Source organism: Microbacterium sp. BWT-B31 (assembly GCF_041379855.1).
Taxonomy (GTDB): domain Bacteria; phylum Actinomycetota; class Actinomycetes; order Actinomycetales; family Microbacteriaceae; genus Microbacterium.
Genome location: NZ_JBFECU010000010.1, coordinates 1 through 55652, shown reverse-complemented (window position 1 = coordinate 55652; position 55652 = coordinate 1). Strand labels below are relative to the sequence as shown.

The following is a 55652-nucleotide window of genomic DNA, read 5'->3' as shown; positions in this document are numbered from 1 at the left end:
GTCGAGCACGCTCGCCAGCTGATTGACGACGGCGTCCTGGGCACGATCACGAACGTCCGCGGCCGCTTCTTCGGGGGCTTCTCCTCCAACCCCGATGATCCGTTCACGTGGCGCTTCGAGCGTGAGCAGAGCGGCAGCGGAGTCCTCAATGACCTGATGGGCCACCTGGTCGACCTGATCCACTATCTCCTCGGGCCCATCGCGTCGGTGACCGCGGTCACCGGAACGTACATCACGGAGCGCCCCGGCCTGAAGGGCACCGCGCAGGAGGGGGCGCGCATCCCTGTCGAGAACGAGGACTACTCGACCATGCTGATCCAGTTCGACGACTCCGCCGTCGCCGCCGGCGCGCTGGGCAGCCTGGAAGCGTCCCGCATCGCCGTGGGGCCCAAGTCCGAGTACGGCTTCGAGATCTTCGGAACCGAGGGATCACTGCGCTGGGAGTTCGAACGCCTCAACGAGCTCGAGGTCGCAATCGGCCGCTCTGGCTCGCACGTCGGCTACACGCGCGTGTTCGCCGACGCCAGCTTCCCCGAGTACGGGCGCTTCCAACCGAGCTCCGGCACTGGAATGGGGTACGACGACCTGAAGGTCATCGAGGCCAAGAAGTTCCTGGCCTCCGCGACGGGCGACGCAGAGGGGTCCAACATCGCCGACGCGCTGGCATCCGCTCAGGTTCTGGCCGCCGCCGAAGAGTCCGCCAGCACCGGTCAGTGGGTGCCGACTCCGGTCGTTCCGGGCAACACCAGCAACACCAAGGAGAAGGTCGCGTGAGCACGTCTGCCAAGATCGCCGGGGCCCCGATCAGCTGGGGTATCAGCGAGGTCCCCGACTGGGGCGTTCAACTCTCCCCGGAGCGCGTCCTCTCCGAGATGCGCGAGCTCGGCCTCGCCGCCACCGAGATCGGCCCCGATGGCTTCCTGCCGCCGGCGCCCGCCGACAAGGCGCGCACACTGGCTGACTACGACCTCACGGCCGTCGGCAGCTTCGTTCCGGTCGTGATGCACCGGGACGACGTCGACCCGCTCCCGCGCATCCTCCGGGAGCTCGACGACTACGAGGCCGCGGGGGCAGACATCCTCATCGTGTGCGCCGTGACCGGCGAAGACGGCTATGACACGACCCGCGAGCCGATGTCTGACGCGCAGTGGTCGACTCTCCTGTCCAACCTCGACAGGATCGCGGAGGCAGCGCGGGCGCGCGGAGTGACCGCCGCTCTGCACCCGCACGTGGGGTCGATGGTCGAGACGGCCGAGGACGTAGACCGGGTGCTGGCCGACTCGTCGGTCCCGTTCTGCTTCGACACGGGACATCTCATGATCGGAGGCACCGATCCGGTCGCCTTCGCGCGTGACAACGCCGCGCGAATCGCGCACACGCATTTGAAGGACGTCGCCATCGCCGGGATGCAGCAGGTGAAGGACGGCGAGATCACATACTTCGACGCGATTGTCGCCGACAGCCTCTACCGTCCCCTCGGGCAGGGCGACGTGGATGTTCGCGCCATCGTGAAGAGCCTGATCGACAGCGGCTACACCGGCTGGTTCGTGCTGGAGCAGGACAAGGTCGTCACCGAGGCACCGGCAGAGGGAGAGGGCCCTGTCGCCGACGCGCGGCAGAGCGTGACCTTCCTGCGTGGCGTGCTCGACGAACTGGAGACGGTTCCCTCATGAGCGGATTGAGAATCGGCGTCGTGGGACTGGGTCGCGTTGGGGTCATGCACGCCCGCAACGTCGCCCAGGCTGAGGGCGTGTCCGAGGTCGTGCTGATCGGCAGGGACGCGGCGAAGACCGAGCGCGCGGCGGGGCTGGTGCGAGCGTCCATCTCCCCGGGCGCCCCGGCCGAGCTGGCAGGCGAGTTCGCGCCGGTCGGCGCGACGCCGGCCGCGGTGCGCGCCACCACGAGCGGCTTCGAAGAGGCGCTCGGCAGTCTCGACGGCATCGTCGTGGCCACCTCGACCGAGACTCACCCCGAGTTCGCGGTGTCGGCCGCGCGGGCCGGAGTCCCCGCGCTCGTCGAGAAGCCCCTCGCGCTGGACCTGCCCACGCTCGAGGACACGTGCCGACGGCTGGAAGAGACCGGTTCGCCGGTCATGATCGCCTTCCATCGCCGGTACGACCCGGCCCATCGTGCGCTTCGGCACCACATCGAGCGCGGCGACGCCGGAACGGTGCGCATCGTCTCGGGCACAGATCACGACCGGCTGCCCCTCGACGTCGACTACATCCCCCGGTCGGGCGGCATCTGGCGGGACCTGCTCATCCACGACTTCGACATCATCCCGTGGGTCACCGGTCAGCGCATCGTCGCCGTCACCGCGCAGGGCTCCGTACTGGATGCCGCCGCTCACGCGGAGCACGGCGACGTCGACACGGCCGCCGCCATCCTCCACCTGGAATCGGGCGCGATCGCGACCGTGACGGGCACGCGCCGGAACGACGCCGGTCAGGACGTCCGTCTCGAGGTGTTCGGCAGCCGCGGCACGTTCGGCGCCGGCCTCAGCGAACGCACCCCGGTGACCTCGACCGAGCCAGGCGCCAGCGCACCCCCATCTCCCTACCAGCAGTTCATCGACCGGTTCGAGCCGGCCTTCCGCCGGGAGATCGAAGCGTTCGTGGCGCTTGCCGTGGGCACCGGCGGCAATGACAGCCCGCCTCGCGCGGGCGTGGACGCGTTGCGGATCGCCCTCGCCGCCGCCCGCTCGGTCGATGAGGGGACGACGATCGCCATCACCGAAGAAGCCCTGGAGACCGCGCCATGAGCACCCCCATCCGCATCGGCCTGATCGGCACCGGCCGCGTCGGCCAGGTGCACGCCCGCAGCGTCGCCGCCATCGACGACGCCGAGCTGACGTGGGTGTGCGACCCCTTCGTGGAAGGCGCGAGAGCGCTCGCGGCGCGCCACGGCGGCCGGGTCACCGCCGACGCCGGCGACGTGTTCGCGGCGGACGACGTCGACGCCGTCATCATCGCGTCGCCGACGCCGACGCACGTCGCGCTCATCGCCGCAGCTTTGGATGCCGGCGTCCCGGCGCTGTGCGAGAAGCCGATCGACCTCGACATCGACAAGGTCGACACGCTCCGCGCGCGGGCCGCGGCATCCACCGTGCCCTTCGCGCTCGGCTTCAACCGGCGCTTCGACCCGCACTTCGCCGCCCTGCACCGTCGCGTCGTGGAGGGCGACATCGGCCGGCTCGAGCAGCTCGCCATCACAAGCCGCGACCCCGCCCCGCAGGCGAAGGAGTATGTCGAGTCGTCCGGCGGGATCTTCCGCGACATGACGATCCACGACCTCGACATGGCGCGCTTCTTCGTTCCCGACATCGTCGAGGTGACCGCCCGCGGGGCCAACCAGTTCGACGCCGCGGCCCGCGAGCTCCGCGACTACGACGCCGTGCAGCTCATCCTGCGCGGCGCCGGAGACGAGCTGATCACGATCACGAACTCGCGCCACAGCGCGTACGGGTACGACCAGCGCCTCGAGGCGTTCGGCGATCGCGGGCTGCTGCAGGTCGGCAACGTGGGGCCCGACGTCGTGCGCGGCTACTTCGAGCGCTCCGTCGAGGCGGCCGGGCCGTACCACTCGTTCTTCGTCGAGCGGTACGTCGACGCCTACCGTCTGGAACTGGTCGAGTTCCTCAAGGCCGTGCGCGGCGAGACATCGACGAGCCCCGGGTTCGAGGACGGGCGGGCTGCGCTCGTGCTCGCGAACGCGGGGCAGGAGGCGGCGCGCACCGGCGCCAGCGTGCGAGTGGACCTGAGCGCATGAGCGCCCCATCTCTGATCGCCACCTGCTGGACGAGCGCGGGCGCCGTCAAGCCCCTCGATCAGCCCGAACGCAGCCCGCACGACCCACTCGACCGGGTCGCGGCCATCGCCGATACCGGCTGGAACGGGTTCGGCTTCAGCCAAGACGACCTGCGCGTGGTCGACGAGACGATCGGGTTCGGCGCCCTGCGCGCGGCCGCCGAGGCGCGCGGGCTCACCCACATAGAGGTCGAGCTCGCCAGCGGTTGGTGGACCTCGGACGAGGGCGCCTGGCGCCCGACCTGGGAGCTGCTGCTGCGCGCCGCCGACGAACTGGACGCCGAGTTCATCAAGGTCGGAACCTCCTTCGGAGACCCGGTCGACGACCTGACGCCGTTCGTCGAGCCGATGCGACGCATCGCCGAGGAGGCGGATGCCGTCGGAACGAGGATCGCCCTCGAGCCGTTGCCCTTCGCGATGATCGCGTCGATGCCGCAGGGGGCCGACCTGATCCGCGCCGTCGACCATCCTGCCGCCGGCCTCGTCGTCGACTACTGGCACGTGTTCCGCGCGGGCACGTCGCTGCAGGAGCTCGCCGAGCGCGTGCCGGTCGACATCGTGTTCGGCGTCGAGCTGAGCGACGCGCGCAACGAGCAGGTCGGAACGCTGTTCGAAGACACGCGTGACCGGCGCACCCTTCTGACCGAGGGCGACCAGGACGTCGCGGGCTTCATCCGGACGCTGCGCGAGATGGGGTACACGGGCGCCTGGGGCGTGGAGATCCTGTCCGCCGAGCACCGCGCCCGGCCGTTGCGCGAGGGACTCGCCCTGTCCCGAGACTCCGCGCTGCGAGCGTTCGAGCTGGCCGAGCGATGACCCATTCAGACAATCACGGAAGGAACGCTATGACGCAGCCCTGCATCCACAAGGCAGGCCAGTGGGACACGATCACCCCCGAGATCGCGGGATGGAGGTATGTCAGCTTCTCGGTCAAGACGCTCGCGCCCGGCGAGACCTTCACGCTGCCCGCCGACGAAGAAGAGCACGCGTTCGTGCCGCTCAGCGGCGCCGTGACGGCGTCGGTGGAGGGCGACGAGATCGTCTTCGGCGGCCGCGCGAGCGTTTTCGACGGACTCGGCCACACCCTCTATGTCGGCCGGGACACCGAGATCACGGTCACGGCGGCGGATGCCGTCGAACTGGCGATCGCATCGGCGCCGGCCACCACGAAGCATCCGGTCCGTCTCGTCACGCCGGACGACCTCCCCGTCGAGGCGCGCGGAGGCGGGAACGCCACCCGCCAGGTCGCCACCCCGATCCCTCCCGGGTTCCCCGCCGACCGGCTGCTCGTCGTCGAAGTGTGGACGCCCGGCGGCAACTGGTCGAGCTTCCCGCCGCACAAGCATGAACACGATCACGACGGCGAAGCCGAGCTCGAGGAGACCTACTACTACCGTCTCCGCGACCCGGAGAGAGGGTGGGCCATCCAGCGCGCGTACTCGCCGGAACGCGACTTCGAGCTCTCAGAGGTCGTTCGAGACGGCGACATCTGTACCTTGCCGTGGGCGTACCACACGACCGTCGCCGCGCACGGACACGACCTCTACTACCTGAACGTGCTCGCCGGCCCCGCACCGGAGCGCACGCTGCAGGCCTTCCAAGACCCGACCCTGGCACCCCTGCAGGACGGCTGGCCGGCCCTCGGCGTCGACGCCCGCGTCCCCTTCATCCCCCGCTATCCGGAGGGCGCACCCTCCCCTGAAAAGGACTGATCGCAATGTCGCAGAACACGTCGCACCCCACGATCCGACTCACCGTCGGCCAGGCCGTCATCCGCTTCCTCCAGGCTCAGTACGTCGAACGCGACGGCACGACCGAGAAGTTCTTCGGCGGCGGCTTCGGCATTTTCGGTCACGGCAACGTGGCCGGTCTCGGGCAGGCCATGCTGGAGTACCAAGACACCTTCCCGTACTACCAGGGCCGCAATGAGCAGGGCATGGTGCACATCGGCATCGGCTACGCGAAGATGCGCAACCGGCTCGGCGCCCTCGTGGTGTCGACCTCGATCGGCCCCGGCGCGACAAACATGGTCACCGGTGCCGCCACGGCCACCGTCAACCACCTCCCCGTGCTGCTGTTCCCCGCCGATGTGTTCGCGACACGCTCGACGGGCGCCGTCCTGCAGCAGCAGGAGCCGCCCTACGCGGGGGACGTCACCGCCAACGACTCGTTCCGAGCCGTGTCGCGCTACTTCGACCGCATCAACCGGCCCGAGCAGCTGGCCCCGGCGCTGCTGGAGGCGATGCGGGTGCTGACGAGCCCCGCCGACACCGGCGCCGTCACGATCGCGCTTCCGCAGGACACCCAGGCGGAGGCGTTCGACTTCCCGGAGGGGCTCTTCGAGGATCGCGTGTGGCACATCGCCCGGGCCCGCGCCGACCGGGCGGCGATCGCCCGCGCCGCAGAGATCATCAAGGCAGCGACCAGGCCCGTCATCATCTCGGGCGGCGGCGTCATCTACTCCGACGCCGTCGATCAGCTCGTCGCCTTCGCCGAGGGCACCGGGATCGGCGTGGGCGTCACGCAGGCTGGAAAGGCCTCGATGCCGCACGAGCACCCCCTGGCCCTCGGGGCCGTCGGCGCGAGCGGCTCTCGCTTCGCCAACGACATCGCCCGCGACGCTGACGTCGTCATCGGCATCGGCACGCGCTACACCGATTTCACGACGGCGTCGAACACGCTGTTCGGCAACCCCGATGTGCGGTTCGTCAACATCAACGTCGCCGAGATCGACGCGCTCAAAGAGTCCGCCACACCCCTGGTCGGCGACGCCCGTGAAACGCTCATCGAACTGCTCGAGGCGCTCGACGGCTGGAGCGTGTCGGCTGATGCGCGTGCCACGAACGAGTCTCACGCGTCCGAGTGGCGCGCCGAGATCGATCGCATCATCGAGGTCGACGACAGTCCGACTCTGTCGCAGGCGCAGATGCTCGGCATCCTCAACGCCGCCGTCGGTGAGCGCGACGTGATCGTCAACGCGGCCGGGTCGATGCCCGGCGACCTGCACCGGCTGTGGCGCCCCGGCTCAACCAAGGGCTACGACATCGAGTACGGCAATTCGTGCATGGGCTATGAGATCCCCGGCGCCATCGGCAACGGCCTCGCCGATCGCTCACGGCACGTCTTCGGGCTCATCGGCGACGGCACCTACCTCATGCTGTCGCAGGAGATCCTCACCGCCGTGCAGGAGCACCTGAAGATCACGTTCATCATCGTTGACAACTTCGGCTATGGCTCCATCGCCGCGCTGTCGGAGACCCTCGGCTCGCAGACTTTCGGCACGCGCTTCCACGAGCGAGGGTCCGGTACTCGGCACGACGGGAGTCGGCTGGAGGTCGACTTCGCCGCGAACGCCGCCAGCTACGGTGCGAAGGTGTGGTCGGCCGACAACGCGACCGACTTCGCCGCCGCCCTACAAGAGGCCAAGGACTACGACGGCACGAGCATCGTGTACGTGCGCGTGGACGCGCAGGCCCGCTTCGGCGGCTCCGGCGCGTGGTGGGACGTCCCCGTCGCGGAGGTGTCGGCCCTCGAGTCGACGCAGCACGCGCGTGTCGTCTACGAGGAGAACCGTGCGAAGCAGCACCTCTACCTGTGACGCCTCTATGACGCCCCGACTCGCCCCGCGCGAGGAACCCTGGTGACCAGCCCCGCTGACGCGCTCGCCCGCATTCTCGCCGACGTCCCCATCGGGCTCATCATCGGTGGTCAGGCGCGTGCGGCATCTTGACGGCTCGACCTTCCCGGTCATCGACCCGTCGACGCTGCACACGCTGGCGGGTGTCGCGAGCGCGGGCGTCGACGACGCGATCGCCGCCGTTGATGCGGCCGACGCGGCGGCCGCCGGGTAGGCGGCCACGCCGCCACGGCAGCGTTCGATCAACCTCTCCCGCGCCTTCGACCTCATGATCGGGGCCGCGGGCGATCTCGCCACGCTGATCACGGCAGAGAACGGCAGAGTGCTCTCGGACGCACGCGGCGGGATGCGCCGTGATCCTCAAGCCTAGGCCTGCACCGCCTCCAACCGCTTCTACGTCCAGGAGGGCGTCGCCGAGCGCTTCAGCGAGGCGCTCGCCGCGAGAAGGGGGAGTCTGAAGACGGGCAACGGGCTGGCGCCCGGCGTGCAACTCGGTCCGTTCATCAACGAGCGCGCACGTGACGACATTCACGAGCTGGTGTCCACCGCCGTGGCGCCGGGCGCCGCGGCAGGCATCGGCGGCCTCAGGCTCGCGTCGCCGCGGGCGCGAGCCTCGCCGCGGCGGCGAGCAGGTCGCGGGACAGCTCCTGGCGCTGATTCGTGAGTTCGTCTGCGAGACCGGCGATCGAGACGACTCCGAGCACAGCGCCCGTCGCTGACCGCACAGGCGCGCCGAGGGCGCCGATCCCTTCGGTGACGTCGCCGTCCGAGATCGCATAGCCGCGCGCGCGTGTGGCCTCGGCGTCGTCGCGGATCGTCTGGTCGTCGACGAGGGTGCGCGCCGTGTAGCGATGTCTGACCGAGGTCGCGAGATAGCTGTCCACGTCGGCCGCGAACGCGAGCAGCGCGCGGCCCGCGGCCCCGGCGTGCAACGGCAGGCTGCGGCCGGGCTTGAGGAGCAGCACGCCGATGGCGCGGCCCTGCGCCCACTCCACGCACACGGCCTCGTTGTTGCGGAGCACCGACAGGTACGTCGTTTGCCCGGTGCGGTCGACCAGATCGGCGAGCACCTCGCCCGCATCCGCCCACTCGCTCATCGCCTCGCGCGCCGTGTCGGCCAGATGCAGCCACCGCAGGCTCAGCCCCGCGGTGGAGTCCGGCAGCGGCTCGGTGAGTCCGATGGCGTGCAATCCGTCGAGCAGCCGATAGACGCTCGGCCGCGGCACGCCGATGCGCTCGGCGATGTCGGCCGGGGTGAGCGGGCCCTCTTTGCTCAGCACGTCGATGACCTCCGACGCCTTCTCGAGAACCTTCATGAGCGGGCCTGGGTGAGCGACTCGCAGCCGAGCGCCCGGCTCGCGTCCTGCGCCGCCCCCAGCACGAGCGCGGGCACGTCGAGTTCGGAAGACAGGATCTGTCCACGCAGCCCGCTGACCGAGATGGCGCCCTCCAGTTCCCCGCGGTGATTGAACACGGGGGCACCGACGGCGGCGATGCCCGGGGTCACGTCCTCGTCCGACACCGAGTAGCCAGCCTTCCTGATCGCGGTGAGGCGCCGGCGCAGCGCCGCTTCGCTCGGAATGTCCTCGCCTGACTCTCGACGTTGCGCGAACCGCTCGAGCACAGCATCCCGCTCACTTTCGGGGAGGTGCGAGAAGATCGCCAGCGGAGCGGCGCCTCGGTACAGGGGGAGGGAGTCGCCCAATCGCATCGCGAGAGAGTGCACGTCGCGCCCGTCGAGCCGCTCCACGCACACCGCCGCGTCCCCGCGCGCAAAGCAGAGGAAGGCCGTCGCGCCAGTCGCGCTGCGCAGTCGGCGCAGCCCTGGCTTGCTCGCGTCGCGCACGCTCAGCTGGTCTTCGAGCAGGCTGCCGACGCGGACGAGCTTCACCCCGAGCCGAAACGTGCCGCGGCGCGTCCCACGATCCACCCAGCCGATGTCGGTGAGGGCTCCGAGCAGCCGGTAGGTGGAGCTGACGGGTTCGTCGACGTCACCTGCGAGCTCCACGACCGATGCCTCGCCGAGGCGCTCGAGCGCGGCGATCACCGATCCGCTCTTCTCGAGGATCGCCATCCCGGCGCTGTCGCGGTCCGCGCTCATCCCCGAATTCTCACTTGTCGGACACCCCTACGTCAAGTAAAACATTACTACCATATGGACGAACTGTCTACTGTGTAGTAGATTGACGCTCACGCCGAGCAAGGGAATGTGCAATGTCGACTGTCGGAGGCCTCGTTGTCGAGGACACCACGCTGCAGAAGCTGGCGCGCCGGGCGCGCTGGCACATCATCAACACCGTCGCCTCGAGCAAGGCCGGTCACATCGGCGGCCCACTGTCGGCGACCGACCTTCTCGTCGGCCTGTACTTCCGCCAGCTGCGCATCGACCCCGCCACTCCGGACGACCCCGATCGCGACCGGTTCATCCTCTCCAAGGGGCACTCGGCCATCGGGCTGTACTCCGTACTCGCGCTGCGCGGCTTCTTTCCGGAAGAGGAGCTGCTCACCTTTGACCACGGCGACTCGCGTCTTCAAGGGCACCCCGACATGCTGCTCACGCCGGGGGTGGACTCGTCCACCGGGTCGCTGGGGCAAGGGCTGGCCTCGGGCGCGGGAATGGCTCTGGCCGCCAAGCGCCTCGGCAAGGACTTTCACACGTGGGTCATGGTCGGCGACGGCGAGATCGAGGAGGGGATGATCTGGGAGACGGTGATCTCGGCCCCCCGCTTCGGCCTCGACAACCTCACGCTCATCGTCGACCTCAACGGTCTGCAGCAGTACGGCTGGCCCGCTGCGGAGACCGATCGGTTCGACCGGAGCGAGCCCATGGGGCACGTCGACCTGCTCGCCGTGTTCCGCGGGTTCGGTTGGGATGCGGCCGAGATCGACGGACACGACTTCGACGCGATCCTCCACGCGTACGCAGCGGCGGACGCTCAGCGCGGGGTCAGCGGAAAGCCCTCGGTGATCGTCGCGCGCACGACCAAGGGGAACGGCATCTCGTTCACCCGCGGCGTCTACAAGTGGCACAACGGGGTCGCCACACCCGAACAGCTTGAGATCGCCCGCGGCGAGCTCTCCGACAAGGAGGCGAACCGATGAAGACTCAGCGCGTCGTATGGGGCGAGACGCTCGCCCGGCTCTCGGAGACAGACAAGCGAGTCGTGGTCCTCGACGGCGATCTCGCCACCTCCACCCGCGCCGACATCGTCGCGGAGCGCAATCCCGACGCGTTCATCCAGGTGGGCATCGCCGAGCAGAACCTCGTCGGCATGGCCTTCGGGATGTCCACGCTCGGCTACCGCCCGTGGCTGTCGACCTTCGGGGTCTTCCTGACCAATCGTGCCCTCGACCAGATTCGCATGCTGGTCTCGCAGACGAAGGCGCCGGTGCGCATCGCCGCCGCCTACAGCGGCCTGCTGAACGGCTCGAGCGGAAAGACCCACCAGGACATCGAGGATCTCGCCATCATGCGCGCGATGCCGAACATAACCGTCATCGCGCCGGCCGACGAGTATGAAGCCGAAGCTGTCATCCGGTGGGCGGCCGAACACGACGGGCCTGTCTACGTGCGCATCGCCCGCGACGCCGTCGCACCCGTGTTCGGCGACGGATACGAGTTCGAGCTCGGACGACCGGCGCTCGTGCGCGACATCGACAGCGTCGGCGCGATCTCGACCACTCTCATCTCGACCGGTGTGCAGACGTCGCGGGTGCTGGAGGCGGCCGCGTTGCTGGCCGCGGACGGCATCCAGGCGCGAGTCATCCACCTCGCGACGCTCAAGCCCCTCGACGCTGACGCCCTGGCCGGGTTGATCGGCGACGAGACGCACGTGATCACGGTCGAGGAGCACAGCCGCATCGGCGGACTGGGCGGCCTCGTCGCCGAGGTCCTCGGTGAACGCGGCGGCGCCCGACTCACCCGCATCGGACTCACCGACCGCTGGTCGGAGTCGGCGCCCAACGACTTCCTGCTGGACAAGTACGGGCTGTCGCCGGTGAGGGTCGCCGAGCAGGTCAAGGCCAGCCTGCCCACACTCGTGACGTGATCATCAGAGACGTCGAGTGCACGCCCCGACGCCTCCAGCCGAACAACCGAGAGAAGCACCACATGCACCATGCCCGCCCCACGTCATCCGACGTCGCCGAGCTGCTCGCCGATCGGGCGGAGTTCATCCGCACCGAGACCGTCCGGCTGATCGAGATCGCGAAGGTCGGCCACTACAGCTCGGTGTTCTCGGCCGCCGAGATCTTCGCGGCCCTGTACTACGACGTCATGGCACTCGACCCTACGCAGCCCGACTGGGCCGACCGAGACCGCTTCCTCATGGGCAAAGGACATGCCGCCGTGGGCCTGTACCCCGTGCTCGCCGACCTCGGCTACTACCCGCCGAGCGCGCTCGACGACTACGCGCACCTCGGCAGCGCGTTCGGCGATCATCCTGACATGACGAAGATCCCGGGGATCGACTTCAGCTCAGGATCGATCGGGCACGCCCTCTCGAACGGGGCGGGAATGGCGCTTGCTGGCCGGATGGCCGGCAGGGACTTCTCCGTCTTCGTCATGGTCGGCGACGGCGAGATGCAGGAGGGCCAGGTGTGGGAGGCTGCGCTCTCCGCCGCGCACCATCGACTCGACCGCCTCGTGGCGATCGTCGACCGCAACGGCTTCCAGCTCGACGGCGGTGTTGACGAGGTCATCGGCATCGAGCCGCTCGCTGACAAATGGCGTGCCTTCGGCTGGCGCGTCGAAGGGATCGACGGGCATGACGTCATCGCCGTGCGTGACGTCCTGACGGCGGCGAAGCGGCGCGAGCCGGACGGCATCCCGACCTGTGTCATCGCCCACACGAGCAAGGGAAAGGGAGTGTCGTACATGGAACGCGAACCCGGATGGCACCTGGGGTATCTCGAACCGAACGACGCGAAGCGGGCAATCGACGAGATCCGGGGGCGCCGCGCATGAGCACCATGACGCTCGAGCCCGGATCGTGGCAGTATCGGGCACTCAACGCCCTCAACCCGGGCCTGGACTACCTGTCGATGGGCCTGGACGATCTCGTCAAGGCGGGCGTGCCCGTCGTCGCTGGCACCGCCGACGTCAAGTATTCGAACGGACTCGTGACGTTCCAGGAACGGCATCCGGACCGATTCGTGCAGTTCGGCATCTCGGAGCAGCACATGGTGTCCGCCGCGGCGGGCATGGCGACGACGGGCGTCATGCCGTTCGTCGCGACCTTCGCCTCGTTCCTGGGGCTTCTGTGTTGCGAGCAGATTCGGATGGATGTCGCGTACACGAAGCTTCCGGTGCGGCTCATCGGCCATCACACGGGGATCTCGCTCGGCTTCTACGGAACGAGCCATCACGCGACGGAGGACATCTCGACGATGCGGGCGATCGCAGGGCTGACCGTCGTGTCGCCCGCCGACGGGCCGCAGCTGCGCGCCGCGATCCGCGCGTCGGCTGACTGGCCGGAGCCGATCTACTTCCGCATCAGCCGAGGTCGCGATCAGCAGGTGTACCCCGACGACCTCGAGTTCGAGTTCGGCCGCGCCATCGAGCACTCCCGCGGCGCCGACCTGACGTTCGTTGCCTGCGGCACGCTTGTGCAGCCTGCCCTCGAGGCGGCCGCACAGCTGAATGCCGAGGGCCTCTCGGTCGGCGTGGTGGACATGCCCACGATCAAGCCGCTCGACGACGCGTTCGTCCAAGATCTCGCCGGGCGCACGTCGGTGATCGTGACGGCCGAGGAGCACAACATTCTGGGCGGCCTCGGGTCGGCAGTCGCGGAGGTCCTCGCCGAGCACCCGGGAGGCGCCCGATTGGCACGCCACGGCATCCGCGACGAGTTCAGCCTCATCGCACCACCGACGCACCTCTACGCCCACTACCGACTCGACGCGGAGGGTCTCGTAAGTGTCGCGCGGGAGGTGCTTCGATGAGCGGCACTGGGTGAGTGGTGAGTGCCAACTGGTGCGTCGCCTCATGACGAGGGCTCATGCAGCGAACTCGACACTGTTTGATCTCGACGGTGTTCTGGCCGATGCCGCGCATCGCCAGTGGCGCTCGCTCGAGCTCGGCCGTGCGATGGTGGCGTCCCGCCGAACTGCAGAAGCGCCGTCAAAGCTGAGGCGCGGGTGCTTTCGTCGTCTCGTTTTCGACAACGCACAACGCGGATGGTTCCGACCACAGATCGGTCGACGAAAACTGCAGATGTGTTGTCATCGGACAGTTCCTGCCTCGACGAGAGGGCTCACGCCGTGCGCTCGGTGCGCGGCGTGTTCGATGACGGGGTGCCCCATTCCTCGGCGTGGGCGATCGCGTTGTCGGCGAACCGTCGGGCGATGAGGTCGAGGCCCTCCTGGTCGGGGTGCAGGCGGTCGTAGAGAAGAGTGGTGTCGTCCTCGCCAAAAAGGTCGAGCCCGTCGAGGAGGTGAAGGTGCTCGTCTGCGCGCGCGCCGACGATCTCCGCCAGGATCTCGCGCGTGCGGATGAGAGTCAGCGCTCCAGTGTCGCGCTCGACGGCTCTGGACGCCGCGCGCGCCATGCCTTCCGTGTCTCTGGTCACGGGGCCAGGGGAGTTCTCGTGGATCGGGCACGCGACTGCGGAGATGATGACGATCGGCGTGCTCGGCTGCCCTTCACGGATGGTGTCGAGGAACGCGTGTACGGCTGGTCGGAAGGTGCGTTCACGCATGCTGTCCGCGTTGATCAGGTTGATTCCCACCTTGAGTGTGATCACGTCTGCAGGGATGTCCCTGATCATCCGCGCGACGAAGCCGTCGAGCTGTGCGTTTCCTCCGAAGGACAGGTTTCGCAGCTCCCACCCCAGGTGGTCCGCGGCGGTCATCGGCCAGGTGCGCGTCGGGGCGACGGCGTTCATGCCGTGACTGATCGAGCTGCCGTAGTGCGTCCAGCGGATTCCCTCGTTGCGAACGGGAGAGATGCTCTCTTGCGCTTGCATCGAGATGAGCCGGACCTGGGCGTTGTGGGGAAGGAAGACCTCCACGGGTCCGGTGCCGGGCGACGGGATCGCAACTGTCTCCGGTCCGCGGAGCCGAGTGTCGACGATGCTGTAGTCCGTGCCGAAGAAGATCATGCTCGGGGAGGTGAGCGTGACGATGCTCTCGGCGCCGTCCTGACGGACCACGAGCGACACGGGCGCGGGGTCCGTGCCGACGAGGGCGGTGGTCGTCGCCCCCATCGTGAGGTTCAGGGAGGGCGCGTCGGTGCGAAGCCGGATGATCACGCCTGTCGGGCATGCCTCGACGAGGGTGAAGAGCGGGTCCTGGAACTGAGCGCGGGCCCACGTCGGCAGGCGATGTACCTCGAAGCCGCCGTCCGGATGCGGTTCGAGGCTGGCTGCACCGTTGATGAACTTGTCCCAGTCGGTTCCCGATACGATCACGCGCTCAGTCCGTTCTTCGTCCGCGGCCTCTTGACCGCGATGTCGAGTGTCGATGCCGCGTCGTCGTGACGGCCGCGCACAGAGGCCCGCTCTCGGTGCCCATCCGGGAGCTTAGCGTCAAGATTGGCAAAAGTGGCACTAGTGTCACTAATGTTCAGATTGCGTTCAACGCCGCGGATGCGCATTGGCGACATGTCGATCGACCGCCAGGAGGCGCAGTGCCAGCGGGGTGGCCGGCACATTGGGAATCTCACGTGCTTCGGGGCGTCTGCAGGTCGGGGGCTCCTGCCAGCGCTCCAGAAAGGACTGGGCAATGCAGTGGTACTCATCCACGCTCTTGACGCAGTTGGCTACGCTCGCGCTCGCCTTCGTGCTGTGCACGATCATCGGTTACGAGCGGCAGCGACGCCAGAAGAGCGCAGGCTTGCGCACTCATGCCTTGGTCGGGATGGGGTCAGCGCTGTTCACGGTCGTGTCGGCCTACGGGTTTGATCCGGCGCTGAACGCAGACGGCCGGCTGGACCCTTCTCGCATCGCCGCGCAGATCGTCTCCGGGATCGGTTTCTTGGGCGGGGGTGTGATCTTCGTCAAGCGCGGCTCGGTCAGCGGCCTGACCACGGCGGCTTCGATCTGGATCAGCGCCGCCGTAGGGATGGCGTGCGGGGCGGGGATGCCGATGGTCGCGGTCTTCGCGACCCTGCTCGACCTGCTGGCGATGAGCGTCCTCACCATATGGGGTCGCCGGGTCTCGCTCGCCCATGACGATGAGGGGATCGTCGCCGTGGTGTATCGAGACGGCAGGGGCGTCCTTCGGGTCCTGCTGGAGCAGGCCGCGGCCTCTGGCTACGACGTGAGGCTGGAAGGCTCCCGTGACGTGTCGAAGTCGGACGCGAAGCCGAGAGTAGAGGTGCGCATCCGCATCGCGGGTCGGGGCAAGCCCATCGAACCTCTGCTCGAGCGCGTCATGGGCATGCCCGGCGTGACCTCGGTGCGCACCGTCTCCGAAGAGAGCTAGGACTGCTTGTCGTCGAAGCTGCGCTCCAGCGCGCGCACCGCGTCGCGCCAAGGGCCGGCGTCCAGGGAGAGGTGCAGAGTCTCCCCGCTTTCGAGGTGCTCGATCGTCATGATCTGCACGAGGCCGCCCACGAGCTCCGGCAGATAAGGGACTGCGGCATGCGCGGGATGCCGGCGAACGGTCTCGGTAACCACCTGGGCCACGAGCGCGACCTGCTGGCGGTAGAACTCCGCGATCGAGGGCTCGTGCAGCAACTGTGCCCTCAGCTTGCGTCTTCGGAGCGTGGCTGCATCAGGCGTGCGCGATGTCCGCGTGCTGCGGTTCTCGAGCACCAGGAAAAGCGCCCGGACCGGGGGAGTGCCGGACGCCAGCAGAGGCTCCATGTCGGCTCCCAGATACGGCAGCACCTCGCCATCGAACAGCACCGCCTCCTTGCAGGGGAAGTACCGGAAGAAGGTGCGCCTGCCCACGGAGGCGAGGGCCGCGATGTCATCGATCGTCGTCCCGTCGAACCCACGGGTCTCATAAAGATCCAGGGCGGCGCGACGAATCTCCTCACGCGTGCGGTCCTTCTGCTCGGCGCGCGTGGGGCGGCTCTTCGTCTTGGCGTTCGTCTTCATGGGCTCGTCCCGTTCGCAAGTGTATCGACATGGATGCGCCGAGTAGCGAAAGTGGCACTAGTGCCACTATTGTGCAGATTGCGTTCGCCGAATGGAAAGTGGCACTGGTGCCGTCATTCACCCTACGCCGACAATGTCGTTGATGTGGCCGCCCGGCCACCAGATCAGAAGGACACCCATGCCCCGCAGAGTGACCCGTGCTCTCCTCGCAGCCACCCTCATGGGAGCGCTGACGCTCACGGCGTGCAGCGCACCGGCTGCGCACGACTCGGCCGACAACGCCGCCAAGCCCGCCGCGGGAGGTGAACTCGTCGTGGGACTGGACCGAGAACTGCCTTCACTCGACCCCGCCGCCGGCCTGATCGCCTCCGCGCCCAACCTGATGCTCGCAGAGGCGCTGTACCCGCCGCTGATGCTCCCCGCGCCCGGCGGCACCTTCGCGCCGGGAGTGGCCAAGTCGCTGACCTCGGATGGCACCGCGAAGAAGTGGACACTGGTCATTCCCAATGATCTGACGTTCTCCGACGGGTCGCCGCTGACCGCTGAAGACATCCAGGCACACATCAAACGACTCTCCGACCCGGCATCGGGCTCCGCCGTGGCGGGCTCCGCTCGTCAGATCGCCGGCATGGAGCAGGTCAACGACACCACTCTGGTGTTCGACCTGGCTATCCCCAACGCGGACTTCGGATCGCTCCTGGTGCGCTCGCTCGGCATGATCACCTCGACCGAGAAGGACCCGTTCGGGTTCCCACTCGGCGCGGGCCCGTACGTCGTGAAGGACTTCGTCGCCGGCGATTCGGTGACGGTCGTCCGCAACGAGAACTACTGGGGGGAGCCGGCGAAGCTGGACAGCATCACATTCAAGATGATGCCCGACGCCGATTCACGATTCCAGAGCCTGCAGTCCGGTGACGTCGACATCATGGTGAGCGAGACTGCCAACCAGTTCAAGCAGGCCCGCGAGGACGACTCGCTCGCCGTGCACGCCGGATCGATCTCTGTAGCCTCGCTGCTCCTGAACCTGACTTCGCCGAAGTTCCAGGATCCGAAGATCCGCCTCGCCCTCGCGCAGGCGATCGACCGGGACGCCATCAATGCCGTCGTCAACCTCGGCGAAGGCAAGCCCATCGACGGCCCGTACAGCCTGCTGGGCGAGAACACGCCGAAGGTCGACTACCCGAAGTACGACCCGAAGGCCGCCGAGAAGATTCTGAAGGGCGCTGATCTCAGCTTCACCCTCACCGTGTCGAGCCTCCCCAGCGCTCTGCAGCGCGCGACCGCACTGAAGGACATGTTCGGCAAGGTCGGCGTCGACGTGACGATCGCTCCTGTCGATGCTGCGTCCTTCACCGGCGTGCTGGCCTCCAAGCAGTTCGAGGCGGCGGACTCCGTCACGTCGATTTTCAGCGACGCGACCGGCGCGGCGCTGGCCTTCGGGACTGGCGCTCCATACAACCTGATCGGCTTCAGCGACAAGTCGGTGGATGCCGCTCTCGCGGCCATCGCCTCAGAGACCGACCCCGCCGAGCGCGCGAAGGGCTTCGAGGACGTCTCCGGAATTCTGGCCGAGGACCTCCCGGCGCTGTGGATCACGGCCAGCAACTTCGGGTACATCGCGTCGTCCGATCTGGTCGGGGTCCGCGACCTGAACGGCCTCACGCTGATCTCCATCGACCCGGCTGAGATCGGCTGGGCCGGGAAGTGAGCCTCGCCTGGTTGTCGCGTGCGGGACGTTCGCTCCTGGTTCTGATCGTCATCGCCGCTCTCACCTGCCAGCTCGCGTTCCTTCTGCCCGGCGACCCGGCGCTCATCCTCCTCGGTCAGGAGTCCACTGCGGCCCAGCGTGCTGCCCTGCGCAGCGCGCTGGGCCTCGACCAGGACTTCTTCACCAGATTCGTGGGCTGGGCGGGCGGCGTCATCACCGGAGACTGGGGCACCTCGTTCACCTCTGATCGGCCGGTGCTGACAGAGATCCTCGGGCGTGTCCCCGCCACAGCCGAGCTCGTCATCCTCAGCCAGGTCATCGCCCTCGCGGTGACGATCCCCCTCGCCCTGCACAGCGCCCGCAACCCGGGAAGGGCCCTGGACCGCATCGTGTCGGGTGGGACGTTCCTCGTCGTCGCGATTCCGTCGTTCGTGGTCGGCGTGCTGCTCATCTACGTCTTCGCCGTCCAGCTCGGGTGGTTCCCCGCGTCGGGATACGTCCCCTTCGTCAAGGACCCGTTGGACAACCTGTACCGGATGGTGCTGCCTGTGCTCACGCTCGCGATCGCGGAATCGGCGGTGTATCTGCGAACGTTGCGAGGGTCCGCGATGGAGGCGCTGCGGTCTCCGTTCGCGTACGCCTCCCTGGTCAGAGGGGCGACAGATGCGCAGCTGCTGTGGCGGCGCATTCTTCGCCCTGCCGCGCCGACCCTGACCGCTCTCGTCGGCATCAACGTCGCCGTCGCCCTCGGCGGAACACTGCTCGTGGAAAGCCTGTTCGCCATTCCCGGGCTCGGGAGGTTGACCATCGCCGCGCTCGGCGGTCGCGACCTTCCGCTGATCCAGGGGCTCGTACTGTTCGCGGCAATCGTCATCGTCGTCTTCGGCATCCTCGCGGATATCGCCGTGAACCGCATCGACCCGAGGAGCTCTCGTGGTAACGCCTGACCTCGCCGCACCCGCCGCCGCGATCGGCTCGCCCCGGGCCGCGCTGCGGGTTCCCCGACTCGGATTCGTGCTCTCGGCCGGGTGGCTCATCCTGCTGTTCGTCGCGGCCGTGGCTTTCGTGCTCGGGGTCGGGGCAGATCCGCTCGCCAACAACTACGCTGCCCTGAGCCGGCCGCCCAGCGCGGCGCACCCCTTCGGCACGGACAACCTCGGGAGAGACGTACTGGCACGATCGCTCCACGGCGCAGGAGCCAGCGCGACCGTTGCGCTCGCAACTGTCGTCGTCGGTGGTGGGATCGGCATCCTTCTCGGCGTCTGGGCCGGTCTCATGCGGGGGGTCGTGGAGGGGGTCATCGGCTTCCTCACCGACGTCGCCATCGCCCTCCCGGGACTGATCGTCATCTCGACCATCGTCACCCTCACCGGGCCCAGCCTTCCTACGATCGCCCTCACGATCGCCGGGTTCTCCATCCCGGTCTTCGCGCGTCTGAGCCGCGCATCGACGCTGTCGGTCGCGACGGAGAACCACGTCGTCGTCGCACGCACCCTCGGCGCGAGCCGGTGGCGCATCGTCACTCGAGAGGTGCTGCCGAGCGTGCTGCCGCGTATGACGCCGCTCCTGATGATCTCCGTCGCAGCATCGATCGTGGCCGAGGGAGCCCTCAGTTTCCTCGGGTTCGGGCTCCGCCCTCCGCAGCCGTCATGGGGAAGCCTGATCGCGGACGGACGTGCGCAGCTCGCGGATGCTCCGTGGGTCGCGCTGTTTCCCGCACTGCTGCTGTGCCTGACCATCCTTTCCATCAACGTCCTCGGCGAGCACTTCCGGGAGGCCAAGCGATGAACCCCGTGCTTAAGGTGGAGAACCTCATCACCACCGCGACCCGTCGCGGCCTCGAGAACACCGTGGTCGACGGTGTGAGCTTTGCGATTCCCGCCGGCGGGTCGCTCGCCATCGTCGGCGAATCGGGTGCCGGCAAGTCGATGCTCATCCGTTCCATACTCGGCATCCGTCCCCCGGGGGTATCGATGCGCGTGAGCGGGCGAGTCCTGCTCGACGGGCACGACATACTCTCACTTCGAGGGCGGGACCATCGTCAAGCCCTCGCCCGCAGCGTCGGCATGGTCCACCAGGACCCGCTGCGTTCGCTCAACCCCACCTTCCGGGTCGGAACGCAGCTCACCGAGTCGCTGTCCTTCGCCGGTGTGGGGGGAGGACGGCGAGGTCGGGCTTCGCGGGCGGTCGATGCGATGCGCAAAGTCGGATTCCGCAATCCTGACGCTGAGTCTCGCCGGTATCCCCACGAGCTCTCCGGCGGGCAGCGGCAGCGCATCGGCATCTCGGCGGCGACGCTGGCTGAGCCTGCGCTGCTCATCGGCGACGAGCCAACCACCGCGCTGGACGTGACGGTTCAGAAGCGGGTGCTCGACCTCATGGACGAGATGCGCGAGCGCACCGGCGCCAGTCTCCTGCTGGTGACCCACGATCTGGGGGTGGCTGCCGAGCGATGCGAGGAGATCATCGTGATGCGCGCGGGCAAGATCGTCGAGGCGGGACCGACCTCCACGATGCTCTCGGCGCCGTCCCACCCGTATACGAGGGGCCTTCTCGAAAGCATCCCTCGCCTCGACGGCCCTCGGCCGCACCGCCTGCTCACCTCCGCGGAAGGAGCACTGTCATGAGCGCCGACGTTCTCAGCCTCCGAGACCTCGTCGTCGGATACGGCGACAGGATCGTCCTGGACGGAGTGACCTTGACCGTCCCCGCACGTGGCTGCGTCGGGCTCGTCGGCGAGTCCGGCTCAGGAAAATCCACGCTCGCCAGAACCATCCTCGGGCTGCAGAGCCCGCGTTCGGGTTCCGTTGACATCATCGATGTCGGCGGCGACGCGAAGCACCCGGTGCAGATGGTCTTCCAGGACCCGATCTCCTCCCTCGCCCCGCACCGCGCGACGATCGATATCGTCGCCGAGCCGCTGACTATTCGCGGCATCGGCACGAAACGACAGCGTCGTGAGCGGGCGCGTGAGCTCCTCGATCGCGTGGGCCTGAACCCCACGCGGTTCGCCGATGCGCGACCGACGACGCTCTCCGGCGGACAGGCGCAGCGCGTCGCGATCGCGCGGGCGCTGGTCGCCGAGCCTGCACTTCTGCTGTGCGACGAGCCGGTGTCCTCCCTCGATGTCTCCGTGCAGGCGCGTGTGCTGAACCTTCTCGCCGACCTGCGAGAGGAGGCGGGGCTGAGCATGCTGTTCATCTCGCACGACCTCGCCGTTGTGCGGATGATCGCGGACTCGGTGTCCGTGCTGAGCGAGGGGCGCATCGTCGAGAGCGGTGAGACCGAGCAGGTCATCGCCGACCCCCAGCATGAATACACACGGCAGCTGCTCGACGCCGCACCCCGCCTGCCGAGGATGGCAGCCCCAGCTGCTTCTGTGTCGGACAACCCCTTGCAGGCATCCCCGCCGGCCGCATGAAAGAAGATCGATGACACATACATTCCCCGAGGGATTCGTCTGGGGCACTGCGACTGCCGCCTACCAGGTGGAAGGCGGGTGGGACGCTGACGGCAAGGCGCCGTCGGTGTGGGACACCGCCATGCACACCTGGCTGAAGACCCCGGACGGCACATCCGGTGACATCGCGATCGATCAGTACCATCGCCTCGATGACGACCTCGATCTGCTTCAGCGACTCGGCGCCGGAGCGCACCGGTTCTCCGTGTCGTGGTCGAGGATCATCACCGATTCCAAGGGCACGGTCAATCAGGCAGGACTCGACTACTACGAGCGGATGGTCGATGGGCTCCTCGCACGCGGCATCGCGCCGGCTCTGAACCTCTACCACTGGGATACCCCGCAGTGGCTCGAGGATCGCGGCGGGATGATGGAGCGCGACTTCGCCGAGTGGCTCGCCGAGCTCGCCGCCGTCGTGGGCGCGTGTTTCGGAGACAGGGTCAGCCAGTGGTTCACGATGAACGAGCCCAGCCACCCGTCGCTCGGCGGCTACGTCGCCGGGTTCCTCCCTCCCGCGCGCGAGGAAGGCTCGGCCGGGCTGGTCACCGTGCACAACCTGCTGCTCGGGCACGGCCGATCGATTCAGGCGCTGCGCGCGGCGGGCGTCACCGGCCAGATCGGCACGATCCTGAGCCAGAGCGGCGTGGCCCCCGCGACGACGCACCTCGACGACGTACGCGCCGCAGAACGCGCCGAGCACTTCGAAGGCGGGCTCTTTCTCAACCCGATGCTCGGCCGCGGCCACCTGCCGGAGATGGCCGCGGCCCTTGGCGACCTCATCCGCGACGGTGACGAACAGACCATCGCTCAGCCCATGGACGTCCTCGGACTGAACTGGTACTCGCTGTACAGCGCGGCCTCGGTTGAGCGCGCGGCCGCGCACCTCGAAGATCTTCCTCCGCGCGGGGCGATGTTCGCCAGCCTCGCCCCGGCGACCGCCGGTCTGGGATTCGCGATCGTGCCCGCCCCCGGCCTGCCCTGGGGAGGGGCCCACCGGCAGCTCACCCCAGGCGGCCTCCGTCGCGCGCTCGACTGGATCGCGCAGACGTACCCCGACCACCCTGACATCTACATCACCGAGAACGGGGTCGGGTATCCCGAGACCGCGGATCTCGCGGGATTCGTGCAGGACGACGGCCGGATCAGGTACATGGGCTGGGCCCTCGCGGAGCTGAGCGAAGCCATCGCCGATGGCGCTCGCGTTCGCGGGTACCACGTTTGGACGAGCTTCGACAACTTCCAGTGGATGGCAGGCTTCGCTCAACGGTTCGGGCTGATCCACGTCGATCCGAAAACCCAGGTGCGCACACCTAAGGCATCCTTCGGCTGGCTGGCCGAAGCCGTGAGGACCGGGACCGTACCGCCTGTTCCCTCCGAGGAGTTGGACGGCGACCATACCGAGATCGACCTGCCCGGCGTGCGCAACGCACGGGGCCTGGGCGGTCTGCGCACGGTCGACGGGCGCTCGGTGAAAGATGGCGTGGTGTACCGCAGTGCCGGGCTCCACAAGCTCGACGACGCAGGTCGCGAGTCGCTCGAGGCCCTGGGAGTCACCACGGTCCTCGACCTGCGAGGAGAGGACGAGGTGCGCCGTGCGCCTGATCAGATCGGCGCTGTGCGCCTGGTCCACGTTCCGCTGCACACGCCCCGCCGCACGGGCGCAGGAGCTGCCGTAGGCGCGGCGGCCGACGCCGGTGCCGCGTACACGCTGCGCGACGTCTATCAGGAGATCGTGAACGAGAGAGGCCCTGCGCTCGTGACAGGAATAAGAGAGGTCGCGGCCGCAGAAGGAGCGCTGCTCGCGCACTGCACGGCAGGCAAGGACCGCACAGGTGTCTTCATCGCGGTCCTGCTCGCGGCCCTCGGGGTGCGTGACGACGATATCGTGCGGACCTACGCGGAGTCCGCCGACCGGCTCGGGGACGGATTCCTCGCCGAGGTCGTCGGCGATCTCCGCGGGAAGTCCCCGGCCGGTGCTCCCATCCCTGACAGCGTCATCAACGAGATGCTGTCATCACCCGCCGCCTACATCGAAGAGGTGCTCGCGAGCATCCGGCACGACCATTGCACCGTCGCCGCGTACCTCCTGGCCAATGGCCTCGCCGGCGAGGAACTCCGGCAGCTCAGGGACAAGCTCCTCGTCTGAGAGCTATTGGCGACGCGCCGGTCATCTACCCCAGCTGCAACAGCCGGCTCGGCCAGCGCGAGACGGACCACGAGGACCAAACGAGGTCCCGGTGTCGGCGCTGGTGTGCCTGACGCGCGGGCTTCGCCGTCGCGTCCTCGACGTGAAATCTGGCACTGGTGCCATAAGGTTGAGACAGTCACGTGCGGCTCGAGCCGCACCAAACCCATGCGGGCAAAATGGAGAGAAATGGGCGATCGATCATCGAGAGGCGCGACCCGCGCGGGCGTGAGACGACGGTTCCTGGCGGCCGGCGTGCTGCTGCTCGCGTCATTGCAGTACTTCGTCTGCACCTTCGTCGTCGCCGCCGCGTGGGCTGACCCGGCCTACGACTTGTTCGACAACTACATCAGCGACCTCGGAATCCGCACCTGCGGCCCGTACGCCGTGCGCTACGTGTGCTCGCCCCTGCACGAGGTCATGAACACCTCTCTCATCATCCAAGGCGCGCTCACGATCCTCGCCGCCGTCATCGGCTACCGGCTCATCCCTCGGTTCCGAGGCGCGATCCTCACCCTGGCCTTCGTCACGGGTGCCGGCATCGCGCTGGTCGGGCTCGTCCCCGGTTCAATCGAAGGCGGGGTGCGGGCGATTCCCGTGCACGGACTGGCCGCTTTCGTCGCCGTGACCGCCGGGGACGTCATGATCGTGCTGCTCGGCCTGGCGTTGTGGAGGGTCTCGAAGCCCGGAAGCCTCGCTCTCATCGCAGCGGCGCTGGTCTCCGCGGCATCGATGTATTGGGTCACCGTCGCCCCGCACGCGATCCTCGGCCCGGGCCTGCCGGAGCGGTTGGCGATCGACTCGTTCTTCGTCGTCTGTGCGGTCCTCGGGGTGCGCCTACTCGTCGCCGGGCGGCGGAAGCCAGAATCTGCTGCCGCCGCGGACGCTCGTCGCGACGAAGCTGTTCTCGCCTTGGAGGCCTGACTCGCACTGAAACCGGCCGCCTCACGGCCGGATCGCCTTCGCAACTGCGGTCCAGGGAACCCGTTGGTAGCGGAACGCCGATCACAGGGGATCGAAGATGGTCAGGGCGGGTCAGCCGTCCCGCCTGCCATGGATGTGCGCGGCGAAAGCGTCGATCGTGGGGGCGGCCGCGGAATCTTCGGGAACGTTGAGATACCCGTGCTGCGCGCCAACAGCCGTACGGAGATCGACCGCTACGCCCGCCTCGTGAAGAGTCTCCGCGAAGGCCTCCCCGGAAACGCGCAGCTCGTCGACATCCGCAGTGACCATGATCACCGGCGGAAAGCCCTTCAGATCGTGAGCCGCAGCCAATCCCGGCACGGCGAACACGTCCGCCGTTGCGATCGACGCTCCGAGGTAGTTCTCGTACATCGCGCGAACCGACTCCGGGCCAAACCGATCGGCGCTAGGGTTCAGGTCCAGCTTCGCCCGAAGCGCAGCGCCGGGAACCGACTGCACGGCATGCAACGTCGGATAGGCGAGCACGACCGAAGCAGGAGAAACACCATCGCCGCGGACGAGTCGCAGGCAGGCCCCTGTCGCGAGGTTGCCGCCAGCGCTCGCGCCCCCTAGGGCCCACTCTCCGGCAGTGAGTCCCGATGCCGCCGCCCAGCGGAACGCATGCTCGACCTCTTCGGATGCCACTGGGTAGTGGACACCGTCCCGGGCCGGAACGCTCGACCGTGCTGCCCACTCCGCGGGGATCGGTGCGAGTCGATAGTCGACGGAGACGACGGCGATGCCGCGTGCGGCGAACTGCCGAGCCACCCAATCGGACTCAGGCATGTTGAGGTCCCCATTGGCGAAGCCTCCACCATGGACCCATACGATCCCCGGCCCTGCGGCAGCCGATGGCAGGTAGGCGCGAACCCCAAGAACGCCATGAGGGCCTTCGAGCTTCTCCTCGCTGATCACGTAGGGGGCCTTCGGGGCGCTACCGCTCGCCGCCCCCAACGCCGCCGGAACAACAGTCATCCAGACATCATCTCAGCGACTCGCTCCGTGAGCCCGGTCCGTGCGGGTATCGCTACGAATCGGGCGAGTCCGCTCCTTCTGATACGTAGGTCTTCTGATAGGTGAGCGCGACCTCGTCGACGGACGATGACAGTTCTCGTACGACACCTTGGCCGCTTGACTCGACAACCAGCGCGAGAACACCCCGGATCAGCTGCCTCGTGTTGCGACAACTCTTGTGAGATCCGATAACAGTCGATCGTCGTGTCTGACCGTCGTGGTTGCACGCGGCGTCAGCAACTCGATCGGGTTGTGGTCCGGAGGGGTTGGAGGCGGCTTGCCATCCGGAAGGCGTCGGGCCGTTCGGATGCGTCCGCGAGGAAACCGGACAGGTCGACTCTCGACGAGAACCGTACGGCGATTTCGGCGTCGGCCAGCACGTCGACGAGGTTGATGAACCGCTGCTGAGCCTCGGCGTCGACAGCGCTGAATGAAGGTATGTCGGTGATGACCCACCGGGAGAAGGATCGCGCCCAGTCCAGGTACTCGACGGTCGAGGTCGCTGCCGAGCACAGTTGCTCGAACGTGGCGACCAACTCTCCGTCGGCGACCGACGTCACCGCGAATGATCGTCCATTGACGACAGTGCGGGTCTGCTGTTCCGGTGCGCCGGAACGGGCGGGCGTCGTCGTCCAGGTGCCGGCGGCGAAGCCGTGGTCGTGCTCTTCATTGACGGTGCGGTAGTCGACGGGACCGGCGAGGTTCCACACGTCCATGTGCTTCTTGATGAGCGCGATGCCGGGCTCGAAGATGTGGTGCCAGATCGGATTCGGGAGCAGATCGTCCGGGGCGTAGTTCGAGGTCGCGAGAACGATCAGGCCCCGCTGGAAGACATGATCGAGCAGGCGGGTGAGGAGTCGGGCGTCGCCGGAGTCGTGCACGTGGAGTTCGTCGAAGAAGAGCAGGCGGGTGTTCTGGGTGATGTCGTCGATCGCGCGTTCGACGGCGTCTCGCTCGCTTCGGCGATCGTGGATGCTGCGGTGCAGATCGTCGAAGAAGCCATGGAAGTGCACGCGGGTCTTCTTGGCCAGTGGCAGCTCCGCATAGAAGGCGTCAGCCAGCCATGACTTGCCTCGCCCGGCGTCCCCATGAATGTAGAGACTGCGCGGCGGCGACCGCCGCAAGGAGCTGCGATCGAGATCTGCGCCCAGGACTGCCAGCCGCTCGAGCAGCGCTCGCTGAGCGGTATCGAGTGCGAAGCCATTGCGCGCGGCGGCGTTCTCGACGCCGACAACAAGCCTGTTGTTGGAACGCACCCTCTGAGCGTGCCACACCGTAGCGCCGCGGCGTACGGATCGCGGCTCTCAGCCGCGCGTGGTCAGCCACTCGGCGAGAATCCGCCGGAAGGCCGCGGGCTGCTCGATCCACGGGTAGTGGCCGCAGTCGTCGATGAACCGCACATCGGCGCCGAGCACCGCCGCGTAGTCCCGCACGGGCTGGAGGCCCGTCAGCAGGTCGCGGTCCCCGCCGACGACGAGGGTCGGGGGCAGCGGTGTCGAACGGATGCGGTCGGCCGCGGCATCCGGAATGTCTGTGAACCACGCCAGGGCGGCCGCGAGGCTCATCGTGCCGACCTCGGCGTGCGAGCGTTCGACCTCGGTCCAGTGGGCGTAGGTGGCGGGCGCCTCCCGTAGGAAGGCTTCGGTGAACTCGGACTCGGTCTGCGGATCGTCGGTCTGCAGCGCGGCGAAGGCTTCGCGCGCCGCCGGGTCGGCGAATGTCGCCGCGAGCGCCTCGGCGTCCGAGACGGTGCCGGTGAGCCACGATGCGGGCGGGGTGAGCAGCGCCAGCGAGCGCACGCGATCCGGGTGCTGAGCTGCCGTGGCGAGCGCGAGTCGCGTGCCTGCGGAGTGGCCGACGATGTCCACCGTGTCGAGATCGAGCGCATCGGCCAGCGCCACCACATCCGACGCGTCGGTCCACCAGCCGCGCGAGAGGCCGCCGCTTCTCGGGGTTCCCCGCGGGTGGAGCACCACCAGGGCGCGGTCCTCACCGAGACCCGCGAGGCCGGCGAGGTACTCGGGACCGCGACAGGGACCGCCGGGAAGCACGATCGCCGGCTGCGTCGGGGCATCTCCCATGGTCGAGACGGCGAAGGGGAGGATCAGATCGTCGACGCGCACACCACAAGGGTATGCGTCGGCCGAACGGGCTTCCGACCTGCGCTCGCCCGCCTTCCGGGCCTCACCCGAGCAGGGCGTTCCACCGCAGGCGGGCAGGCTCGGCGTCGATGCGCGCGAGGGCCTGGGCGGTGTCGGCGACGGGGAATATCGTCACGAGCCTCGGCGCGGCGGTGGCGGAAGACGCGATGGCGTACGCGACGGCGCCGGGGCCGGCATCCGGATGCACCGCCACGATCGCCCGGGCTCCGTCGAGGTGCTGTGTGCGCACGGCGCAACGCTCGATCATGTGCGCCGCCGCCTCGGTCACGCGGTCCAGGAGCGTGCGCTCGCCCGCCCAGGGCGCGAACGCCTCGGACGGCAGGCCGCACGCGCGTGCGAGCTGCCCGTCCAGCCAGCGATCGCGCTTGAGGCCGTAGGGGGTCATGACCGTGGAGAGGAGGTAGCCGTACACGTGAAGCAGTCCGGCGTTGCCCTCGGGCCACGTCGCCGTCAGGCCCGCACGGGCGTGCAGGGCATCGAAGAGCGGCTCTTCGATCACGGCGGCGCCGAGGTTCTCGTCGACGACGGTCGAGCGGCCCCAGGCGTCGAAGATCCCGGCTGCGGCGTCGGCGCGGATCGCCTCGCCGAGCCACGCGTGCGCGTCGAGCGCGGCGTGCGGGTGGTGCCGGGCGAGCGCGCCGAGGGCTTCGATGGTCTGCAGCATCCGCTCAGGCTAGACGGTCGGCCGAGTGGTCGTGCGCGCGATTTCACACACTGTTAACCGCGCGCTGGCCATTTCGTCCACAATCAAGTGCAACCATGGACGCAACGTCCGCACCCGATCGGACGGAAAGCAGACCCGATGACACACACCATCGTCTTCGATTTCGACGGCACCCTCGCCCTGGGCGCCGGACCCATCGTCGCCTTCGCACACGCGGTGGCCGAGCGCGCGGGCGACGACGGGTTCGTCGCACGCGCGCTCACCGCGCTCGCCGAGTTCGAGGCGGGAGAAACCGACCACCGCGACGGCTATGACGTGGTCGGCTCGCTCGCATCCGCGCAAGGCGTCCCCGAGGCCGAACTGAGCGCCGCCTACGACGCGTCCCGCGCGCTGCTCGGCACGGCGGCCGCCGAGGTGCACGCGCCCGCCGGGCTCGCGCCGTTCCTGGCCCGTGTCGGCGCCCGGGCGCGGCTTCTGCTCGCGACCAACGCCCCCGGCGAGAGCATCGTGCCCATCCTCACCCGCTGGGGCGTCGTCGAGGCCTTCGACGCCCTCCACTTCACCGTGGGAAAGCCCGCCGGACTCGTGCCCATCCTCGAGGACGCGCTCGCATCAGGCCCCGTGCTGTCGGTGGGCGACATCGTCGAGTTCGACCTCGCGCCCGCGATGAGCCTCGGCGCCGCGACCGCGCTCGTCGGAGTCACCGCCGAGCGCGCCGCAGCGCCGGTCACGCTGCGCGGGCGCACACTCGCAGACCTCTACACCGACATCGAAGCCTGGGCCGCAGCCGCGGCATCCAGTCCGTCCGACACACACCCCCTCGAAAGGCATATCTGACATGCGTAAGTCCCTGATGTTCACAGGCATCGCGGCCGTGGCCGCCCTCGCCCTCGCCGGCTGCTCGAGCAGCGCCGAGTCGCCCGCAGCCGCCGGGACCGACACCGAATGGCCCGAGTCGATCACGATCTCGCTCGTCCCGTCGGTCGAGGGGGAGGACCTCGCCGAAGCTCTCGACCCGCTCACCGCCTACCTCTCCGAGAACCTCGGCATCGAGGTCAAGGGCGTCGTCGCGTCGGACTACGCGGCGACGGTCGAGGCGCTCGGCACCGACCAGGCCCAGGTCATCATCACCGACGCCGGGTCGCTCTACAACGCCATGGACCGCTACGACGCCCAGCTCATCCTGCGCGACGTGCGCTTCGGCGCGACCTCGTACGCCTCGGTCGCGTACACGAACAACCCCGACAAGTACTGCGACGACGCCCCGGCGATGTCGACCTACGCCGCGAGCGGGATCGAGTTGTCGTACTGCAACGGCATCGAGGAGGAGGGCGCCGAGGCCACCGGTCAGGGACCGGCCGCGCTCGACGCGCTGGAGAAGATCAGCAAGGGCACGAAGGTGGCGCTGCAGGCGGCGACCTCGCCCGCCGGCTACCAGTACCCGGTCGTGGCGATGCGCGAGGCCGGGATCGACACCGACGGCGACATCACCCAGATCCCCGTCGAGGGCAACAACAACGCCGTGCTCGCCGTGTACAACGGCGACGCCGAGGTGAGCTTCGGCTACTGGGACGCGCGCACGAGCGTCACGACGGAGGCCCCCGACGTCGCGCAGAAGGTCGTCGCCTTCGCCTACACCGACATGATCCCCAACGGCGGAGTCGCGGTCTCGAACACGCTGCCCGCCGACCTGGTGGCCAAGCTCACGACGCTGATGGACGGCTATGCGGATTCGTCGGAGGAGGCCAAGACCGTGATGTTCGACCTGGTCGGGCTGTCGGACTGGACCGACCAGACGGCGCCCGAGGAGATCACCCGCTACGGCGACATCCTCGCCCAGTTCGCCAACTGAGCGATCGGCGGACGTGGTTTGAGAGAGTCAGTGCATGCACACTGATCCGCAGCGCGCGGAGGCCGGGGCATCCCCCTCGGCCTCCGCGCCCGCATCGGCCTCGTGGTCGATCAGCCTCGACGACGTGTCGGTCACCTACCGCAACGGCACCCAAGCGCTGCGGGGCGTGAGCCTCGACATCGCGGCGGGCGAGATGGTGTCGATCGTCGGCCTGTCGGGATCGGGCAAGTCCACCCTCATCCGCACGATCAACGGGCTCGTGCCCGCGACGAGCGGCACCGTCACCGTCGGCCCGCATTCCGTGACCGGCATGCGCGGTCGGGCGCTGCGCCGCCTGCGCGGCCACATCGGCATGATCTTCCAGGGCTTCAACCTCGCCGACCGGACCAACGTGTACCGCAACGTGCTCGTCGGGCGCTTCGCCCACACCCCGACCTATCGGACTCTGCTCGGCATCACGAATGCGACCGACCGCGATCTCGCGCTGCACTCGCTCGCCTCGGTCGGCATGCTCGACAAGGTCTGGATCCGCGCGGGGCAGCTGTCGGGCGGCCAGAAGCAGCGCGTCGCCATCGCGCGTGCGCTCACGCAGCAGCCGAGCGTCATGCTCGCCGACGAGCCGGTCGCGAGCCTCGACCCGCCCACCGCGCACGCCGTCATGGACGACCTGCGGCGCGTCAACGCCGAGGAGGGGCTCACGGTGCTGGTGAACATCCACCTCATGGACCTCGCGCGGCAGTACACGACCCGCATGATCGGACTGCGCGCGGGCGAGCTCGTCTACGACGGACCCGCCGCGGCGGCGACGGACGCCGACTTCGAAGAGATCTACGGCCGGCCGATCCAGCCCAACGACAGGCTCGGATGAGCACGCCGACGAACACGGCAGAGTACGCCCTGCCGCACAAACCCCGCACGCGTGTGCGTACGGCGCTGATCGTACTGGCCTTCGCGGCATTCACCGCGGCGACGTGCCTCCCGGCGATCGGCGGCATCGAGCTGGACTTCGGCGCGCTCATCCGCAACTGGGACAACGGCTCCGATCTTCTCGTCCAGTTCCTCCACCCCGACTTCTCGTTCCTGCCGCGCACCCTGCAGCCGATGCTCGAGACCCTCCAGATGGCGCTCGTCGGAGCGTTCTTCGCCGCCCTCGTGTCGGTGCCGCTGACTCTCTGGGCGGCCGCGCCGACGAATCCGAACGGCGCCACCCGCGGCATCCTGCGCGCCGGAATCAACATCATCCGGTCGGTGCCCGACCTCGTCTACGCGACGATCCTCGTCGCAATGGTCGGGGTCGGCGCCCTCCCGGGTGTGCTCACGCTGTTCCTCTTCGACATCGGCATCGTCGTCAAGCTCGTGTCGGAGGCCATCGACTCCGCCGACCACGGGTATATGGAGGCCGGGCACGCGGCGGGCGGCACGCAGACCCAGATCAACCGGGTCACCGCACTGCCGCAGTCGTGGCCGCTGTTCGCCAACCAGTGGCTGTACGCCCTCGAGCTCAATGTGCGCATCTCGGCGATCCTCGGCATCGTGGGGGCGGGCGGCATCGGCCGGCTGCTCGACGAGCGCCGGGCGTTCTACGCGTACGACGACGTCGCCGTCATCGTGCTCGAGATCCTGGTCGTGGTCGTGCTCATCGAACTGTTCTCGAACTACCTGCGGCGGAGGCTCGTATGAGCCTGAACGCGTCCGCCCGCCGGCTCGGCGTCGACCTTCCCGCGCACCCGTCGCGCCTTGCGCCGACCCTCGTCGCGGTGATCGTCGGGGTCGTCGTGCTCGCCGCGGCGGCGGGCCTGCCGATCGACTGGAGCGACCTCGGCGCCATCCCCGGGCAGCTCCTTCACTACGGCAGGCTCATGTTCGCCGACCCGAACTGGGAGAAGCTGCCTCGCGCGCTGTTCGAGACCTGGCGATCGATCTCGATGGCCTGGATCGGTGCGATCCTGTGCGTGCTCGTGTCGATCCCGCTCGGGATGCTGGCCGCCCGCGGTGTGGGACCGGTCTGGCTGCGCGTGCCGCTTCGCGCGGTCTTCGCCGTGGTGCGCGCCATCCCCGAGGTGATCATCGCCCTGCTTCTGCTGACCGTCACGGGCCTCACGCCGTTCACCGGCGCGCTCGCTCTCGGCATCGCCGGCATCGGCACGCAGGGCAAGTGGGTCTATGAAGCCATCGAGTCGGTGCAGGAGGGGGCATCCGAGGCCGTGCGCGCCGCCGGCGGCGGTACGGCAGAGGTCGCGCGCTGGGCGCTGTGGCCCGCAGCGGCGCCCGCGATCTTGTCGTTCGCCCTCTATCGCTTCGAGATCAACATCCGCACCTCCGCCGTCCTCGGGCTCGTCGGAGCAGGCGGGATCGGCAGCATGCTGGCGAACTACACCAACTTCCGCGAATGGGATACCGTCGGGATGCTGCTGATCGTCGTGGTCGTCGCGACGATGCTGATGGATGCCGCGTCCGGCGCGATCCGTCGCCGGATCACCCAGGGGGCCCGAGTGCGGGACGCCCGCCGATCGCCGAGAGGACGCCGCGATGTGGTCGGGATCCACTGACACGCCGCCCACGACGCGCATCGCGATGCTCGCCCCGTCGCTGCACGCGAGCGAGCGCCGCGTCGCCGAGTCGATCGCGAGCGACGTGGAGGCTGCGATCGACCGGACGGCGCAAGAGGTCGCCGATCTCGTGGGCGTCGGACGGGCGAGTGTCATCCGCACGGCGCAGTCCCTCGGCTACGACGGATACCCCCAACTGCGCGTCGCGCTCGCCCGCGAGGTCGCGCTCGCGGGGAACGCCGCCGAGACCACGGACGCAACCATGCTCGGTGCGCTGCGGGCCGCCGTCGACAGGTTCGCGTCGCGCCTGAGCCACACGGTGTCGGCCCTCACCGAGGAGGGGGTCGAGGCGTTCGTGCGCGAGATCGATCAGGCGCAGCGGCTGCTGGTGGCGGCGAACGGACTCTCGTCGCCCCTGGGCCTGGATCTCGCGATGAGGCTGATCTCGGCGGGGCGCCCGGCGGAGTACCTGCCCGACACGCTCGGCCAGCAGATCGCAGCGAAGCAGCTCGGCCCCGGCTCCGCGTGCCTGGTGGTGTCAGGCTCGGGCGCCAACCGTGCGACGCTCGAGGTCATGACCGAGGCGCGTGCCAGCGGCGCGCGCGTGCTCGCGATCACGTCGTTCCCGCGTTCGGCGGTCGCAGACTCTGCCGACGTGACCCTCGTGGTTGCGCCCATCAACGACTCGTTCCGCGACGAACTGGTCCACACCTCGCGTGCCGCCCTCATGCTCGTGACCGAGTCGGTTGTGGGGCTGCTCGTGGCGCGACGCGGGGCGAGCGCGCAGGCGGCGCAGGCGGCGACGCTGTCGGTGCTGAGCCATTCGCTCTCGGAGTGACGCGGCGACGTCGCCCCCGGCGACCCGCGGGCGGCAAGGGTAAGCGCCGGCCGGAGAGGCTCCCGACCGGCGCTCTTCCCTTGCACCAAGAGTGTCCTGCAATCACATGTCGGCAGCCGCCACAGCAAAACAGCTACCGTGCGATCACTCTATAACGAAAAGGTAACGACAGCAAGGGCGCGCCGACACGGCGTGACCGGATGAGAAGTGCCACCTCCGGTCACCACGCGCACGCCCGAGAGGCTGGCTCCGGCGCGGCGCACGGCGGCCCAGAACAGGGCATATGCCGAGAATCGGATGCCCCGCCCCGCGGCATCCGACATCCGGCCGATCCCCGTGCACGGCCGGCGCGACGCGTCGTACGCGTGCCGTCGTTCCGCACCGGCGTGAGACGATGCGGGGGATGGACACTGCAGCCCTGGACGAACTGCGCGCCCTGCGAACCCGTGCGTACGGCCCCTCCGCCGACATCCACGACGATGCCGAGGCGCTTCGGCGGCTGGGCGAGCTCGAAGCACTGAACGGCCGGCGGGTCGCGCCGCCCGAAGACCCGATCGCGACGCCGCCCCCCGCCGCGCCGCCGGTCGATCCCGAAGCCTCCGACCGGTTCGCGTCCGCCGTGGGGCACGAACCCGAAGCGCCCGCCCCCGCTCCCGCCGAGCGTGCCCACACGCCCGCCGCCCCCGCCGCCGAGCCCGAGGCGCAGGAGGCCGCCCGAGCCCTGTCAGCCCTGGCCGCGCCCGCGCCGGACGAACCGGGTCCGCCCGGACGGCGCATCCCGCGCGCGATGGCGCTGCTGTGGGCGGCGTCGGTCGTGGGGGCAGCCGCGCTGGCGGCGGGCGCCACCTACGCGGTCACCGAGATCACGCCCGTCTCGGTCTCGTCGGGCGCTCCGCAGGTCGCGTCGCTGGACCCGGTGTCCACGGCCGCACTGCCGGTCGGATGGTTCGGCGCCGGCCCCAGCTCGCTCGTCTTCGAATACTTGGGCCTCACGATCTTCCAGACCGACGGCTACAGCATGGTGGGAAGCGACTGCTTCACGGTCGTGAGGACCGCGGACATCCCGCCGCCCGACGAGTTCGACCAGAACAGCTGGTCGTACAACGGCGGCGTCTATTCCGGATGCGGCATAGGGGCCTTCCCCGCGACGATCGAGATGCCCATCGACAGTCAGTCGCCCACGCAGCTCACCGACAGGTTCCCGGTCGGCGGCGCGCTGCAGTTCGTCTTCGACGGCGAGCGGATCGGGGTCTTCGCCGACCTCGACTGAGACAGGCTGCGCGCTGTCGACGCAGAGATGCCGTCACGGGCGCTTCCGAATGCGGACACGCCCCGCACCGTCCCCGCCCCGCGTGTCGGCCGCGCACGGTTGGGGTGTCCGGCGGGCGGTTTCGTCGCTAGCATCACGCTCAAGAGGGCGGGTCGGGGTGGGCTTGCCCTTCGGATGCAGTAGGGGATTCGAAGGAGACAGAGCAATGGCTTCCTCGTCAGCCGCGGAGATCATCAAGGCAGTCGGCGGTGCGGGCAATGTGCAGAGCCTGACGCACTGCGCGACCCGGCTCAGATTCCAGTTGAAGGATGCCTCGGGCGTCGATCAGAAGGCGATCGAGGCGATCCCCGGCGTCATGGGCGCCGTGCCGCAGGCAGGCGACCGCTATCAGGTCGTCATCGGCGGCGGCGTGCAGAACGTCTACAACGAGATCCAGGCGCTGCCCGAGATGGCCGGCGCGGGCGCGGGCGGCGGCGACGAGAGCATCGACGACATCAAGGCCCGCGAGCGCAACAAGGGCGTGCGCGGAAAAGTCGCGTGGATCGACTCGCTGTTCGAGTTCCTGTCGGACTCGTTCCGCCCGATCCTCGGAGCCCTCCTCGGCGCATCCTTCTTCATCACGTTCATGGCGCTCATGGCGACCCTCGACGTGATCCCCGACTGGAACGCGCCGGGGGTCACCCTCGAGCCGTCGTGGGCGTTTGTGAACCTGATGTGGCAGTGCGTGTTCGTGTTCCTGCCGCTCATGGTGGCCTACAACGCCTCGAAGAAGATCGGCGCCGACCCGTGGGTCGGCTTCGCGATCATGGCCGTGCTGATGCTGCCCGGCTTCACGGCACTCGGCGCGGGCGTCGAGAAGACGGCGCTGTTCGGCTTCGAGGCCGCGCAGGTGACCATCGTGCCCATCTGGGGCATCCCGATGCCGATCGCGGACTACTCCTCGCAGGTGTTCCCGCCGCTGCTCATGGCGGCGGTCCTCGGGCCGCTCTACAAGCTGCTGCGCAAGATCATCCCCGACAACCTGCAGCTCATCTTCGTGCCGTTCTTCGCGATGCTCGTCATGATCCCGCTGACCGCGTTCCTCATCGGGCCGATCGGCGTCTACGTCGGTGCAGGCCTTGCGAGCCTCCTGGCCGCCATCAACAGTTGGTCGCCGTTCATCTTCGCGATCGTGATTCCGCTGGCCTACCCGTTCATGGTGCCGCTGGGCCTGCACTGGCCGATCAATGCGATCATGCTGCTGAACATCCAGACGCTCGGGTACGACTTCATCCAGGGCCCCATGGGCGCGTGGAACTTCGCGTGCTTCGGCGCGACCGCGGGCGTTCTGGTGCTGTCGTACCGCAACCGCGACACGCAGATGAAGCAGACCGCGACGGGTGCTCTGGCCGCGGGCCTGCTCGGCGGCATCTCCGAACCATCCCTCTACGGCATCCATCTGCGGTTCAAGCGCATCTATCCGCGGATGCTCGTCGGATGCTTCCTGGGCGGTCTCACCATCGGCGTCGGAAGCCTCATTCTGGGGCTGCCCGACGGCATCACCACCTCGGCGTTCGTCTTCACGTCGCTGCTGACCATCCCCGCGTTCAACCCGATCGGGCTGTACGCGATCGCGATCGCCGTCGCCTTCGTCGTGGCGATGCTGCTCGTGGTCTTCTCGAACTTCCGCACGCCCGAGCAGCAGGCCGAGTTCGAGCGCGAACGCGACGCGGCCGAGGCCGCGGAGGCTGCCAAGCACACCGCTCCCGCGCCGTCCGTGGCGGCGGGTGTCGCTGCCACGGCGGGCGCTGCGGCGACCGCTGCCGCCCCGCTTGCGGCTGCGACGGCGACGGCTCTCCTCGAACGCGAGCCGATCGACATCGCCTCGCCCCTGGACGGGAGAGTGGTGCCCCTCGACCAGGTGCCCGACCCGGTCTTCGCGTCGGGCACGATGGGACCGGGCGCGGCGATCGAACCTTCGAACACCACGGTCGTGTCGCCGGGGCCGGGCACGGTCGTGGCGGCCCAGCCCACCGGGCACGCGTTCGGGCTCGAACTGGACGGCGGCGTCGAGATCCTCATCCATGTGGGCATCGACACGGTGAACCTGAACGGCGAGGGTTTCGACGTCCAGGTGAAAAACGGTGACCGGGTCGAGACCGGCACGCCGCTTGTCATCTTCGACCGAGCCGTCATCGAGAAGGCGGGCTACCCGCTCATCACGCCGGTCATCGTGCTCAACGCCGACGACTTCGGTGAGGTCGCGCCCATCCTCGAGGGCCAGATCAGCACCGGCGGCTCGCTCATCACCGTGGAGCCCAAGCCGGCCGAGTGATCGGGGTCCGGTTCCGAGACCGGATGACGGATGCCTCGCCCCGGCCGATCGGCCGAGGCGAGGCATCCGTCATGTCACGTGACGTGCCGGCAGCGTGACGTGCCGGCCGTCGGGGTTCAATACCAGTTGTACGAGTTCGAGTGTCCCCATGCCGCGCACGGCGAGCCGTAGGAGCCGTTGATGTACTGCAGGCCCCAGATGATCTGGGTGCGGGCGTTGGTCTGCCAGTCGGCGCCGACGCTGGCCATCTTGTCTCCGGGAAGCGACTGCGGGATGCCGGTCGCTCCGCCGTCGGGGTTGTACGCCTGGTAGTCCCAGCCCGACTCGCGGTTCCAGAGGTTCACGAGGCACGAGAACTGGTCGTCGCCCCAGCCGTACTGCGAGGCGGCGTAGTCGCGGGCGAACGCCTGCGCACCGTCGACCGTGTTCGCGGCGGCCTGGGCGGCGGCTTGTGCTGCGGCCTGTGCCGCGGCGGCCTCGTCGGCCTGGCGCTGGGCCTCGGCGGCGGCGGCCGCGGCGTCGGCGTCGGCCTTCTTCTGCTTCGCGGCGTCGAGGCGTTCGCCGAGGGCGGCGGCCTGGGCCTGGACGGCGTCCGCCTCGTCTCGCGCGTCGTCGATGAGCTCGGGCAGCAGCAGCAGCGGGGTGATGTCGGCGTCCTTGAGGCCAGCGATCGCCTCGCGCAGGGCCGCGGTCGAGATCTTCGTCGGGCCGCTCACGGGCAGGGCCGTGGACGCGACATCCGACTCCAGAGCCGTCGCGGCGGCGAGCGCGTTGCGGGCGACCTGGCGGGCGGTGTGGGCCGAAGCCACCATGCGGTCGATGGCGACGGGCGCAGAGTCGCCGGTGAAGGCGGCGACCGCCGCGTCGACGAGCTGTCCGGGGGCGGTCGCCACGATGACACGGGCCGAGGCAGCGGGCATCGCCGCGGTGGCGGCGCCGGTGAGGCCGGCGATGCCGGAGATCGCGCCGAGGGCGACGCCGACGGTGAGCAGGACGCCGAGGCGGCGCGAGCGTGCCCGGAGGGCACGGCGGGTCGAGGGCGCAGTCGAGGAAGGGGTGGGTGTGAAGGGCATGCAGGAACGCTTTCGGGAGCTTCGCTCGCCGCATCGCTGCAGCGAGGTGCGTCCTCGGGTCGAACGCAACGCCGACGAGTCTGAACCCCGGATCTGGACGATTCCGGCCATTTCCCTGGACGGACGGTGGGAGCGGTCCCGCGGGCGTGGTCCGGCGCATGCCCTCCCGATCGCGGTCGACGGGCCGTCGTCACGCCATCGCCGAGGGGGTCCAGCCCTCCCAGCCGAACCGCTCCCAGCGATTCACGATGCGCGGCGCGGGATCGTCGGCGCCGGTCGGAACCACCACCGGGCGACCCGAGATGAACACCCGCTCGACGCGCGAGTCGAGGTCGAGCGGATCCCCCGACCACACCACGACATCGCCATCGCGACCGGCTTCGAGCGCGCCGACGCGGTCGTCCAGGCGCAGGATCGCGGCCGGGTTGACGGTGAGCGCCTCGAGAGCGACGGATGCCGGCAGCCCCTCGCGCACCGCGAGGATCGCCTGAAGGCGCAGCTGCTCGATCGGCACCACCGGGTGGTCCGTGGTGATCGCCACGGTGACGCCCGCCGCGGCGATGAGGGCAAGGTTGCCGACGTGCCGGTCTCTCAGCTCGACCTTGGAGCGCGACGTGAGCATCGGGCCGAAGATGACCGGGATGCCCTTCTCGGCCAGCACATCGGCGATCTTGTGCGCCTCGGTGCCGTGGTTGACCACGAACGTGTACCCGAACTCCTCCGCGATGCGGATCGCGGTGGCGATGTCGTCGTGGCGGTGGCAGTGCTGATCCCAGACGAGGTCGCCGTCGAGCACGGCGGCGAGGGTCTCATTGGCGAGATCGCGGTCGAACGGCTTGCCCTCGGTGGCGGCATCCGCCCGCTTGGCCGCATAGTTGCGCGCCGAGACGAACGCCTCACGAAGGACCGATGCCACGCCCAGCCGCGTCGCCGGAGTCTGCTTCTTGTCGCCCCACACGCGCTTCGGGTTCTCGCCGAGCGCCGACTTCACCGACACCTCGGTGGAGATCACCTGCTCGTCGACGGTGCGGCCGCCCCACGTCTTGAGCGCGACGGTGCGACCGCCGATCGGGTTGCCCGACCCGGGCTTGACGACCGCGGTCGTCACGCCGCCGCGCAGCGCGTCGCGGAACCCTGTCTCTTCGATGTCGATGCCGTCGATCGCGCGGAAGCGCGCGCCGTTCGGATCGGTCATCTCGTTGGTGTCGTCGCCCGACCAGCCCTCGCCGTCCTCGTGCACGCCCAGGTGCCCGTGCGCCTCGACGAAGCCCGGCAGCACCCACTTGCCGCCCGCGTCGATGACGTCGGCGCCTTCGGGGATGCCGGTCTCGGGTCCGCCGACGGCGGCGATCACGCCGTCGGCGATGATGACGACGCCGTTGTCGATGGGGTCGGTGCTGACCGGCACGACCCGGCCTCCGGTGATGACGGTGATCTGCGGCATGCCCCCACCCTAGAGCGGTGCTCCGACACGGCTGTTTCGGATGTCGGCGGCCCGCGCCATACTCGCGGAGGTGGCGAAACCCGTCAGGATCTCAGGAGGCCGCGCGATGGACATCGTTCTCGTTCCCGGAATGTGGCTCGGCGGGTGGGCGTGGTACGCCGTCGCCCCGCTGCTCGAGGCGGCCGGTCACCGGCCGCATCCCGTGACGCTGCCGGGCATGGAGCGCGGTGACGTCGACAGGTCTGCGACGCTGGCCGATGCCGTGGCCGCCGTGGTCGCCCAGATCGACGCGTGCGACGGGCCGGTCGTGCTCGTCGGCCACTCGGCGGCGTGCGGCGTCGCCTCGCTCGCCGTCGACGCGCGGCCCGACCGCGTCGCGCGGGCGATCTACGTCGCGGGCTTCCCGGCGACCGACGGGCAGCCGCTCGTGCGCGGCTACGAGCCCGTCGACGGCGTGGTGCCGTTGCCTGCGTGGTCGCAGTTCGACGATGCCGACGTCCGCGACCTCGGCGAGGGCGGCATGGCGGCGCTCACCGGCGCCGCGGTCCCGACGCCGTGGGGGATCGTGGGCGATGCCGCGCGATTCGCCGGCGATGAACGGCGCTATGACGTGCCGGTGACGGCGATCGCCACCGAGTACTCTTCCGCCGACCTCAGGGAGTGGATCGCGGCGGGGGCGCCGCAGGTGCAGGAGTTCACGCGCATCCGAGATCTCACCTTCGTCGACATCCCCACCGGTCACTGGCCGATGCTCACCCGGCCCGACGATCTCGCCGAGGCGATCCTCGCGCAGCCGCCGATCGGCACGGGGCGCATCCGCGCGGCGGTGTCGGCGAAGCGGTTCCACGAGGCTCCGGGCCTCGAGGAGTGGCGCGTGCTCTACTGGGGTGCGTACGCGTTCTACGCCACCGGATCGTTCGCCGAGGCGGCGCGCTTCACGGCCGCGATCGGCGACATCTCGGCCGCGGTCGGCCACGAGCCCGACGTCGATGTGCGTCCTCGGGGCGTCACTGTCCGAACGTTCACGCGCAGCGACGGGGGCCTCTCCGAGAGCGACGTCGACCTGGCGCAGCGCGTCTCGGCGGTGGCCCGTGAGCTGGGGCTGAGGTCCGACCCGACGCAGGTGCAGCAGGTGGGCATCGCGGTCGCCGAGGCTCCGGACGCCGATTCGCGCCCCTTCTGGGCCGCCGCCTTCGGCTACGACGAGCTCGGCCTCACCGACGCGGTCGACCGGCACCGGCGTGGTCCCCACCTGTCGTTCCAGCCGCTCGAGTCGGGTCGCTCCGGTCGGGGGCGCATGCACGTCGACGTCTCGGTGCCGCGCGAGATCGCCGAAGCGCGCGTGCAGGCTGCGGTCGCCGCCGGCGGTCGGGTGGCGGATGCCTCGCACGCGCCGATGTGGTGGACGCTCGCCTCGCCCGACAACCACGGCGTCGACATCGCCGCGTGGCCGGACTTCGAAGGGAGCGACCACGACCGCGCATAGATCCGGCCGTCAGGTGCGGGCGACGATGAGATACCCGAAGTAGAGGACGTACGCGGCGACGAGCCCGATGCCCTCGGCGCGCGAGAGCCTGCGCCCCGAGATCATCAGCGGGCCGCACACGAGCGACACCGCCACCATCGCCGGCAGATCCACGTGCACGAGCTCGGGGTCGATCGCCACCGTCCCGGGTGCGAACAGCAGCGTCACGCCGAGGATCATCGTCAGGTTGAAGATGCTCGAGCCGATGAGGTTGCCCACCGCGATGTCGCGGTCGCCGCGGAAGGTCGACAGGATCGTCGTCGCGAGCTCGGGCGCGCTCGTGCCGATCGCGACGATGGTGAGGCCGATCAGGGCGTCCGACACCCCGAGCGCGGTCGCGAGGTCGACGGCGCCCTCCACGAGCCACTGCGCCCCGAACACGATCACGACCAGCCCGACGACCAGCAGACCCGATTGCAGCAGGATCGGGCCGGCGCGGCGCTCCCGCGGTCTGGAGACGGGGTACTCCTCGGCGAACTCCGCCAGCACGACTGCGTTCTCGCGGCGGGTCGAGCGCACGAGCAGCACGATGTACACGATCGCGAACACGACGAGGGGAACGCCCTCCCAGACCTGCAGGGCGCCGTCGACCGAGAAGACCAGCAGCAGGAACGCCGCCGCGCCCATCGCGGGCAGGTCGAGCCGAAGGGTCTGCAGCCCGAGCGGGATCGGGCGGATCGCCGCAGACAGGCCGAGGATCAGCAGCAGGTTGACGATGTTCGTTCCGGTGATGTTGCCGACGGCGAGCGAGCCCGCGCCGGTGCGCACCGCGTCGATGCCGACCGCGAGCTCGGGCAGGCTCGTGCCGAGCGAGACGACCGTGAGCCCGACGAGGATCGGGGGCACCCCGAGCCCCGACGCGAGGCGTGCCCCGTAGCGCACGACCAGCTCGGCGCCGAAGATCAGCCCCACCAGTCCCAGGATGATCCACAGAATCGGCGGCATGACAGGAGGATATCGGCGCGACGCGCCGCCTTCCCATCGTTCGTGCTTCGAGCCCTGCCCGGCACCGCTGCCGGCACGCCAAGATGGACGCATGCGCATCCCCACGGTGACCCTCAACGACGGCACGCCCTTCGCCGAGCTCGGCCTCGGCACCTACAACCTGCGCGGCCCCGAGGGGGTGGCATCCATCGTCTCGGCGATCCAGAGCGGGTATCGCCTGCTCGACACGGCCGTCAACTACGAGAACGAGCGCGAGGTCGGCGAGGCGGTGCGCCAGAGTGCGGTGCCGCGCGACGAACTGTTCCTCGTGACGAAGATCCCGGGCCGTCACCACGGCTACGACCTCGCGATCGAGAGCACGAACGGGTCGCTCGCCGCCCTCGGCGTGGATCGCATCGACCTCTCGCTCATCCACTGGCCCAACCCCAGCCGCGACCTCTATCTCTACACGTGGCGCTCGATGATCGATCTGCGCGCGGTCGGCAAGATCGGCTCGATCGGCGTCTCGAACTTCACCGAGCAGATGCTCACGCGCCTCATCGACGAGACCGGAGTGGTGCCGGCCGTGAACCAGGTCGAACTGCACCCGTACTTTCCGCAGGCGGCGCTGCGCGCGTTCCACGCCGAGCACGGCATCCGCACCGAGAGCTGGAGCCCGCTCGCGCGGCGCAGTGAACTGCTGACCGAGCAGGTGATCCACGAACTCTCGGCGATCCACGGCGTGACGCCAACCCAGGTCGTGCTGCGGTGGCACATCGAGCTCGGCAGCACACCGATCCCGAAGTCGGGCGACCCCGACCGACAGCGCGAGAACGCGGATGTCTTCGGGTTCGAGCTCACCGCCGACGAGGTCGCCGCGATCTCGGCTCTCGAGCGCGGGCGCCTGTGGAACGGCGACCCGAACACGCACGAAGAGATGTAGCCGGAGCGGCGGCGGGCCGATGCCGCCACCTGCGGTGCGCCGGTGCCCCGGTTCAGGCGCGCAGCGCCGCGATCCACTCGGCGAAGGTCTGCTTCCCGAGCTGTGCGTCCCGGCCCGGCAGGAGCGCGCCCTCGCGCATGGCTCGTCCGGCAGCGCCGGGCAGGGGGAGCGAGGGGATCCAGCCGCGATGCCCGGTGGCGCGCGCGTAGGTCCGCACCATGTCGACGAGGCTCTCCTCGCGCGGACCCGCGAGGTCCGGCACGCGACCGGCCGGCCCCGCCTCGGCGAGGTCTACGAGGCGTTCGGCGACCTCGCGCGCTGCGATGGGCTGCGTGCGCATGCGCGGGGCCAGGTGCAGGGGGCCCGCCTTCGCGGCCGCGTAGATCTGGCCCGAGAACTCGTGGAACTGCGTCGCGCGCAGGATCGTCCACGGCACGTCGCCGGATTCCACCAGCCGCTCCTGCGCGATCTTGCCCGTGTAGTAGCCGTACGACGACGCCCGGTCGATGCCGACGATCGAGAGCGCCACGTGGTGCGGGACCCCCGCTGCGCGCTCGGCGGCCAGCAGCGCGCGCGTGGTCTCGGTGAAGAACGCCGTCGAGGCGTGGGCCGACTGGGTCGAGATACTGAGCACGTCGATGACGGCATGCGCCGCCTCGATAGCCTCGGCGATGCCGGTGCCCGAACGCACGTCCACGCCCGTGCGGCGCGTGAGCACGACGACCTCGTGCCCGCGTTCCTCGGCGACGGCGACGACGTGTGCGCCGACCCGCCCGGTTCCTCCTGCGATGGCGAATCTCATGGTCTGCATCCTCTCTCATCGCGCCGCGCCGCGCCGCTCGTTCGGGTCCTACCGCTCGACCCTGCCGCTGTGCCAGGGTCGAGCATGACGGAAGGAGCACCCCTCATGACCGAGATCGAGTACCGCCGCATCGAACCCGTCACCGTGTACGCCGCCAGCGGCATCGCAGCCGGCGGACCCGAGGGCGTCCCCACGGTCATCGACCAGATCCTGCCCCCGCTGCTCGGGGCGCTGCACAGCTCCGGCGTCGAGCACCGCGAGCCCGGCATCTTCTGGTACGAGCCCGTCGACGGCACCGACGACCTGCGCGTGTGGGTCTCGTGGATCGCCGGCGACGAGCCGGTGGAGAGCCCCGACTGGCAGGTCGTCGAGCTGCCAGCCGTCGAGCGCGCGGCCACCACGCGCTACGAGGGCGACATGCCCGGGATCGGGCGCGCGTGGAGCGAGTTCATGCAGGCGATCGCCGCCGACGGGGTCGAGATGTACGGCGCGTGCCGCGAGGTGTACCTCGAAGCGCCCTCCGATCGACCCCAGTCCGAATGGGTGACCGAACTGCAGCAGCCCGTTCGGTGACGGGGGATTGCGGGATCAGCCTGCGTGCCTGATCTCGCAGTCCGACCCAGGCGAGAGGATCGCCTCGTGCCCGTCGTCATAGCGCACGACGAGAAGCGGCTCGTCCACGTGGCCGCGGATCTCGATCACCTCTCCGACGTGCTCAGGGGAGCCGACCGTGCGTCCGTGGATGATGACGCGATCACCGACCTTGGTCTGCATCTTCGCACCTCCTCGCGCTCACCCTACGACGGCGACGGCCGGGTCGCCAGGGCCGCCGCCGACTCAGAGCTGGGCGCCATCGTCCCACGGATCGTCGAGCCCTGGCGCCTTTCCGCGCCACGACTCGTACGCGATCAGCCAGCCGATCGAGACCACGATCGCGATCACCAGTCCCAGCACGACGCTGCCGAGGATCGCCCCTACGAGCACGCCGAGGCCGAGCAGCACGACGGTGCCGATGATCCATCCGGTGCGGCCCTTCGGCCACCCCGTGCCGCGTTCAGTCATGCGTTCAGACTACGCGCGGGCCGGGGCATCCGGCCCGCGCGTGAGCACACTCCCGCTCAGCCTTGCGCGGGGCTGTACGCGATCATCCAGTCGATGCCGAAGCGGTCCGTCAGCATGCCGAAGCGGCCGCCCCACGGCGGCACGTCGAACGGCATCGTGACCGACCCGCCCTCGCCGAGCGCGTTCCAGAAGCGCTCGAGCTTCGCCTCGTCGTCGCCGCTGACCGACACCGAGATGCCGGCGGGCTTGGTGTACTCCATGCCGGTCGGCGTGTCGGCGCCCATGAGCACGAAGCCGTCGGGGGTGCTCAGCTGCGCGTGCATGACGAGGTCCGCCTCGGCGGGATCCTGCACCATGCCGTCGAACTCGCTGAACGTCGATACGACGAGGTCGCCGCCGAACACGCTGCGGTAGAACTCCATCGCGGCTCGCGCCTCGTTCTTGAACGAGAGGTAGGGGTTGAGGCTGGGCATGTCGCTCCTCGGTAGGACGGTGGATGGGATGCCGCGACCGGCCTCGCGGCATGGTCCAGTGTGCTCCTGGCCTGCGACATCCGACAGGGCAGACGGTCCGCGGCATCCGCATCGCGCATGCCTGCCGCGCCGACCGTTGACTCCGGCTCCGCACTGCACTAGCTTTGCAAGGCTGTGCCGACCGGCGCAGCGTTCGAGCCGAGGAGGCGACCGATGCCCGCGAAGCGGAATCAGCGCGTGACGGTTCTGGGCTTCCAGCCCAGCGACCGTGACGAGTCGTACCCTCCGGCGCGCGCCGTGTGACAGCATCCGCTCTTCTCACGCCCCGCACCGACAGGTCCGGGGCGTTTCTCTTTGCGCAGTCACTGCGCTCGGAGCCCGACCCCGACCGGCACGGACTTCGAGCCCGCCAACGGGCCACGCAAGGAAAGGAATCATGGAGAGGCTCTCCGCACGGCTGCTCTCGTGGGCGAGCCTGATCGACGAGAAGACCGTCGAGCAGGCACGCACCTCGTCTCGCATGCCGTTCATCCACCCGCATCTGGCGCTCATGCCGGACGCGCACCTGGGCAAGGGTGCGACCGTCGGGTCGGTCATCCCGACCCTCGGCGCGATCATCCCCGCTGCCGTCGGCGTAGACATCGGCTGCGGCATGATCGCCGTGCGCACGCAGTTCACGAAGGACCACCTCGCGAACCGCCCACTCAGCGAGCTGCGCGAGCAGATCGAGCGCGCGATCCCGCTGTCGGCCGGTCGGTACAACAACAAGGTCGTGGCGACCGCCGCGCCGCGCGTCGCCGAGCTCGAAGCGCTCGCCGAGAAGGCCGAGTTCGACCCGGCGAAGTTCGGCGGCAACTGGCGCGTGCAGCTGGGCTCGCTCGGCTCCGGCAACCACTTCATCGAGGTGTCGGTCGACGAGTCGGATCGGGTGTGGCTGTTCCTGCACTCCGGATCCCGCGGTGTCGGCAACAAGATCGCCGCGCATCACATCGGGGTCGCGCAGCGGCTCGCGAAGCAGTGGTGGATCGAGCTGCCCGACCCCGACCTCGCCTACCTCGTCGAGGGCACGCCGGAGTTCTCGCGGTACATCCGCGAGCTGCGGTGGGCACAGCACTTCGCCCTGCTCAACCGGGAGGAGATGATGGACAGGGTCGTGCGTCAGGTGTCGGAGTTCCTCGGCGAGCCCGTGGCTGAGCACGAGCGGATCAACTGTCACCACAACTTCACCGAGCACGAGAAGCACTTCGGCACGCAGGTGTGGGTGTCGCGAAAGGGGGCGATCCAGGCGGACGCGGGCCGACCCGGACTCATCCCCGGATCGATGGGCACCGCCTCGTACGTCGTGGAGGGCCTCGGCAACCCGTTGTCGCTCAACTCGTCGCCGCACGGCGCGGGCCGGGAGTACTCGCGGTCGGCCGCCCGGCGCACCTTCTCGCACGAGCAGCTGCGCGAGGCGATGGCGGGCATCGAGTTCCGCGACACGGACGCTTTCGTCGACGAGATCCCGCAGGCGTACAAGCCGATCGACACGGTGATGGCCGACGCCGCCGACCTCGTCAAGGTCCGGCACACGCTCCGGCAGCTCGTCAACGTGAAGGGCGATTGAGCGGATGCCGCGACCCGGCGTGAAGCGTCGGGTCGCGGCATCCGATATGCGCCGCCGTCGCCCGTCGGTCCGCTGACCCCGGACCCCGCCGAAGGGCCGTCCCCGCTCAGCGGTCGCGGTGGTCCTCGGGGTGCAGGCGCGGACCGCGCCGCGGCTCGCGCGCCCCGCTCAGCCCGATCAGGCGGATGACCCGCTGCCGCTGGCCCGTCCACGGCGCGAGGAGCCGCAGCATCCCGTCGTCGTCGACGCGCTCGCCGGTGAGCGCGTAGCCGACCTCGTGCGCGAGGTGGAAGTCGCCGACGCTCACGGCGTCGGGGTCGCCGAGTGCCCGGATGCGGGTCTCGGCCGCAGTCCACGCACCGACACCGCGCTGGCTCGTGAGCACGCGATCGCGTGCGTCGGCGTCGGAGGCCTCGAGCACCGCGCGCTCGATCGACGCCCCGTGCCGCGCGGCCTCGACGATCGTGCGCGCCTGCGGCGGCTCGAGGCCTGCTCGATGCCACGCCCACGACGGCACCTGGCGCCACCCGTCGATCGAGGGCGGCGCGAACATCGGGCGCGGCGTGGGGCCGGGTGCCCGTTCGCCGAACCAGGTGACGATCCGCCGCCACGCGGCGAAGGCCTGCGTGCCGGTGACCTTCTGCTCGATGATCGCCCCGGCGAGCGCGTCGAACACGATCCCGGTGCGACCCAGCCGCAGGCCCGGATTGCGCCGGTGGGTCTCGGCGACGAGCGGATGCCCCGACCCGTCGAATCCCGTCGGATCGTCGTCGGCGCCGCACAGCGCGGGCAGCTGCGCGATCGCCCACTCGCGCCCCGGCCCCCATGCGGCGCCGCGGATCACCCCGGGGCTCACCTCGCGCAGCGCGAGCGTCGCGACTCCGTGCGGAGTGCGGCTCGCGCGCCAGATCACCGCGCCGTCGACGATCGTGGTGGGATCGGCGAATCCGCGCCGCTGCACGAGCACCGTGCGCGAGAGGTCGAGCGGATGCCGCGGCCGGTACTCCGTCTCGAGAGGTCGGCCGAAATCTGGGCGGGAGTCGCGCAGGGCGCCCCTCGCATGCGCGTCGCGCACGGGGAAGACACCCGACGACCTCATGCGTTCACGATACGTCGTGGCTGCGACATCCGCCGACCGTGTCTCGGTCGTCCCGTGAGGCGGGGTTCGCGGCATCGGCGCCCGCCGCTCGTGATGACGCGCGCGACCGGCCGAAGCGCCGCGCCAGGCCCGTGAGCGAGGCTCAGAAGCGGTCGGGCGACGGCGTGCCGTGGCCGTAGCGGATCACGACGTCGGCGTGGCGGTCGAAGCGGTAGCCCACTCCGCGCACCGTGCGGACGATGTCCTCGTAGCGGCCGAGCTTCGCGCGCAGACGTCGCACGTGCACGTCGATCGTGCGCTCGCCGGGTGCGTCGTCGTCCTGCGTGCCCTGCCAGAGCGAGCCGACGAGCTCGGTGCGCTCGATCGTGCGCCCTTCGCGCAGCACGAGGTACTGCAGCAGCTCGAACTCCTTGAAGGTCAGGGCGGCCGACTCGCCGTCGATGAGCACGCGCTTGCGTGAGATGTCGACGACGACGCCAGAGGGTGCGCGCTCCTCGTCGGACTCGTCGTCCTGCTTGGTGCGCGCGACGGCCGACGGCTCGTGCAGGGCGAGTCGCACGACGTCGACGTCGCGGCCGCCCGCGCCGACGGGGGCCAGTGCGACGGTGGCGTAGGTCTCGGCGCCGGGGGCGAGGTCGGCGAGGGTGCGGCGCAGCGCGTCGACCAGAACGCCGAGCGAGACGCCGGATGCCGCGGCCTTCGCCTCGTCGATGCCGACGTACAGCGCGAAGCCGCGGGGGGTGGTGCCGGTCGGGACCGCGCGCACGGCGGCAGGGTCTGCGGGGGCGGGCGCCGCCGCAGCGGGGGCGATGCGCTCGGTCACGCGGGTCGCCGGACTGTTGTGGGTGAGGGGGCGGTCGAGGAGTGCGGTGTTCGACATGGGAGGGAGAATCCTTGCGATCGGAACCCGGGCGTCTGGCCGGAGCGGGTTCTTCTGTGTTGCGGGAATCGGCCGGGTTCGTGGCCGGTGCGGGGCACGCGACAGTGCGACGGATGTCGCGGTGTCCGTGCGGAGACTCGGTTCGATGCCCTCGGAACGGGGCCGAATCGATCGAGTCCGGCGGGTGTCACCGGATCACAGGCACATTCGACAACGCCCGACAACGCGGCCGGCCATCATGCCGGCAGCCCCGTTCGCCTCCCAGGCGGACAGAGTGAGTGCGTTGTCATTCATGTGGGCGATTATGACCGAAGGTTCCCTTATGAGTCAAATCACGAAACATTATGAATTCGAGCGGATGCCCCTTGAACCTGCACACCCTGTCTGAGGAACGCCAGTTCCTGGTCGACGAGGTCGCAGCGTCGGCCGACGCGCGCGGTCATCGATCCCGCACCGAGAAAGCAGACGTACGCTGTCGGGGTGAAAGAGCTCCGTTTCGCCCACGAGTCCGACGCCTCGCGGTACACCCTGCACCGAGGCGACGACCTCGTCAGCGTTCTGGACTACCGCGACGACGGCCGCAGCGTCTCGATGACGCGTGCCTACACGGTCCCGCCGTTCCGCGGCCACGGCTATGCGGGGGAACTCGTCGATCGCGCCATCGCCGAGCTCGAGGCATCCGGTGATCGCAGCGTGATCCCGGTGTGCTGGTACGTGGCCGACTGGTTCACCGCGCACCCCGACCGATCGGCGATCCTCCGCAGGAGCGCGTAACGCCGTGCCCGCGAGCGCGGATGTCGGCGGCACGTCGGTCGACGAGATCGCGCGCGTGCTGGCACAGCAGCTCGCCGGCGGCACGACCTGACCCGGGGGCGCCGGAGTTCACGCGCACGCCGGCTGCGCGGGCGCCAGCCGGATCGGCCTCGGCCACGCGGCCGGGCGACCGGGCCGCGTGCGGTCGATGCCCGCCGCGATCTCTTGCGCGACCGCTGCCGCGCGCTCGCTGCGGGCGGCCCGGATCGCGAGATCCCGAGCGCGCAGCGCGCTCTCGGTGCGGAACTGCACTTCGCTGGCGTGAACGGTCCAGAGCATGATTCCTCCATCGGTTCCGACACACCGAACCTAGAGCGGGGCTCCGACATTTCCGCGTGCGGCGGTGATGGCAGGAATCGACGCAGGGGTGGCGGCATCCGCGCAAGGCGCGTCAGACCGCCGTCACATACGCCCAGCCGGCGCCGTCGCGCACGAAGCCGCTGCGCTCGCGCAGCTCGTGGCGCCGCCCGTCGAGCCGGAAGGTCGCGATGAACTCGACCTCGCCGTCGCGGTCGAACAGACCGCCGCCGCGGCGGTCTACGATCTCGAGGTGCAGCCAGCGCTGGGCGGGATCGAGCTCGAGCCGATCGGGCCGGGTCGACGGGTGCCAGCTTCGCAGAAGGTACTCCGCGTCGCCGACCACGAACGCCGAATAGCGCGAGCGCATGAGCCGCTCGGCCGTGAGCGCCGGCGCGCCCGCGTGGAGGGGGCCGCAGCAGTTGCCGTAGGTCTCCCCGGTGCCGCACGGGCATCGCGACGCGTCATCCATCGGTCCATTGTGCCGGAGCGACCGCGGGGCGTCGGAGCGATGTCGCAGGCCGAACCTACGGTGGGAGCATGCGGATCCTGCACACCTCCGACTGGCACATCGGCCGCTCCTTCCACGGGCACTCGACGCTCGACGCGCTGGGCTCGGTGCTGTCGGTGCTGGCCGCCCAGGTGCGCGAGCACGAGGTCGACGTCGTGCTCGTCGCGGGCGACGTCTTCGACTCGGCAGCCCCGTCCGCCGCCTGCTACCCGGTGCTCACGCGCACGCTGCGCGCTCTGTCCGACGCGGGCGCGCAGGTCGTCGTCACGAGCGGCAACCACGATTCGGCGGCGCGGCTCGGGTTTCAGGCCGAGCTCCTCCGCGAGGGCATCCACGTCGTCACCGATCCCCTCACGGTCGGAACCCCGATCACCATCGACGACCGGTTCGGTCCGGTGCACTTCTACGGCATCCCCTTCCTCGAGCCGGCCCTGGTGCGCCACCTGTGGCCGGACGCTGCGCTGCGCACGCAGGCCGACACGATCGCGCACGCGATGTCGCTCGTGCGCGCCGACCTCGCCGAGCGGGGCGGGCGCTCGGTCGTGATGGCACATTGCTTCGCGGCAGGCGTCGATGCCACGCCCGGCGTCGAGCGCGAGATCCGCCAGGGCACGCTCGACGTCGTCCCGCTGTCGGCATTCGAGGGTCCGGACTACGTCGCGCTCGGGCACATCCACGGCAGGCAGCAGCTCTCGCCGCGCGTGCGGTACGCGGGGGCGCCCCTGCACTACAGCTTCGGCGAGGGCGACAAGCCGCGCGGGTCCTGGCTCATCGAGACGGATGCCGCGGGCTGCGTGTCCGCCGAGTGGCTCGATCTTCCGGTGCCGCGCGCGCTCGTGACGCTCACCGCGCCCTTCGACGAACTGCTGGCCGACCCGCGGTTCGCCTCGGCCGAGGCGGCATGGGTGTGCGCGCGCTATACCGATGCGACGCCGCAGCTCGAGCCCATGCGGCGCCTCCAGGCGCGCTTTCCGCACTGCGCAGCGGTGGTTCACGCGCCGAGCGTCGAGCGCGCCGACGACGCAGCGACGTACGCGCAGCGCGTGCACGCGAGCCGCAGCCACGCCGAACTGATGGACGCCTTCCTCGTGCATGTCCGAAACGGCGAGGGGGCGACCAAGAGCGAGACCGCGCTCATCCATGAGATCGTCGCCGAGCGTGCGGCCGCCGAGGCGCTCGCATGAGACTGCACAGCCTCGAGCTCGAGGGCTTCGGGCCGTTCCGCGATCGGCAGGTCGTCGACTTCGACGGCTTTCGCCAGGACGGCATCTTCCTCATCGCGGGCCGAACGGGCGCCGGCAAGTCGAGCGTGCTCGACGGCGTGTGCTTCGCGCTCTACGGCGGCGTGCCCCGCTACGAATCGGGCGACCGGCGTCTGCGGAGCGACTACTGCGCCCCCGACGAGCCGACGTCGGCGACCGTCGTGTTCAGCGTGGGCGAGCAGCGGTGGCGTGTCACGCGCTCGCCCGAGTACGAGCGGGCCAAGAAGCGCGGCGTCGGAACCACCCCGGTCGCCGCCGACGCGCAGCTCGACGAGTTCGTCGACGGCGCATGGGTCGGGCGCGCTGCGGGTCTGCGCAATGTGGGACTCGCGCTCGACGACGTGCTCGGGCTCACACAGCAGCAGTTCCTCCAGGTGATCCTCCTCGCACAAAACAGGTTCGCCGAGTTCCTGCTCGCCAAGAGCGACGAGCGCCAGAAGCTGCTGCGGCGGCTGTTCGGCACACGCACGTTCGAGCAGTACCAAGAGGCGCTGGAACAGCGCCGCAAAGACGCCCAGGCAGCCATCGAGGCGGCCGGCGACGGGGCGAGCCTGCTTCTCGACGAGGCCGAGCGGCTGCTCGACTCCGCGCAGCAGTGGGAAGGCTTCGGCGAGGCGGGCGAGGTGCTCGACCGCATCGACGCGGCCTCCGACGCCGAAGGCTCGGCCGACGACCTCGCGGCCCGGGTCGCGCGCGCCGAGCATGGCGTGCGCACCGCCCACGCCCGAGCAGGAGCCCTTCGCGAGCAGAGTGCGGCCGCCACCGCCGCCGCCCGCAGTGCGGAGTCCGCGCTCGCGGCCGCCTCCTGGCTGCACGAGAAGTTGCAGCAGCTCGAGAAGTCACGGTCGAGGCTGGCCGCGCTCGAGGCGGCATCGCCGTCGATCGAGTCCGATCGTCTCGTTGTCGAACGAGCCGACGCCGCCGAAGCGCTGCGCGCCCCCCTCGATGCCGCCGAGCGCGCCGCCGCCGCGGCGGCAGTGGCCGCGAGCGAGCGCGAAGCGCGTCGGGCCGCGTGGACGAAGGCGGGCGGCGAGCACGACGCGGATGCCACGGCGCTGCGCGGGATCGCCGACGAGCTCACCGGGCAGCTGGCGCGGTGGGCCGGCGCCGAGGGCCGGGAACGCGAACTGGCCGCGCTCGCCGCGCAGATCGCCCGCAACCAGCAGCGCGCCGAAGCGCTCGAACACGAGGTGCGCGAGATCGACGAGCGCCGCGCGGCACTGGCCGCACGTCTGGCCGGCCTGGAGCCCGACCTGCGTGCGGCCCTCGGTGATGCCGGGCGCCTCGGCGACGCGCAGGCACGCCTCGCGAGCGCCGCCGAGCGCCTCGCCGCCGCGCGAGAGGCCGAGGCGCTCGCGACGGACGTCGCCGCCGCCGAGGCCGCTCAGCTCGCCGCGGCACAGACCCACGATCGGGCACGTGCCGAGGTCACCGATCTGCTGACACGGCGTCTGGCCGGCTACGCGGGCGAACTCGCGGGCGGGCTCGTCGACGGCATCCCCTGCGCGGTGTGCGGATCGACCGATCACCCCGACCCGGCGGTGACCGAGGGCGCCGTGGTCACCGACGACGAGATCGCGCGGGCCGAGGCGGTTCGCGACGAGCAGGCGGCGACAGAGAAGGCTGCGGCGCAGCGCGCGGCGCACGTGCGGTCGGCGCACGCAGGGGCGCTCGCCCGAGCCGGGGGCGAATCCGTCGCCACGCTCGAGGTTCAGCATCACGAAGCAGCCGCAGAGGTTCGTGCCGCGCGGGACGCCGACGCCCGTCGCGCGACACTCACCGAAGAGCGCGACGCGCTCGTGGCAGCGGACGCCGAAGCCGCCGACCAACGGGGGCGTGCGGCGACGGCGCTCGCAGACCTGCGCGTCGTGCTGGCGGTGGCGAAGACGGATGCCGCGACCCTCGAGCGCGCCGTCGCCGAGGCGCGCGGTTCGTTCGCCTCCGTCGCAGAGCGGGTCGCCGAATCGACCCGTCGCCGAGCGCTCGCCGGCTCGTTCGCCGATGCGATCTTCGCAAGCAGCGCGGCAGACAAGGCCGCGGTGCAGGCTCTCGCCGACGTGGACCAGCTGCTGGCGGCGAGCGCCTTCGAAGACCGTGCGCAGGCGTCGGCGGCGCTGCGCGCGCCCGACGTGCGTGCGGCGCTGCGCCGGCGCGTGGGCGACCACGAGGTCGCGCTGCGCACCGAAACGGAGCACGCACGCCGCCTCGAGCACGAGATCGGGGAAGCGGCAAGCGGCCTGGAGGATCTCGCTTCGGCCACCGCTTCGCGCGACACGGCGCTCGCCAGCGAGCGGCAGGCTGTTGAGGCCTGCACCCGTGCCGAGCAGACGGCGCAGCAGGTGAGCGACCTCGTGCGGCGCGCGGCCGCTGCTCATGAGGGGATCGCCGCGCTCGCCGCGGACCGTGACGTCATCGCCCGTCTCGCGAACACCGTCAGCGGTCGCGCGCCCAACACGCATCGGATGACGCTCGAGGCGTTCGTGCTCGCCGCCGAGCTCGAGGTGATCGTCGATGCCGCGAACCTTCGTCTCGAAGACATGTCGAACGGGCGCTATCGATTGCAGCACTCCGACGCCCGCGCAGCGCGGAATGCGGCATCGGGGCTCGGACTCGAGATCATGGACGCGCACACAGGGCAGTCGAGGCCGGCGCAGTCGCTCTCAGGCGGCGAGACCTTCCTCGCCTCGCTGGCGTTGGCGCTGGGCCTCGCCGAAGTCGTCACCGCCCGTGCCGGAGGGATCCGGCTCGACACCCTGTTCATCGACGAGGGCTTCGGCTCGCTCGACGACGAGACGCTCGAACTGGCCATGCGCGCGCTCGACGAGCTCCGTCAGGGCGGACGCACGGTGGGCCTGATCAGCCATGTCGCGGCCATGAAGGAGCAGATACCCGCTCAACTGGTCATCGAGGCCACCGCCGCCGGCCCCAGCATCATCCGTCAGGCGAGCGTCGATGTCGCGGCCGGAAGCGCGTGAGGGCGGCGTCGCAGGGACGCCCGCCATCGGCCTTCTTCCGCGGTTTTCTGCGGGTTGTGGGGTGCGACACGCCCGGGGTGCAGGCTGGATTCGACGGATGGGGGGATCGCACGTAAAGTATTACTTGTTCGCCCCACAGGGAAGAGCGCGGGACTGAGAGTCCCGCCCCCCTCAAGCGGAGAACCAACCTCCATCTGATGCAACATCGCGTTTTGCGAGATGCGACCTCCGGGTCTAGGATGGAACTCCACCCCGTGGACCGCGGTCATCGGCTGCCAGTGAGGATCAGAGATCCCCAACAGTCGGTTCGACAGACGGAACGGTGTGGCTAACAAGAACTAGCCTCATGGGCAAAGTCGCGAGACTCGACCATGGGAGCGTCCGTTCCTTGAGAACTCAACAGCGTGCACTTGTCAAATGCCAAATTTTATCCTCGTCCAGGCTTTTTGGTCTGGTTGAGAATTCCTTTGGATCAATTTATGGATGTCAGTGACATT

At 69.6% G+C, this 55652-nt stretch carries 54 protein-coding genes and 1 pseudogene (1 of these 55 running past the window's edge); 36 read left to right on the top strand and 19 right to left on the bottom strand.

Translation table 11 applies throughout. The annotated features are described in order from the left end of the window. From AB1K54_RS11590 to AB1K54_RS11550, 9 genes and pseudogenes are all read left to right on the top strand, one after another. A protein-coding gene (locus AB1K54_RS11590) for a Gfo/Idh/MocA family protein (RefSeq protein WP_371202906.1) crosses the window boundary here: on the top strand, positions 1–774 show its 3' portion. 435 nt of this gene lie to the left of the window's left edge; the window shows 774 of its 1209 coding nt (coding positions 436–1209); its start codon lies off the left edge, out of view; the stop codon is at positions 772–774. Continuing rightward, positions 771–1673, top strand: a complete 903-nt coding sequence (locus AB1K54_RS11585; protein WP_371202905.1) for a sugar phosphate isomerase/epimerase family protein — start codon at positions 771–773, stop codon at positions 1671–1673. The genes AB1K54_RS11590 and AB1K54_RS11585 overlap by 4 nt, the downstream gene beginning before the upstream one ends. Then, complete coding sequence (locus AB1K54_RS11580) at positions 1670–2761, top strand: Gfo/Idh/MocA family oxidoreductase (RefSeq protein WP_371202904.1); 1092 nt, start codon at positions 1670–1672, stop codon at positions 2759–2761. The genes AB1K54_RS11585 and AB1K54_RS11580 overlap by 4 nt, the downstream gene beginning before the upstream one ends. Beyond that, positions 2758–3768 (top strand): Gfo/Idh/MocA family oxidoreductase, encoded by a 1011-nt coding sequence (locus AB1K54_RS11575; RefSeq protein ID WP_371202903.1) that lies wholly within the window; start codon positions 2758–2760, stop codon positions 3766–3768. The genes AB1K54_RS11580 and AB1K54_RS11575 overlap by 4 nt, the downstream gene beginning before the upstream one ends. Next, positions 3765–4622 (top strand): sugar phosphate isomerase/epimerase family protein, encoded by an 858-nt coding sequence (locus AB1K54_RS11570; protein ID WP_371202902.1) that lies wholly within the window; start codon positions 3765–3767, stop codon positions 4620–4622. Before AB1K54_RS11575 ends, AB1K54_RS11570 begins: the two co-directional genes overlap by 4 nt. A gap of 29 nt (positions 4623–4651) precedes the next feature. Next, entirely contained in the window at positions 4652–5518 is an 867-nt protein-coding gene (gene iolB / locus AB1K54_RS11565; RefSeq protein WP_371202901.1) for a 5-deoxy-glucuronate isomerase, read from the top strand. 5 nt (positions 5519–5523) lie between these two features. Further along, positions 5524–7404, top strand: a complete 1881-nt coding sequence (gene iolD / locus AB1K54_RS11560; protein WP_371202900.1) for a 3D-(3,5/4)-trihydroxycyclohexane-1,2-dione acylhydrolase (decyclizing) — start codon at positions 5524–5526, stop codon at positions 7402–7404. Between the two features lie 118 nt (positions 7405–7522). Then, entirely contained in the window at positions 7523–7657 is a 135-nt protein-coding gene (locus tag AB1K54_RS11555) for a hypothetical protein (protein WP_371202899.1), read from the top strand. Positions 7658–7828: 171 nt separating this feature from the next. After that, positions 7829–8107 (top strand): annotated as a pseudogene (locus tag AB1K54_RS11550) (aldehyde dehydrogenase family protein); the annotation flags it as partial. On the opposite strand, the gene AB1K54_RS11545 reads toward AB1K54_RS11550, so the two are convergent. After that, positions 8028–8759, bottom strand: a complete 732-nt coding sequence (locus tag AB1K54_RS11545) for an IclR family transcriptional regulator (protein ID WP_371202898.1) — start codon at positions 8757–8759, stop codon at positions 8028–8030. The pseudogene AB1K54_RS11550 and the gene AB1K54_RS11545 sit on opposite strands and share 80 nt — an antisense overlap. Further along, a complete protein-coding gene (locus AB1K54_RS11540) occupies positions 8756–9544 on the bottom strand; it encodes an IclR family transcriptional regulator (protein WP_371202897.1) in 789 nt (262 codons plus the stop codon). The genes AB1K54_RS11545 and AB1K54_RS11540 overlap by 4 nt, the downstream gene beginning before the upstream one ends. A gap of 113 nt (positions 9545–9657) precedes the next feature. Between AB1K54_RS11540 and AB1K54_RS11535 the strand changes: the two genes are divergently transcribed. Genes AB1K54_RS11535 through AB1K54_RS11520 form a run of 4 tightly spaced genes read left to right on the top strand, consistent with a single transcriptional unit; the run spans position 9658 to position 13386 of the window. Then, positions 9658–10545, top strand: a complete 888-nt coding sequence (locus tag AB1K54_RS11535; RefSeq protein WP_371202896.1) for a transketolase — start codon at positions 9658–9660, stop codon at positions 10543–10545. Then, on the top strand, positions 10542–11492 hold the full coding sequence (locus tag AB1K54_RS11530; RefSeq protein WP_371202895.1) for a transketolase family protein: 951 nt from the start codon (positions 10542–10544) through the stop codon (positions 11490–11492). The genes AB1K54_RS11535 and AB1K54_RS11530 overlap by 4 nt, the downstream gene beginning before the upstream one ends. Further along, a complete protein-coding gene (locus AB1K54_RS11525; RefSeq protein WP_371202894.1) occupies positions 11489–12409 on the top strand; it encodes a transketolase in 921 nt (306 codons plus the stop codon). The genes AB1K54_RS11530 and AB1K54_RS11525 overlap by 4 nt, the downstream gene beginning before the upstream one ends. Then, positions 12406–13386: a transketolase family protein gene (locus AB1K54_RS11520; RefSeq protein WP_371202893.1), complete on the top strand. Its 981-nt coding sequence runs from the start codon at positions 12406–12408 to the stop codon at positions 13384–13386. Before AB1K54_RS11525 ends, AB1K54_RS11520 begins: the two co-directional genes overlap by 4 nt. A gap of 311 nt (positions 13387–13697) precedes the next feature. Here AB1K54_RS11520 and AB1K54_RS11515 read toward each other — a convergent pair whose 3' ends face one another. Then, on the bottom strand, positions 13698–14852 hold the full coding sequence (locus AB1K54_RS11515) for a GDSL-type esterase/lipase family protein (RefSeq protein ID WP_371202892.1): 1155 nt from the start codon (positions 14850–14852) through the stop codon (positions 13698–13700). A gap of 313 nt (positions 14853–15165) precedes the next feature. On the opposite strand from AB1K54_RS11515, the gene AB1K54_RS11510 reads away from it, so the two are divergent. Continuing rightward, positions 15166–15867, top strand: a complete 702-nt coding sequence (locus AB1K54_RS11510; protein ID WP_371202891.1) for an MgtC/SapB family protein — start codon at positions 15166–15168, stop codon at positions 15865–15867. Here the strand turns inward: AB1K54_RS11510 and AB1K54_RS11505 are convergent. Then, complete coding sequence (locus tag AB1K54_RS11505; protein ID WP_371202890.1) at positions 15864–16487, bottom strand: TetR family transcriptional regulator; 624 nt, start codon at positions 16485–16487, stop codon at positions 15864–15866. The two genes, AB1K54_RS11510 and AB1K54_RS11505, sit on opposite strands and share 4 nt — an antisense overlap. Positions 16488–16665: 178 nt before the next feature. Here AB1K54_RS11505 and AB1K54_RS11500 point away from each other — a divergent pair, with 178 nt between their 5' ends. The 7 genes from AB1K54_RS11500 to AB1K54_RS11470 all read left to right on the top strand — a co-directional run bounded on the left by AB1K54_RS11500 (position 16666) and on the right by AB1K54_RS11470 (position 24764). After that, complete coding sequence (locus tag AB1K54_RS11500) at positions 16666–18195, top strand: ABC transporter substrate-binding protein (RefSeq protein ID WP_371202889.1); 1530 nt, start codon at positions 16666–16668, stop codon at positions 18193–18195. A gap of 11 nt (positions 18196–18206) precedes the next feature. Continuing rightward, positions 18207–19142, top strand: coding sequence for an ABC transporter permease (locus AB1K54_RS11495; RefSeq protein ID WP_371202888.1), 936 nt, complete (start codon positions 18207–18209; stop codon positions 19140–19142). Beyond that, complete coding sequence (locus AB1K54_RS11490; protein WP_371202887.1) at positions 19129–19983, top strand: ABC transporter permease; 855 nt, start codon at positions 19129–19131, stop codon at positions 19981–19983. The genes AB1K54_RS11495 and AB1K54_RS11490 overlap by 14 nt, the downstream gene beginning before the upstream one ends. Continuing rightward, a complete protein-coding gene (locus tag AB1K54_RS11485; protein WP_371202886.1) occupies positions 19980–20822 on the top strand; it encodes an ABC transporter ATP-binding protein in 843 nt (280 codons plus the stop codon). Before AB1K54_RS11490 ends, AB1K54_RS11485 begins: the two co-directional genes overlap by 4 nt. Further along, positions 20819–21616 carry an ABC transporter ATP-binding protein gene (locus AB1K54_RS11480; RefSeq protein WP_371202885.1) on the top strand — a complete coding sequence of 266 codons (798 nt, stop codon included), beginning with the start codon at positions 20819–20821 and terminating at the stop codon, positions 21614–21616. Before AB1K54_RS11485 ends, AB1K54_RS11480 begins: the two co-directional genes overlap by 4 nt. A 10-nt stretch (positions 21617–21626) precedes the next feature. Then, positions 21627–23801, top strand: a complete 2175-nt coding sequence (locus tag AB1K54_RS11475) for a family 1 glycosylhydrolase (RefSeq protein ID WP_371202884.1) — start codon at positions 21627–21629, stop codon at positions 23799–23801. Between the two features lie 267 nt (positions 23802–24068). After that, on the top strand, positions 24069–24764 hold the full coding sequence (locus tag AB1K54_RS11470; RefSeq protein WP_371202883.1) for a DUF998 domain-containing protein: 696 nt from the start codon (positions 24069–24071) through the stop codon (positions 24762–24764). Between the two features lie 111 nt (positions 24765–24875). On the opposite strand, the gene AB1K54_RS11465 is transcribed toward AB1K54_RS11470, so the two are convergent. From AB1K54_RS11465 to AB1K54_RS11450, 4 genes are all read right to left on the bottom strand, one after another. Then, complete coding sequence (locus AB1K54_RS11465) at positions 24876–25778, bottom strand: alpha/beta hydrolase (protein ID WP_371202882.1); 903 nt, start codon at positions 25776–25778, stop codon at positions 24876–24878. Between the two features lie 272 nt (positions 25779–26050). Then, positions 26051–27073 carry a cell division protein ZapE gene (gene zapE, locus AB1K54_RS11460; protein WP_371202881.1) on the bottom strand — a complete coding sequence of 341 codons (1023 nt, stop codon included), beginning with the start codon at positions 27071–27073 and terminating at the stop codon, positions 26051–26053. Positions 27074–27121: 48 nt separating this feature from the next. Next, positions 27122–27940 carry an alpha/beta fold hydrolase gene (locus AB1K54_RS11455; protein WP_371202880.1) on the bottom strand — a complete coding sequence of 273 codons (819 nt, stop codon included), beginning with the start codon at positions 27938–27940 and terminating at the stop codon, positions 27122–27124. Between the two features lie 61 nt (positions 27941–28001). Next, positions 28002–28643, bottom strand: a complete 642-nt coding sequence (locus tag AB1K54_RS11450; protein ID WP_371202879.1) for an amino acid deaminase — start codon at positions 28641–28643, stop codon at positions 28002–28004. A 138-nt stretch (positions 28644–28781) separates the two neighbouring features. Here AB1K54_RS11450 and AB1K54_RS11445 point away from each other — a divergent pair, with 138 nt between their 5' ends. From AB1K54_RS11445 to AB1K54_RS11410, 8 genes are all read left to right on the top strand, one after another. Then, positions 28782–29480 carry an HAD family hydrolase gene (locus AB1K54_RS11445; RefSeq protein ID WP_371202878.1) on the top strand — a complete coding sequence of 233 codons (699 nt, stop codon included), beginning with the start codon at positions 28782–28784 and terminating at the stop codon, positions 29478–29480. Between the two features lies 1 nt (position 29481). Continuing rightward, positions 29482–30495 (top strand): phosphate/phosphite/phosphonate ABC transporter substrate-binding protein, encoded by a 1014-nt coding sequence (gene phnD / locus AB1K54_RS11440; protein WP_371202877.1) that lies wholly within the window; start codon positions 29482–29484, stop codon positions 30493–30495. 34 nt (positions 30496–30529) lie between these two features. After that, a complete protein-coding gene (gene phnC / locus AB1K54_RS11435) occupies positions 30530–31363 on the top strand; it encodes a phosphonate ABC transporter ATP-binding protein (RefSeq protein WP_371202876.1) in 834 nt (277 codons plus the stop codon). Next, the gene (phnE, locus tag AB1K54_RS11430; RefSeq protein WP_371202875.1) at positions 31360–32175 is read left to right on the top strand and encodes a phosphonate ABC transporter, permease protein PhnE; all 816 of its coding nucleotides are present in this window, start codon (positions 31360–31362) and stop codon (positions 32173–32175) included. Before phnC ends, phnE (AB1K54_RS11430) begins: the two co-directional genes overlap by 4 nt. Then, complete coding sequence (gene phnE, locus AB1K54_RS11425) at positions 32172–33044, top strand: phosphonate ABC transporter, permease protein PhnE (RefSeq protein WP_371202874.1); 873 nt, start codon at positions 32172–32174, stop codon at positions 33042–33044. Before phnE (AB1K54_RS11430) ends, phnE (AB1K54_RS11425) begins: the two co-directional genes overlap by 4 nt. Then, positions 33025–33882: a MurR/RpiR family transcriptional regulator gene (locus AB1K54_RS11420; protein WP_371202873.1), complete on the top strand. Its 858-nt coding sequence runs from the start codon at positions 33025–33027 to the stop codon at positions 33880–33882. The genes phnE (AB1K54_RS11425) and AB1K54_RS11420 overlap by 20 nt, the downstream gene beginning before the upstream one ends. 403 nt (positions 33883–34285) lie before the next feature. Further along, entirely contained in the window at positions 34286–35152 is an 867-nt protein-coding gene (locus AB1K54_RS11415) for a hypothetical protein (RefSeq protein WP_371202872.1), read from the top strand. Positions 35153–35357: 205 nt separating this feature from the next. Beyond that, a complete protein-coding gene (locus AB1K54_RS11410; RefSeq protein ID WP_371202871.1) occupies positions 35358–37466 on the top strand; it encodes a glucose PTS transporter subunit IIA in 2109 nt (702 codons plus the stop codon). 116 nt (positions 37467–37582) lie between these two features. On the opposite strand, the gene AB1K54_RS11405 is transcribed toward AB1K54_RS11410, so the two are convergent. Further along, the gene (locus tag AB1K54_RS11405; protein WP_371202870.1) at positions 37583–38539 is read right to left on the bottom strand and encodes a phospholipase; all 957 of its coding nucleotides are present in this window, start codon (positions 38537–38539) and stop codon (positions 37583–37585) included. 190 nt (positions 38540–38729) lie between these two features. Further along, on the bottom strand, positions 38730–39983 hold the full coding sequence (locus tag AB1K54_RS11400; RefSeq protein ID WP_371202869.1) for an amidohydrolase: 1254 nt from the start codon (positions 39981–39983) through the stop codon (positions 38730–38732). Between the two features lie 106 nt (positions 39984–40089). Between AB1K54_RS11400 and AB1K54_RS11395 the strand changes: the two genes are divergently transcribed. Beyond that, positions 40090–41469, top strand: a complete 1380-nt coding sequence (locus tag AB1K54_RS11395; protein WP_371202868.1) for an alpha/beta fold hydrolase — start codon at positions 40090–40092, stop codon at positions 41467–41469. 9 nt (positions 41470–41478) lie between these two features. On the opposite strand, the gene AB1K54_RS11390 is transcribed toward AB1K54_RS11395, so the two are convergent. Continuing rightward, on the bottom strand, positions 41479–42453 hold the full coding sequence (locus tag AB1K54_RS11390; protein WP_371202867.1) for a calcium/sodium antiporter: 975 nt from the start codon (positions 42451–42453) through the stop codon (positions 41479–41481). A 91-nt stretch (positions 42454–42544) separates the two neighbouring features. On the opposite strand from AB1K54_RS11390, the gene AB1K54_RS11385 reads away from it, so the two are divergent. Next, the gene (locus AB1K54_RS11385) at positions 42545–43375 is read left to right on the top strand and encodes an aldo/keto reductase (protein ID WP_371202866.1); all 831 of its coding nucleotides are present in this window, start codon (positions 42545–42547) and stop codon (positions 43373–43375) included. 52 nt (positions 43376–43427) lie between these two features. Here AB1K54_RS11385 and AB1K54_RS11380 read toward each other — a convergent pair whose 3' ends face one another. Then, positions 43428–44177: an SDR family oxidoreductase gene (locus AB1K54_RS11380; RefSeq protein ID WP_371202865.1), complete on the bottom strand. Its 750-nt coding sequence runs from the start codon at positions 44175–44177 to the stop codon at positions 43428–43430. 105 nt (positions 44178–44282) lie between these two features. Here AB1K54_RS11380 and AB1K54_RS11375 point away from each other — a divergent pair, with 105 nt between their 5' ends. Continuing rightward, the gene (locus tag AB1K54_RS11375) at positions 44283–44750 is read left to right on the top strand and encodes a GyrI-like domain-containing protein (protein ID WP_371202864.1); all 468 of its coding nucleotides are present in this window, start codon (positions 44283–44285) and stop codon (positions 44748–44750) included. Positions 44751–44765: 15 nt separating this feature from the next. Here AB1K54_RS11375 and AB1K54_RS11370 read toward each other — a convergent pair whose 3' ends face one another. The 3 genes from AB1K54_RS11370 to AB1K54_RS11360 form a co-directional block, all read right to left on the bottom strand. Beyond that, positions 44766–44951, bottom strand: a complete 186-nt coding sequence (locus AB1K54_RS11370; RefSeq protein ID WP_371202863.1) for a DUF1918 domain-containing protein — start codon at positions 44949–44951, stop codon at positions 44766–44768. Positions 44952–45014: 63 nt separating this feature from the next. Beyond that, positions 45015–45239, bottom strand: a complete 225-nt coding sequence (locus AB1K54_RS11365) for a hypothetical protein (protein ID WP_371202862.1) — start codon at positions 45237–45239, stop codon at positions 45015–45017. Positions 45240–45295: 56 nt separating this feature from the next. Then, entirely contained in the window at positions 45296–45712 is a 417-nt protein-coding gene (locus tag AB1K54_RS11360) for a VOC family protein (RefSeq protein ID WP_371202861.1), read from the bottom strand. Between the two features lie 436 nt (positions 45713–46148). Between AB1K54_RS11360 and AB1K54_RS11355 the strand changes: the two genes are divergently transcribed. Continuing rightward, positions 46149–47318, top strand: coding sequence for an RtcB family protein (locus tag AB1K54_RS11355; RefSeq protein WP_371202860.1), 1170 nt, complete (start codon positions 46149–46151; stop codon positions 47316–47318). A 106-nt stretch (positions 47319–47424) separates the two neighbouring features. Here AB1K54_RS11355 and AB1K54_RS11350 read toward each other — a convergent pair whose 3' ends face one another. Together AB1K54_RS11350 and AB1K54_RS11345 are read right to left on the bottom strand one after the other, a co-directional pair. Continuing rightward, complete coding sequence (locus AB1K54_RS11350; RefSeq protein ID WP_371202859.1) at positions 47425–48417, bottom strand: DNA-3-methyladenine glycosylase; 993 nt, start codon at positions 48415–48417, stop codon at positions 47425–47427. 142 nt (positions 48418–48559) lie between these two features. Next, the gene (locus tag AB1K54_RS11345; protein WP_371202858.1) at positions 48560–49297 is read right to left on the bottom strand and encodes a winged helix-turn-helix domain-containing protein; all 738 of its coding nucleotides are present in this window, start codon (positions 49295–49297) and stop codon (positions 48560–48562) included. 480 nt (positions 49298–49777) lie between these two features. Between AB1K54_RS11345 and AB1K54_RS11340 the strand changes: the two genes are divergently transcribed. Then, the gene (locus AB1K54_RS11340; protein ID WP_371202857.1) at positions 49778–50071 is read left to right on the top strand and encodes a GNAT family N-acetyltransferase; all 294 of its coding nucleotides are present in this window, start codon (positions 49778–49780) and stop codon (positions 50069–50071) included. Positions 50072–50179: 108 nt separating this feature from the next. Here AB1K54_RS11340 and AB1K54_RS11335 read toward each other — a convergent pair whose 3' ends face one another. Together AB1K54_RS11335 and AB1K54_RS11330 are read right to left on the bottom strand one after the other, a co-directional pair. Continuing rightward, on the bottom strand, positions 50180–50389 hold the full coding sequence (locus tag AB1K54_RS11335; protein WP_371202856.1) for a hypothetical protein: 210 nt from the start codon (positions 50387–50389) through the stop codon (positions 50180–50182). 112 nt (positions 50390–50501) lie between these two features. After that, positions 50502–50879: a YchJ family protein gene (locus AB1K54_RS11330; RefSeq protein WP_371202855.1), complete on the bottom strand. Its 378-nt coding sequence runs from the start codon at positions 50877–50879 to the stop codon at positions 50502–50504. A gap of 68 nt (positions 50880–50947) precedes the next feature. Between AB1K54_RS11330 and AB1K54_RS11325 the strand changes: the two genes are divergently transcribed. Both AB1K54_RS11325 and AB1K54_RS11320 read left to right on the top strand, forming a co-directional pair. After that, positions 50948–52102, top strand: a complete 1155-nt coding sequence (locus AB1K54_RS11325) for an exonuclease SbcCD subunit D (protein WP_371202854.1) — start codon at positions 50948–50950, stop codon at positions 52100–52102. After that, positions 52099–55155, top strand: a complete 3057-nt coding sequence (locus AB1K54_RS11320; protein WP_371202853.1) for an AAA family ATPase — start codon at positions 52099–52101, stop codon at positions 55153–55155. Before AB1K54_RS11325 ends, AB1K54_RS11320 begins: the two co-directional genes overlap by 4 nt. Positions 55156–55652: the final 497 nt, after the last annotated feature.

Bases quoted from the DNA above. Each gene is read 5' to 3' on its own strand.
- AB1K54_RS11580 (WP_371202904.1), top strand. From the start codon at position 1,670: ATGAGCGGATTGAGAATCGGCGTCGTGGGACTGGGTCGCGTTGGGGTC.
- AB1K54_RS11575 (WP_371202903.1), top strand. From the start codon at position 2,758: ATGAGCACCCCCATCCGCATCGGCCTGATCGGCACCGGCCGCGTCGGC.
- AB1K54_RS11570 (WP_371202902.1), top strand. From the start codon at position 3,765: ATGAGCGCCCCATCTCTGATCGCCACCTGCTGGACGAGCGCGGGCGCC.
- iolB (WP_371202901.1), top strand. From the start codon at position 4,652: ATGACGCAGCCCTGCATCCACAAGGCAGGCCAGTGGGACACGATCACC.
- iolD (WP_371202900.1), top strand. From the start codon at position 5,524: ATGTCGCAGAACACGTCGCACCCCACGATCCGACTCACCGTCGGCCAG.
- AB1K54_RS11545 (WP_371202898.1), bottom strand. From the start codon at position 8,759: ATGAAGGTTCTCGAGAAGGCGTCGGAGGTCATCGACGTGCTGAGCAAA.
- AB1K54_RS11540 (WP_371202897.1), bottom strand. From the start codon at position 9,544: ATGAGCGCGGACCGCGACAGCGCCGGGATGGCGATCCTCGAGAAGAGC.
- AB1K54_RS11535 (WP_371202896.1), top strand. From the start codon at position 9,658: ATGTCGACTGTCGGAGGCCTCGTTGTCGAGGACACCACGCTGCAGAAG.
- AB1K54_RS11530 (WP_371202895.1), top strand. From the start codon at position 10,542: ATGAAGACTCAGCGCGTCGTATGGGGCGAGACGCTCGCCCGGCTCTCG.
- AB1K54_RS11520 (WP_371202893.1), top strand. From the start codon at position 12,406: ATGAGCACCATGACGCTCGAGCCCGGATCGTGGCAGTATCGGGCACTC.
- AB1K54_RS11510 (WP_371202891.1), top strand. From the start codon at position 15,166: ATGCAGTGGTACTCATCCACGCTCTTGACGCAGTTGGCTACGCTCGCG.
- AB1K54_RS11505 (WP_371202890.1), bottom strand. From the start codon at position 16,487: ATGAAGACGAACGCCAAGACGAAGAGCCGCCCCACGCGCGCCGAGCAG.
- AB1K54_RS11500 (WP_371202889.1), top strand. From the start codon at position 16,666: ATGCCCCGCAGAGTGACCCGTGCTCTCCTCGCAGCCACCCTCATGGGA.
- AB1K54_RS11485 (WP_371202886.1), top strand. From the start codon at position 19,980: ATGAACCCCGTGCTTAAGGTGGAGAACCTCATCACCACCGCGACCCGT.
- AB1K54_RS11480 (WP_371202885.1), top strand. From the start codon at position 20,819: ATGAGCGCCGACGTTCTCAGCCTCCGAGACCTCGTCGTCGGATACGGC.
- AB1K54_RS11475 (WP_371202884.1), top strand. From the start codon at position 21,627: ATGACACATACATTCCCCGAGGGATTCGTCTGGGGCACTGCGACTGCC.
- AB1K54_RS11465 (WP_371202882.1), bottom strand. From the start codon at position 25,778: ATGACTGTTGTTCCGGCGGCGTTGGGGGCGGCGAGCGGTAGCGCCCCG.
- AB1K54_RS11450 (WP_371202879.1), bottom strand. From the start codon at position 28,643: ATGCTGCAGACCATCGAAGCCCTCGGCGCGCTCGCCCGGCACCACCCG.
- AB1K54_RS11445 (WP_371202878.1), top strand. From the start codon at position 28,782: ATGACACACACCATCGTCTTCGATTTCGACGGCACCCTCGCCCTGGGC.
- phnD (WP_371202877.1), top strand. From the start codon at position 29,482: ATGCGTAAGTCCCTGATGTTCACAGGCATCGCGGCCGTGGCCGCCCTC.
- phnC (WP_371202876.1), top strand. From the start codon at position 30,530: ATGCACACTGATCCGCAGCGCGCGGAGGCCGGGGCATCCCCCTCGGCC.
- phnE (WP_371202875.1), top strand. From the start codon at position 31,360: ATGAGCACGCCGACGAACACGGCAGAGTACGCCCTGCCGCACAAACCC.
- phnE (WP_371202874.1), top strand. From the start codon at position 32,172: ATGAGCCTGAACGCGTCCGCCCGCCGGCTCGGCGTCGACCTTCCCGCG.
- AB1K54_RS11420 (WP_371202873.1), top strand. From the start codon at position 33,025: ATGTGGTCGGGATCCACTGACACGCCGCCCACGACGCGCATCGCGATG.
- AB1K54_RS11415 (WP_371202872.1), top strand. From the start codon at position 34,286: ATGGACACTGCAGCCCTGGACGAACTGCGCGCCCTGCGAACCCGTGCG.
- AB1K54_RS11410 (WP_371202871.1), top strand. From the start codon at position 35,358: ATGGCTTCCTCGTCAGCCGCGGAGATCATCAAGGCAGTCGGCGGTGCG.
- AB1K54_RS11405 (WP_371202870.1), bottom strand. From the start codon at position 38,539: ATGCCCTTCACACCCACCCCTTCCTCGACTGCGCCCTCGACCCGCCGT.
- AB1K54_RS11400 (WP_371202869.1), bottom strand. From the start codon at position 39,983: ATGCCGCAGATCACCGTCATCACCGGAGGCCGGGTCGTGCCGGTCAGC.
- AB1K54_RS11395 (WP_371202868.1), top strand. From the start codon at position 40,090: ATGGACATCGTTCTCGTTCCCGGAATGTGGCTCGGCGGGTGGGCGTGG.
- AB1K54_RS11390 (WP_371202867.1), bottom strand. From the start codon at position 42,453: ATGCCGCCGATTCTGTGGATCATCCTGGGACTGGTGGGGCTGATCTTC.
- AB1K54_RS11385 (WP_371202866.1), top strand. From the start codon at position 42,545: ATGCGCATCCCCACGGTGACCCTCAACGACGGCACGCCCTTCGCCGAG.
- AB1K54_RS11380 (WP_371202865.1), bottom strand. From the start codon at position 44,177: ATGAGATTCGCCATCGCAGGAGGAACCGGGCGGGTCGGCGCACACGTC.
- AB1K54_RS11375 (WP_371202864.1), top strand. From the start codon at position 44,283: ATGACCGAGATCGAGTACCGCCGCATCGAACCCGTCACCGTGTACGCC.
- AB1K54_RS11370 (WP_371202863.1), bottom strand. From the start codon at position 44,951: ATGCAGACCAAGGTCGGTGATCGCGTCATCATCCACGGACGCACGGTC.
- AB1K54_RS11365 (WP_371202862.1), bottom strand. From the start codon at position 45,239: ATGACTGAACGCGGCACGGGGTGGCCGAAGGGCCGCACCGGATGGATC.
- AB1K54_RS11360 (WP_371202861.1), bottom strand. From the start codon at position 45,712: ATGCCCAGCCTCAACCCCTACCTCTCGTTCAAGAACGAGGCGCGAGCC.
- AB1K54_RS11355 (WP_371202860.1), top strand. From the start codon at position 46,149: ATGGAGAGGCTCTCCGCACGGCTGCTCTCGTGGGCGAGCCTGATCGAC.
- AB1K54_RS11350 (WP_371202859.1), bottom strand. From the start codon at position 48,417: ATGAGGTCGTCGGGTGTCTTCCCCGTGCGCGACGCGCATGCGAGGGGC.
- AB1K54_RS11345 (WP_371202858.1), bottom strand. From the start codon at position 49,297: ATGTCGAACACCGCACTCCTCGACCGCCCCCTCACCCACAACAGTCCG.
- AB1K54_RS11335 (WP_371202856.1), bottom strand. From the start codon at position 50,389: ATGCTCTGGACCGTTCACGCCAGCGAAGTGCAGTTCCGCACCGAGAGC.
- AB1K54_RS11330 (WP_371202855.1), bottom strand. From the start codon at position 50,879: ATGGATGACGCGTCGCGATGCCCGTGCGGCACCGGGGAGACCTACGGC.
- AB1K54_RS11325 (WP_371202854.1), top strand. From the start codon at position 50,948: ATGCGGATCCTGCACACCTCCGACTGGCACATCGGCCGCTCCTTCCAC.
- AB1K54_RS11320 (WP_371202853.1), top strand. From the start codon at position 52,099: ATGAGACTGCACAGCCTCGAGCTCGAGGGCTTCGGGCCGTTCCGCGAT.